The organism is Halorubrum shenae (assembly GCF_051194165.1).
GTDB lineage: Archaea > Halobacteriota > Halobacteria > Halobacteriales > Haloferacaceae > Halorubrum.
The window spans coordinates 53,817-110,176 of the sequence record NZ_JBLZNI010000001.1 but is presented as its reverse complement, the minus strand read 5'-3'; the positions used below and the strand labels follow the sequence as shown (position 1 = coordinate 110,176).

Below are 56,360 nucleotides of genomic sequence, written 5' to 3'. Positions count from 1 at the left end.
ACAGGAAGTCGAACTCCGTCTCGGCGACCGCGCGCCACGTCTCGAAGACGTCGGGGTGGACGTAGTCGAACACGTCGAGGTGCGAGCGCGAGGGCTGGAGGTACTGTCCGAACGTGACCACGTCGACGCCGACCTCACGGAGGTCGCCGAGGGTCCGGTACACCTCGTGGTCGTACTCGCCGACGCCGAGCATGAGGCTCGTTTTGGTGTGAATATCCGACTCTCGGTCCACCTGATCGAGCACCGCGAGCGACTGCTCGTAGTTCGCCCGGCGGTCTCGGACCGGCCACTGGAGCCGCTCGACCGTCTCGACGTTGTGCGCGATCACGTCCGGCCCGGCGTCGATAATGCGGTCGATGGCTTCGGGGTCGCCCTGAAAGTCGGGGATGAGCGTCTCGACGAGGATCTCCGGGTCCCGTCGCTTGATCGCGCGGATCGTCTCGGCGAAGTGCGCGGATCCGCCGTCCGCGAGGTCGTCGCGGTCGACGGAGGTCAAGACGACGTAGTCGAGGCCGATCTTGGTCACCGCCTCGGCGACGTTCTCGGGCTCGTCCGGGTCGAGCGCCTCCATCCCGCCCGTCTCCACGTCACAGAAGTTACACCCGCGCGAGCAGCGGTCGCCCATCAGCATGAACGTCGCCGTTCCCGGTCCGTCCCGGCCCGACCAGCACTCGCCCATGTTCGGGCAGTTGGCCTCCTCACAGACGGTGTGGAGGTCGCGCTCGCGGAGGCGCTCTTTGATCTCCGTGAACCGGGAGCCGGACGGGGGACGCGACTTCAACCAGTCCGGTTTCCGACGACCGCGTTGCATACCTGAGCCACGGTGGCCGGGTGCAAAAACGTGAGGGTCCACCCACCGCCCCCGGCGTCACTCGAGAGCGTCACTCTCGACGACCGTCGCGAACTCGCCGTCGAGGTGCGCGAGCGCGACGCGGTGAGACGTGTCGCCGTCGATCGGCTCCCCGTCGTACCCCTCGCGAGCGTGGGTCGCGGTGGCGTCAGCGACCACGACGACCTCGTACCCGCGGTTCTCGGCGGTTCTGACCGTCGTCGAGACGCAGTGGTCGGTGGTGAGCCCGCAGACAACGAGCGACTCGTGGCCCGCCTCCCGGAGCCACTCGTCGAGGCCGGAGTCGAGGAGGGCGCCGTTGACCGACTTCTCGAAGGTCGGCTCGCTCTCCACGGGCGCCGTCTCCGGCTTCCACCCGAATCCGGGCGCGTCGGGGCGCAGCGGGGAGTGGGGCTCGGTCGAGGCGTGTCGCACGTGCGCGACTGGGCGGTCAGCTTCGCGCCACCGGGCGAGCAGCGCGGCCGCGACCGACTCCGCGTCGGGGTTGTTTCGCTCGCCCCACCCCGGCTCGTCGAACCCGATCTGGAAGTCGATCAGGAGGAGGACGGCGTCGTCGACGTTCGGAGCGTGCTTAGTCATCGCCGAGCATCGACTCGCGGAAGGTGCAGTAGTGTTCTTGAAGCCACCCGGGCGCGTCGTCGAGCCGATCGTGGAGCGCCTCTTGGTCCAACAGCACGCCCTCAGTGCCCGGCTCGTTCATACCACTCGTGGGGGACAGACGAGCTTTTGGCTTTCGCCGGTCGCCGTCGCATGAGAACGGATCGACGCTCGTGGGCCGGGAGCGTATTTAAATACACACCACAGGTCTGTGTCTCACCGTCCCTTCGCTCGTGTTCAATATTTCTGTTGGCATGGGACGGTCCCGGCCGCGGGACCCTTGCGATGAGCGTTGAGCGTGCTGTCCTGGCGCCCACGATCCGGGTATCTCCCCGGATTGATCGGATCCGAGGGCGGTGTTAACCACTCGTTATCAGTATGTATCGGGGTCGTCGCCGTCGCAAGTCGCAGTCGCAAGTCGCCGTCGCACCACTCGGGACGGTGACGTGTGCTCGACAGCCGACGCAATCGATACATAACAATAACCTCAGGGTAAAAAGACGCAGAGAAGATGGACGACAGTTCGGGAGCACGTCTCACCGAGAGCGACCCGTCTCCGCATGCCGGTCCGAGAACGAACCGTCCACCGATGGGACGGCGCGGGACGAACCGCCTCAACCATGGGTTCCGGTCCCAACCGCCGAACACCCGACTGCGGGCCCTTCCGAGAACCGTTGGGAGCGACAGATGAGATTCGACGAGGAGTCGGTCAACGTCTTGCAACTCGTGACGACGCCGCGACCGTTCTTCCGACAGCAGGTGGAGGTGCTTGAACGGAGCGGCGTGTCGTCGACCGTCGTCCGAGTTCCGCCCGCGGACGGGCGTCGGTTAGGACACGAGTACGCGGTGTTCTACGGACGTGTCCTCTCGGAACTGGCGACCGGAGAGTACGACTTGGTCCACGCGAACTTCGGGCTCACGCTCCCGTTCGCACTCGCTCAACCGATCCGGCCCGTCGTCGTCTCGCTCTGGGGAACCGATGTCTTCGGGGAGTACGGCTGGGTCACGGATCGATTCGTCCGCCGGGCCGACGCCGTCATCGTCATGTCCGATGAGATGAACGACGCGGTGGACGTGGAGGCGAACGTCATCCCGCACGGTATCGACTTCGAGCTGTTCGAGCCGATGCCACGGGCGGAGGCCAGACGCGAAGTGGGTTGGAGCGACGATGCGAAACACGTTCTGTTTCCATACGATCCGGACCGGCACGTCAAGGACTTCCCTCGCGCGGAGCGAGCCGTCGATGAGGCGGCGGGTCAGGTGGACGAGAACGTAGTGCTACAGACTGTCTACGATATCCCGCACGAACGAGTTCCGCTCTACATGAACGCCGCGGACGCGTTCCTCATGACGTCGAAGTGGGAGGGGTCGCCCAACGCCGTCCGCGAGGCGCTCGCGTGTAACCTACCAATCGTTTCGACGGACGTCGGCGACGTCGCTGAGCGCGTCACCGGCGTCTCTCATTCGCACGTCTGCGAGAGCGACCAGGAATTGGTGAACGCTCTCGGCTCGGTTCTCGCCGCCGGCGACCGGTCAGACGGCCGGGAGTCGGGGAACGTCTCGAGCCTCACGAACATGAGGGAACGCATTCTCAACGTCTACGAGTCCGTCGGCGTGCAGTGTCCCGATATCGATCAGAACGTACGGACCGAGAACCGATAACTAGGACGTAACAAAGTACGAATCCGGCGTAGCACGCAGTATAGATGGGTCAATTCGTATTCGACAGCGGCGGTTCCTCAGATGTGATCTATTCGAATGTCTCGTAGGACTCGAATGTCTCGTAGGGAGCGCCGTCGCGGTGCCACGCGGTCGAAGATCGTACTCACGCTCGGGTTCGTACTACTCACGGTCGGACTCCTCGCAGCGTACGTCGAACCGGCCTCGGGATACGAACTGTCTCCGTACGCCTCGACACCGATACTCTTCTGGGCTTGCACGGCGCTGGGTAGTCTGGCCTCGCTGGCCGTCGCGTTCGATCGCAACCGATCGCCGCAACTGCGGACGATCGCGCTCCTTCTCGCCGTCGGCGTCTTTGTCGCCGTCATCTCGATACCCATCGTCAGAAACTACCAGTTCTTCGGTCCGGCGGATTCGCTGACCCACCTCGGTTGGATTCGCGACTTCCATACCGGGGCCTTGCAACCGTTCGATATTCTCTATCCGGCGACGCACGTCATCGCGCTCTTGTTCGCCGAAGTTGGCGGTGTGCAACTTACGCGGGCGGGACAGCTGACCGTCGTCGTCTACTTCGTTCTGTACCTCCTCTTTCTCCCGCTGTGTGTGGCCTACCTCTCGGACAGCGACTGGGCGGTCCCGTTCGGTCTCTACGCCGCGGCCCTCTTCTTGCCCGTCAACAACGTAAGCGTCTTCCGGATGATGCATCCGACGACGCAGGCCATTCTCTTCTTTCCGTTCGTGTTCTTCGTGACGTTCCGATATCTCAGGGCCCCCTCTGACACCGGGGGGCACCGCTTTTCGCCCAGTCCGTGGACCACACTCCTGTACGTCGCGGTGGCGTCCCTCCTCTTCATCCACCCACAACAGGCCGCGAACCTCCTCGTCGTGTTCGTGACCATCTCAGTCCTACAGCTGATATACAGGGGTGCCGGCGATTGGCTCGGCGATTACGGTATCGACACGGAGCGGCTCGCTTACCCTCCTGCCGTCTTCCTTGCGGTCCTCTTCGGACTGTGGGTGCCGCAACACGGTCGAGCAACCGGACCTGGGAGTATCATTATCGAACGGGTCATCCAATTCGTCACCGGAACCAGTGAGTCACCGATCGACGGTGCCACACAGCGCGGGAGATCGCTAACCGATATCGGCGGTAGCATCGAGGAACTCTTCGTCAAACTGTTTCTCGTGACGCTCCTGTTTTTCATCGCCGCCGGACTGTTGATGCTTCTCAGTTACGCGGGCCGAGTCGACTGGAAAGACGTGAACAAACGAGCCGTTATCAAATACCTCTCGGTATCGTTTTTGGCCCTCACGGCGATTTTCCTGGTATATTTCCTGTCGAGCGTGACGACGCAGCACTACCGGCAGATCGGACTCCTCGCGATGGTCGCGTCGATACTCGGGACGGTTATGCTGTCGGACGGTTTGACCGCACTCGCAGATCGGTTTTCCATCCGGTCGGTTGTCGGGGTTGCTGGACCCATCCTCGCGGTCATGTTGCTTCTATCGGCTGCCTCCGTGTATCAGTCGCCCTATATCTATCAAGAGTCGGCCCACATCACAGAAATGGAGCTGACGGGGTACGAGACCGCCATTGACCACCGAAGCGACGAGGTGGTCTTCACGAAAATCCGCGGCGGGACGGGACGCTACGCCGACGCGGTGTACGGTCGCAACGGTAGCGAGCAGATGAATATTAACCGAGCCGATGAGCCGATTCCGGATCAGGTGTTCAACCGGGGGAACATGACGACGTACTACGACGATCCGCACTATCTCGTTGTCCTGCAACGCGATTACGACCGAGAAGTCATCGTCTACAAAGGGTTCCGGTTTACCAGTCGCGGGTTCGATCGCCTCGACAAGCGGTCCGGCGTGAGCAAACTCATCTCCAACGACGGCTTCCAGCTCTACTACATCGAACCGACGAACAAAACGGCGACGGTAAGCCCCAGCGGCGCCGTCTCCGGACCTGGGCGGCCGACGCTCTCAGCATCGTCGGCGGTTCGATAGCGGGACGTGACGGTCGGCGTCACTGCACCGTGACGGTCGGCGTCACTGCACCGTGACGATTGACATCATTGCTCCGTGACGGTCAGCCGGTGGTACACTTCGACGTCGGCGTTCGATCGCGTCGGCGCTTCCGGCGGCTCCCCCTCGTACACGAGGTAGACGACGCGGACTCGCTCACCGGTGAACGTCGGGCTCAGTTCGTGTGAACGCTGCCACCGTTGATCGGCCGCGACAGTTCTGCTGAACCGATCGAGCTGCCGTTCGGCGATCACCGTTCCTTCCGGGCTCTGCCGCTGTAACTTCGCGACTACCGTGTAGTCAACGCTCCGGTCGTGGTAATTGTCCACCACGAAGACGAACTCCTCGGTCTGTTCCAGGGTCATCTCGGCCGGGAGGTTTCCCGCGACGAGTTCGTCGTCGTCGTTCGTCCCGTACAGGGCCGCGGTCGAGTAGGACGTCCCATCGTTGGGGACAGTCAGAACGAATCCGGTGGTGAGGACGGCGACCAGAACGGAGATCCCGAGAACGACGTTGAGTATCGATTCCCGCTGCGTTCGTCCGGAGACACTCGCTCCGATAACCGACGCCTTCCCCGCGAACGACGGCGCGTAGCGGTCAGCGGCGGGCGTCCGGAGTCGACGCACCGTTCCGACAGCGGTGACGACACAGATGAACAGGGCAACGGTTATTACACCCGTCTCGGCCGTGATCGCCCCGGTCACGGCCGACGTAAGCAGTCCCAACAGCGGGAGTAGCGCGACGCTAGTGCCCACGGAGAGGGCGAACCGGACGGTCGGCGAGAGCCGGACCGGATCCTCGCCCATCAGAGATGCGGTCAGATTTCTCGGAACGCGTCGGCCGTGGGGATGTGGAGTGCTTCCGTCTTTCTCGGGGAACAGAGCGGTCACAAGAGCGTATCCGGGTAAGACCAGGAGTATGGAGAGCGTGACAGCGGCTCTGATACCGGGCCCCGGTTCGAGGATGACCGCGGCGGCGAGAACGACGACGGCGGCCAGTGAGGCCCAGACGTCGTCGGGAACCTCTCGAATCATCCGTCGATCGCTCGGAGTCGAGCGCCGCGGCGTTCTCCTGACGTCGTCACGCGCTCCGTGAATGGATTGTGTGTAAATGGATCGTGTGTGAGTGCTCGCATATGAGTCGTATTTTCGGTGAGGTCGTCTGCTCTCGTCGTCTCGTTCGGGACGATCGTCGTTTCGTCCGAGACGATCGTTGAGAGCGTGCGTTTCGAGTGTAGTGATTGTTGCCGTATAATTAGGAGTGTCCTGTTTCGCGGCACGAATCGCTCAGCGCGGACGATTCATCGCTGCAGATGCATCGCGATCCGGCTCGATCAGTTAACAGATACATAACAATGCCCGTCTTCCACGGCTTGGGTCATACGGCACAATCGCGAAATGGGAATGAAATATCGATCCGAAATCGTCCGTGTACATCGTCCTCACAACGGAGTCATCGCGGGGAGTGCTTGAGAATGCGCGTCGCCTACACGATCCAGCATCCCGCGCACGTACACCTGTTCAGGAACTCGATCCGAGAGCTCGTCGAATCGGGCGACAGCGTGTTCGTGTTCGTCAGAGAGAACGACGTCGCGACGGACCTGCTCGACGGGTATGGCATCGAATACAACCGACTGGCGCCGGAGACGAACTCCTTCGCGGGACTCGCCGTCGCGCAGGCGCTCTACGAGGGTCGCCTCCTCCGCAACTGCCGGCGGATCGATCCCGACGTCATCGTCGGGATGGGCGAACCGGGGGTGTCGCATGTCTCGACGCTGTTACGGACGAACGGACTGATATTCACGGACACGGAGGACGCGACGATACAGAACATGCTCGCCTTCCCGCTCGCGGATCGGATCTGTACCCCCGATTGCTACCGGGACGACATCGGGGAAAAGCAGTGGACGTATCCGGGGTACCACGAGCTGGCGTACCTACATCCCGACCGGTTCACGCCCGATCCGTCGGTGTTCGACGACGCGGATGTCGACCCCGACGAGAAGTACGTGGTGCTTCGCCTCGTCGCTTGGAACGCCCTCCACGACATCGGTAGCGCCGGCTTCGACGAGCTCGAGACAGTCATCGAGCAGCTCGAGTCGACGGGGACCCGCGTCATTATCACGTCCGAAAGCGACCTCCCGGATCGATTCGACGAGTATCTGATGCCGACGGCGCCCGAGGAGATCCACCACGTGCTACGCTACGCAGACCTGTTCATCGGTGAGAGCGCGACGATGGCGGCCGAATCGGCCGTTCTCGGAACCCCGGCGGTTTTCGTGAGCCCGATCCGTCTGGGATACATCGACGAGTTGGCCGACGAGTACGGGCTCGTCTTCCAGTTCAACGGTGACGACCGTCAGTCGCAGGGGCTGTCCAAGGCGGTTTCGATACTCGACGGATACGCGGCCGAAACGTGGGGCCGTCGACGCGAAAAACTCCTCGAGGACAAGGTCGACACCACGTCCGTCATCCTCGAACAGATCCGCGAGATGGCGTCTCGTCGCTGATCGGCACTCCTTCGTATACCACTCGGCGCATCAGTCGGCTGCGCCGTTGTGATCCGCAGCCGCCGAACGAGTGATCGAGCGTGTCATAACCAAACAATTAACTGAACGATAGTCAGTGGCTTCCGCCTCTCACTGGCTATCGGCAAAGCAGCCCGTTTCCGGGTGGCGACGTCGAACTCCGTAATGAACCTATAACAATACGACATCGGTGTCATGTTTGACTCAGTTAACATGTCCGAAAAAGACGTGAGAGCCTCATCGGCAGTAGACATCAAACGGTCGACTGAGACGATCGGCGTGGCGGGTCTCGGATACGTCGGGCTCTCGGTGGCGGCAGCGTTCGATAGAACGGGTTGGGACGTGGTGGGATACGACATCAGCGAATCGACTATCGATCGCTTGCGGAACGGGAACGCGTCTTCGAGCGTCATCTCGGGACGGGAACTCTCCGATCTCGACATCCACTTCACCACGGACCCCGGGTTCGCCTCCGACGTCGACTTCGTCATCATTGCCGTGCCGACCCCGACCGATGACCGGGAGACACCGAATCTTGACTACGTGAAGTCGGCGGGCGAGACGATCGGTGAGAACCTCTCCCCGGGGACGACCGTCGTCTTAGAATCGACGGTGTTCCCGGGGGCGACACGCGAGGTGCTGATTCCGGCGCTCGAACGGACCTCCGGGTTCACCGCGGGCGAGGAGTTCGACGTCGGATACTCTCCGGAGCGCATCTCACCGGGCGATCGGAACCGCGGCATCAACGACGCCGTGAAAGTCGTTAGTGGACAGAACAGGGAGGTGAAAGAACGAGTCAGACGGCTGTACAGCGACGTCGTCGATGCCGGCGTTTGGACCGCGCCCAGCATCGAAGTCGCCGAGATGACGAAAGTGTTCGAGAACGTCCAGCGCGACGTGAACATCGCCCTCGTAAACGAGCTGGCGGTCGCCTGCGAACACTTGGGACTGAACACCGACGACGTACTCGACGCTGCCGGGACGAAGTGGAACTTCCATCAGTACTCGCCGGGACTCGTCGGTGGTCACTGTATCCCGGTCGACCCCGCGCACTACACTCACAGCACCGAAATTGCCGGATACACGCCACGGATCGCCAACGCGGCCCGCGACATGAACGAGTCCATGACGAGTTTTATCAATGAACTAGTAATTAGCGGGCTCAACGACTGCGGGAAGGTGCCGAAAGAAAGCCGTCTGCTCGTACTCGGACTCTCGTATAAGGCCAACGCAGACGACATCCGAAACACGAAGGTGGACGATCTCATTTCGGATCTTCGACGATACGACATCTCGATCGCCGGGTACGACCCGAAGGTCGACGACGGACTGTTGCGATCCAAGTTCGACATTCCTATTCGCGAGGAACTCTCGCTCGACGGCGCCGACGGACTCATTCTCACGACTGGTCACGACGAGTTTCGGTCTCTTTCCCTCGAAGACGCCCGTTCGGAGATGAACGAGTCCCCGCTCCTGGTCGACATCGAGAACATGTTCGACCCCAAAAACGCGGAGCGTAACGGATTCGTCTACAAGCAGCTGTGAGGCGGTCGACCCGTTCCGACCGTCGAGGCGACCTTCACCGTCCAGATCAGCCACTTTGAGGGAGTGGGGGTTCCATAGGTCGTCGCGGAGAACGGTCACGTCCCAGTTCGATGGATCGAAGACGCCCAGCCGTGCGCGCCGGTCGTCCCGATGCGAGAGGTCGTTCTCGGCCACAACGAGTTCGCCGTCGCCGTCGTTCGCGAGCCTTTGAGCTCACGCCGTGAGGTTCCGATAGATCTGTTCGAAATTTTTGATGGCGGTCCAGTTAGTCACCAGTTCGAGGATCAGCACCAGCGCGACGAACACGACGATGCCGATCGGGATGAAGACCAAGAGATTTATCAGCGAACTGAACGGGGAGATCGTTCCGAGGTACCAGACGGTGAGTCCCATCGGAACGCTCGCGATGAGCGGGTAAGCGAACTCGTAGTAGATCGAGCGCATCGGGAGATCGATAGAACGGGACATCACGTAGATGTCGAGCGGCATCATCGGAAAGACGTATATGCCCGTCACGGTGAGCGCCGTTCCGAGGATGCCGAATTCGTTGGTCAGCGGGTAGATGAAGACGGCGATCAGAGCGACACGGATCACGGACAGTTTCGTGACGTAGTCCGGACGACCGATAGCTTCCCAGATCGGACCGAACGTCTTGCCGAGCGCACGGAAGAGCCCGTATAACGCGAGGACTTGCATGGCCGGTATGGCCGGGGTCCAATCTTGGCCGAAGACCGCCACGACGAAGTCCGGCGCGATGGCGGCGATGCCGATCGCGGAAGGGAAGGAGACGAGTGCGGTGACGCGGAGCGTCTTTAAGAACGCCTGCCGGAGTTCCTTCTCATCGGTCTGTAGCTTCGAGTACGCCGGAAGCATAACGCGAGTGATCACCTGTGACAGTTCGGTCGCCGGGGCGTTGGAGAACCGGTAGGTGTACTGGTAGTACGCCAGCGCCGTCGGCGTGAGCAACCACCCGACGAAGGCGTCGTCGCCCTCGCTGTAAATGAAATAGAGGATCGACGAACCCGTGACCCACTTCCCGTAGCTGATGAGGTCCTTGGCGATGTCGAGATCGAACGACGGGAACGGCCGGTAATCGTGGATCACGTATGAGAGGACCAACTTGACGACGTCGGCCGCGAGAAACCCGAAGACGAACGCCCAGGCGGTCGGGTTGATCAGCGCGTATCCGACGCCGACGAGGAACTGGGCGGCATCTCCGCTGACCTTGTAGGCGAACTCCTTGTGAAACTCGAGGTTCTTCTGAAAGTAGACGATACCGGGGTTGCGGAACCCGAGGAGGAGCGGCGAAAGCCCGATGACACGGATTATCTGGACCGCTCGGGGTTCCTCGAAGAACCATTCTCCGACGAACGGGGCGATCACGAAGAGGAGAGCGGCGATGAGAACGCCTCGACCCATCTCCAGCATCCAGGTCGTGTTGAGGTGAGTGTCGACGTTCTCCTCGGTCTTCTGGATGAGTGCTTTGTTCAATCCGATATTGGTGAACTTCTGGGTCCCACTCAGCGTCAACAGCGCGATACCGACGAGCCCGAGTTCGGCCGGGCCGACGAGTCGGGCGAGAACGGCGAGCATTCCCAACTGGAGCACTCTGCCGAGGACGTTCTGGCCCATTAGCCACCCCGCGCTTTTCACGGTCCGTTCAACGACCGTCCCCTCCGGTTTCAGTCGCTTGATCAAGGCGAGGAGGCGTTCGAGCAGACTCATTGGCCCCGTTCTGAACGAGGTGTCGGACAGCCTGGTGATGCTTCGGTATTCGACGGCCCCGAACGTCTCATGGTACCGGAATAAGCGTCGTTCAGCACTATGTAATTGCTTTCCTAATGTCCGGTGTCGTCAAGGGGAACTCTCGCCCGGCTCGAGCCATCCGGGCATCCCTTGTCCGGCTGTGGGGCCAGATAGCGAACTCGGCGTCCCTGTCAGGACGGCGGAGTCACCCGCGAGATGATCAGTCATACCCCGTCTCTTCCGTGTGGACGGCGCGGTCGAAGGCCAAGACGAGCAGAACCGACACTGCCGCGGCGATATACATCGCTACCGCGTCGACCGTACCCGTCGGTTCGTCGGCATCGGTCCGACGAGACGAAAACGGGTGGAGAAGCCGGGCGGTGCCGGCTGTCGCGGTGGCGCCCGCGAAGGCAGCCAATAACCCTATCGGATGACCCCTCGTGGGAGGATACTTGACTCGGAGCCGCCACAGGAAGTCCCGTAATAGCATCTGCGAGACGTTGACGATATACTCTTCGTACCGGATGTGACTGTCCTCGTCGTCGTATACGGCCGGAAGCGGAACGTCGACGATAGCCGCTCCGGCGATGTTGAGCCTCACGAGCAGGTCGTTCAAGTAGCCGTAGTATTCGTACATCTCCTCGATGGAGAGACGATCGAGAACGTCCGTTCGAACCGCGGTATACCCGTTCTGCGGGTCGGTGATTTCCCAGTAACCGCTCGCCACTCGCGTCAGGAGCGTCAGTATGTGGTTTCCGAATAGTCTGAACCGGGGCATGTCGCGGCTATGTTCGTTGTTCGATAGTCTATCTCCTTTCGTGTAGTCGGCCTCCCCGGCGACGATCGGATCGAGGAACTGCGAGAGCCGGGAGGGATCCATCTGCCCGTCGGCGTCGATGGTCGCTACGATGGCAGTATCGTCCTCCAGAGCGAACTGATATCCGGTCTTTATCGCACCGCCTGCGCCGAGGTTCTCTGCGTGGTGGATCGCTACGATCCGTCCGATGGCGTAGAACTCGCCTACCTTCTCGGCGAGTTCATCGCTTTCGAGATGCAAGTCGCTGATGCTGGGTAGATCGCCGTCGCGCCGATCAGCGGCGGGCGACCGATTCATCGCATCGGCTTCCGCCGCTGTTCGGATCGCCTCCGGCGTCTCGTCGTCTGAACAGTCTTCGACGACGTACACGCGATCCACGTACTCCGGGATGTCGCGGATGACATCGCCGACGAATTCCGCTTCGTTGTATGCCGGAATGATAACGCCGACAGAGTGTGACTCGTACATGCTATCTCCTCGTTACAGTCGGTCGGCGGCGCAGCTGGCTGCGGGGACCGCTGGGTCGGGCCGGCGCTCGACGTTGGTCGATCGTAACTCGACGTTGCGTTCCGGCTCGCTTCCATTCGACCGACATTAGCGGACCGCAGTGAATCGATTCAGTATCATATGTTCTCAGAATGAAATAACTGGGCTGAGGTTTTTGTTATGAGTATATTATCTACTGTTAGACGCGCTATGTCGTGGTCGAGGCGATCACGGAGGGGCCACCCGATAGCCGCCTGATCTCTCCAGTGAAAGAGAATCGCGCAATGGCACCGTCCATCGTTGAGATCGCCTGCGTGCCGACCGTGCTCGGCGAGAGCGACCCGTTTGTGACGGTTCCGAGGGAGTACAGGTCGCCCGTAACCCACAGAGACAGCTCTCTGGGGGCGTCGTCGACCCTTTCGAACTCGATGGTGTACGGAGGATCCACAGTTTCGGGGTTTGGATTGCGATCCGAACGTTATTTCACTCGAAGCCAGAGCGGATAGGCCCTTATCGGCTGGAAACCCGAGATGTGAATGTTAACTGCTCACGTGAGATTGTTTCCGAGCGGGGCCAATCTCAGAGAGGGTACGTCAAGATCTGTTCTAACCGCTTTTTTACCCAGTAGTGGTTCCTGATCCGCCTTTTTCCGTCAATAAATACGTTGTTGCCTCCCGAAGATATCGTGTGACAGCCGTCACGATACCGCCCAGTATCTGAGGGGCTAATCTCGGCATACTTTTCCTCGACGAACTCCTCCCGCGTGAGCTGAGTGACCCTATTGATGACTATTTTCTCACCGTACTCGGTATCGCAGTACTGTGAGGGGCGGTACAGTTCGCCGCCACTGATGATGGGTTCTCCGGCGGAGCGTGCAGACTTCGGATCCACCTTGACCGGTGTCTCGCTGTGTTCTTCCCACCCTTCAAACAGGCTGTCCGAGTGTTGGATGAACAGTTCGGCGTTTGCGTTCCGATCCGTCGTGTAAAACATCCACCATTTCCCGGCGTATTTAAACACGGTCGGATCGATGACACCGATACCGGTCAGAACCTTGGCTTCGAGGACCCATTCCGAAGGGCTATCGACTCGATATATGTGTACCGCGTCCGCTGCACACGACTCAGGTATTGCATAGATCTCGCCGTCGTGTCTCATCATAAACGGATAAGACATGTGAAACGGCTCCTCGTGGGCAACTTCTATCTTCCCCGATTCAAACCAATCTGGGTACTTCGTAAACGATATTCTCCCTTTCCGCGTTGAATATGGGAACTCTTCAAAAAAGACGTGGATGTCTCCATCGATCCGTATTGCAAACGGATCTGCGAGGTACCTGTCTGACTGCTCCGGGAACCATGTGACATTCCTCCCGGACTCGGCCTGTAGTAGGTCCGCCGTCTCACCCTCAATAACGCCGATGTTCCAGCTGGGAAGCCCTTGTAGAGCCTTTGTAGCGAGGTTAGTCATTACGTTCGGAGACCACCGCACCATCTCATCCATTCGGTCGGCGCGATCCAGCAGATATCGGTGGGCATCTATTCGCATTGTCGGTCAGATCCACTAACGCTATACTCCAATAGGCTACTTGTTATGTACGACCAAACGGGCTTTTGCAGAGCGACGGGCCGAGACCGTAGGAGCCAGCGGTTAGATCCGGAGTACGGATGCCGAACTCTGTAAACTGGGATCGACTTGTTTCGCCACGCGACCGTCACAGACAGGCCAAATATTAACATTATGGCCCGCTGTATCGTCTCCCGGTGGCTTAGGAATGATTACGAACCGTCCGCGGATATCAACGGTCGGGCCGGGTGCTAGCGGAGGTGCTGAGAGAAGGGAAGTGGCCGACCAGGGCCGAAATAATGTCTCGTTTGTAGGTAATAACGCATGACAGAGTACGAGATCCGGCAGTACAAGCCCGTGGACAGAGACGGATTTCTATCGCTTTACTCGACTGTTATGGGGGGGAATAAGAGTGATGACTGGTTCGACTGGAAATACGGAAGCAATCCCTACGTGGACCACGTGCCGATGGTCGTTTCTCTCTGCGGAGACCAGCTCGTTGGGGCGAGACCGCTTTTCGCACTGCCGATCGTGATCAACGGTGAACAGTCGGTAGCGCTCGAGCCGGGAGACGCGATGGTCCATCCGGATCACAGGCGACAGGGGCTGTTCACTCGCATGATGGAGCAAATAATTGAAACGTATTCGGGGAGGTATCCGTTCTATTTCAGCTTTCCCAACGACCTAGCGAAGCCTGCGCACATAAAACACGGCAGTCGAGTCGTTTCCCAGAGACCGTCCTACTATCGGATCGAAGACCCTTCAAGCATAGCAGAAACGTACGACCAGCCCGCGATTCGATTCCTTGGCAGGGTCGGTACGACCGTTGCGCGGGGGTACTATCTCCTTCGGGACCTAACCACGCCGGAAAACCCGGGCGTTACTATCAGAATGGAGTCGGAATCACCTGCAGAGGAACTTGCGGCGCTGTATCGGCTATCAGTCCCCGAGAAGATCCATGTTCGTCGTGACGAACGGTTCTACCGATGGCAGTTCAAAAACCCGGATTGGGACTACAAGACCTACATCGCGGACGGGAGCGGCGGTCCTGAAGCGGCACTCATCACCAAAACGTCGGTCGAATCCGATCTAAAAACGACCGAAATCGTCGACGTCGTCCCGCTGCAAGTCGCACCGGAGCCAGCTCTTGTGAGTCTGATCGGTCAGGTCATTTCGGATCACCCGGAAACGGACCTCTTCATCGCGCCGTCTCAAGGAATTCCGGGGTCGGTACTGCGCACGTCCGGATTCCACGCTGACACTATTCCCCCACTCTCGTTCGTCTCGACTCAACAGACGCACGTCGTGCGGACGCTCACTGATGAGTGGACACAGAACGGAATGGACATCACGAACCCAGATAACTGGTTTTTGACGTCGATCGAACGCGACACGAGTTAGGTGAGGTGTCGTCAAAATTCACCGGGAAAATGAGTGCCTGATGGTCGAGAAACTCGTCGTCGATAGCAGTGGCCTGCCGGCGCATCTCGTGAGCCTTGGGTAACTGAATGGAGGAATTTGTCATATGTCTATTCTCTACTCTGCTGAACACGTTACGTCGTGATCGAGACGACCACGGAGGGATCAACCGATAGCCGCCTGATGTCCCCGGAGAACGAGAATCGCACAGTGGCGTCATCCATCGTTCCGATCGCCTGCGTGCCGATCGTGTTTGGTGAGGTCGATACGTTCGAGAGGGTTCTGGGAGGGATTAGATCGCCCGTAACCCACAGAGATAACTCTCCAGGCCCGTCATCGACTTTTTCGAACTCGATGGTGTACGGAAGGTCAGACGTTGAAACAACAGAATCATCAATAGCTATGCACTTGTTCGGGACGGTAACCTCCGTCGCGGCCATCGTGATGCCAGTTCCTGGCTCGACCTGGATTCCGTTACCCGACTTCGTCTCGATTCGACAGTTCCGGAAGGTGGTGCCGCCACGGCCGTCTTCGACGCGGATGGCGGCGCCGCGGCCGCCCGTTCCCGTGATCGACACGTTCTCGATCTCGAATCCGTCACCGCTCCCGTCCTTCAGCAGAATCGGATAGATATCGGCGTCGGTCACAGAGATACGGCAGTCACGAACCGTTGTGCCGCCTCTGTGAGTGCCTTCACCCGTAATGACACCGGCGCCCTGGCCGATGTCGTGAGTGAACTCACAGCCCTCGATGAGCACGTCGTGGCCGTACTTGAGCCGGATCGATCGAGTCTGAACGACATCGGTTTTGCCGTCCCAGTGGCGCCGTGGAATCGGATTTTTCCACGTGACGGTTTCGCCCTGACGGGTGTCCTGTTTGACCGAGACGATGTTTTTGACTGTGGAACCCGCGCTGCCGATGCGGACGTCACAGTCGTTGTTATTTTTATACAGTCCGCCGTCCACGTGGACGGTTCCACCCTTTCCGGCATCGGGGTGGGCCGGATTAGAGGCGTAGATGCCCTTGCTGGGGAAGTGCCAGATGTCGCAGTTGCGGATGTGGATCTCGCCGGCGTGCGGCGGCCCGACGAATATCCCGGTCGCCGACGGTCCTTCGACGGCGCCGTCGCGCATGTTGACGTTGTCCAGCGTTGCGACGCCGTCGGTCGCGCGCGCCTCCACGCGGTAGCCGTCGACGTTCCCGGGGAGCTGTCCCCTCGTGGTCACATCGAACACGGAGACGTCGCCGCTCTCAGCGATGAGTTGGACGCGTCCGCCGTACTCCGAACCGCGGGTAAAGTCCAGAGTAAACCCACCGAACGTGATGTCTGACCCTCGAATGTTAATGAGGAGTTCGTGGTCCGTGAGTTCGGAGATGGGCCGGTCAGGGACTAACGTCGGCGTCGCCCCGTCCGCTGCGACGAGCCCGACGTTCGACACGTCGAGTTTTGAGATCGATCCGAGCCGGTATCGACCCTCCGGCACGGTGATGAGCGTGTCGTCCGTGAGGTGCGACTCGATGGCAGCATCTATCGGTTCGTCACCGTCTATGTCCGTGGCCACGTCTTCGAGTCTGACGACCGTTTCGAATTCCGAACCCGAAATCCGGGACGGCGGCGTCGGCCGCGACGGAGGAGTCTCCGTTGGGTCGGACCCGGGGTCGGAGTCGGAGCCGAACAGCGAACAGCCGGCGAGGAGACTCATGACTCCGACCGACCCCGCCGCTTTCAACAGGTTTCTACGTTCCATTTCTCTGTTTTCGAGTCATCGGTGATCGTCGAGCGACGAGCGTGCCGCCCGGCTCCTGGTTTCCGACTGGCGTTTCACCACCGTCGTTCGATCGGACCGGGCGACGCGTGACCCGACCGGAAAAGCGCTAACGTCCGCCCGTTCATGCACAGTCACGTCTCAGGCGACGATTTCCTCGTCGAACTGTGACGGGACCACATCGATCGCTATAGGCGTCGCCGTTCCAAACCCAGGGTCTCAGACGCTCGTCGCGCCCCGTATCGTTGATTCGTCGAGATCGCAGTCGACGATTACGGTCGTATCCGTACACGATGGCCTGTCCATCAGCGGTTTCTCCGACCACCGCCTGATCGCACACTGCTCGCACGGTGGCCGTCCCACCCGTCCGAGGAGACGCGTACGGATCCATCAGGGACCAGACCGCGGTGAACGCTGACACGCGTCGTCTTTCCGCGGACGGTCTCCGGATAACCCCGTTCGAATAACCATACGTGTTTGAAACAGCCGTCACTGCTTAGTTACACAAGTACTACCACGGCTAACTGTATCGTAACCCGAGGGGTCGGTCACTCTCTGAGCTGGTTGACCGAGCGGTACACCGCCCGCGCCGGTTCGATCGTCAGTTTGCCGCCGAGCGCGACGAGGAAGTACAGATACGCCGAAATCTCCGTCGGGTGATACCGAATCGACCGGAGTAGATACTTGCGAGCGTCCCGCGCGTAGCCGTGTCTAACCGCCGACTTCCCGAGTTCCAGCGACTGGGCGGCGACGAGTCGCCGTTCGTACTTCTGGCCGTACGTCGCTGCTAACGGTCGAAACGTCTCCAAGAACAGCGGGTACGCGGTGTCGCGCTTGGTTTCGAAATCATCGCTGATCTGGTCGTGATCCGTCGACCGTCGGACGACCACGGGCTCGGAGACGACCGCGAAGTCGTACTCCGTGGAGAGGCGAAGGAGCCACTCACGGTCCTGCCAGCAGGGGAACCGCTCGTCGGGGCCGCCGACAGTCTCGTACGCCTCCGACCGCACCATTATCGCGGAGAAGGTCGCCATAGTCGCTCCACAGAGTATGGCCTTGGTAACGTCGCCTTCGAGCGTCGGACGAGAGACGCTCGTCATCTCGCCGTCGACGACAAACTGCTGTCCCGTGTAGACGACGCCGACGTCTGTGCCGGCGTGTTCCAACGCCTCGACCTGCTTTTCGACCTTGCTCGGCAGCCAGTAGTCGTCGTCGTCGAGGAACGCGATGAACTCGCCTTTCGACGCCTCGATACCGGTGTTTCGGGCCGCGCTGGCCCCTCGGTTTTCCTCGTGGCGGATGCAGCGCAGCGTCCGATCTTCGCCGACCGAGACGTCGTCGAGTCGGGGTTCGATCGGGTCCGGCGAGTGGTCATCGACGACGACAATCTCGATCGGACCGTAGCTCTGGCGGTCGACCGACTCGACCGCGCTAACCAGGAACTCCGGGCGGCCGTACGTCGGAAGGACGACACTGACGAGCCCGTCCGCGCGATCCCCGTTCATATGCAGTCTCGGTCGTGTGTCGAAGGCAGTCGTACGCGTTCTTTGCCGACCGTGAGCGTCGTCGTGGTCGATCCGACGTCTGGACTGGCGTGAGCGACAGAGTGAGGGTCAGTCATCAGGTGTGTACCGCCTGTTCGGCCGACGCGAGACGACCCACCTCCGAAGCCAAGGTGAGGAGCGTGAATGCCTGCTTCGAGCTGTAGGCGGCACGGTTGTTGGCGACGTCCTCGACGGCGGTCGGCGAAAGATATCGCTTGACGGCCCGATCCGACAGTCGGCGGGAGAGGAGGCGGCCGGCGAGGTCGTCTTCGGGACGCGAACTCCCGCCGTCGTGAATCGCATGGACGATCCGTTCGAGACGTGGATAGCCGTCTATCAGGTCAAGCCCTCGCTGCACGGCGTAGTACATCGGTGAGTCGAGCGCGAATCCGAAATCCGCGTGTTCGATTCCGGTGGCTGCCGGCCACAGCTCGTCCAAGAATTGCTGGTAGAGCCGGTACCGAGACTTCTGGGACGCGGGGACGTTCATTGCGTACTCGAAGAACTGTAGTCCGTAGAACGGGCTTGTGCTCCAGAAGTAACCACGGTTGCGGTCCTCCCCTTCGAACAGCCAGTTTCGCCCCCGCTCGGCGACGAGAAAGTGAACGTACAAGTCGTTCCACTCCGACTCGGGATACGTCGAGATGACGGCGGCGATCTCCTCTCGGAGCGCTCGTTCTTCGACGCCGGTCAGTTCCTCGACCGTCGCCGGTTCGAAGACGGCGTTCTTCGAGCAGACGTACGAGACGAGCTCCTCGGGCGAACCGATGTTGACGCTCGGCGTCAGGTCGGGGAGTGCCTTGTCGCCGCCGTCACCCGTCACGTGCGTTATACGGTGACCGTGTTCCTCGAGCAGGCGCTCGAAGAACCGGAGAATGAATCCCATTTGGACGGGGTTCAATCCTTCCTTCATCTGGAGCAGTCGGTTCACCTCGTCCTCTCCGAACGGTTCCAGCGTATATATCTTCCAGTCGAACTCCGCCGCGTCCGCGACCTGACGGGCGATTTCGACGTCGTCGCTCGTGCGTCCGTCGTCGTGCATGAACGTCGCCGCGGCGAACGAGACGTCGCTCGCGCGAAAGCCGCCGACGACGGCGCGTGAATCCAGCCCTCCGCTGAGCGAAAGGAGAGTCTGTCCCCCCGGTCGGGTCCTGCGGTCGCAGGCATCGGCGAAGAGCTCCGCGAGGTTTCGGGCGTTCTCCGCGACGGATTTGTCGGCGTGTCGCTTCTCGCTGAAGTCGAACTCGTAGTGGCGGATGCGTTCGGACTCGCCGTCGCCGTCGACGACGATGTGTGTCCCACCGGCAAGTCTCTCGACGCCCTCCCACAGCGTCCGATCTCCCAGCGTGTAGCCGAATAGCAGACTCTGTGCGAGACCCATGCGGTCAAACTCGTCGCTCGCCCCGTTGTCGATGACGAACCGCGGTTCCCGCGAGAGGACGAATCCGTCGGCGTGGTCGTCACAGTAGACGGGGAGTCGGCCGAATGCATCGTTGACCACGGCTACGCGTCCGCTCTGGCGATCGATACCCACGATGAGGAACTCCCCGTCCGTTCCCCGAACGAACCGGGCGACGTCGTCCGCCGTCGGGTCGAACAGCGCGGGTACTAGCGAGCGCAACCGCTCGCGCACGTCGTCGTCGTCGTAGCAGTACCCCTCGAAGTAGAGGACGTACTCCTCTGTCTCGAGCGTGACGACGGGGTATCCGGGGTAATGTGTGTATCCCAAGAAGCGCTCGCGATCCGCGCTGACCGTCTCTTGCGCGTAGCTGCTGAGATGTAAAAGTGAATCGAGGGAGTGACTCGGCGCCCTCCCTCCGGGATGCACGTCTAAACAAACGCCAGGCATACGAGAGGAGTCGGATAGAATATAGATAGTTATTCAGCGATTACGACTCGATCCGTCGCGGCGCGGTACCCGATTCAGCGGGCGGGCGACGACCGACGGGATCGGGCGGGTGAAACCTTACTTGAAGTTCACCTGTGCGTTTCCGTCGACATTCAGTTGGGCAATATCGCCGGAGAACTGGTAGACGTCGATGCCGTCCCACACCGAGCCGACGACTTCGCTACCGTTGACGATATCCTCGCGTTCGTCCAACGTGTGGCCCTGTTCGGGAGCCGTACTGGCGTTGTCGTCGCGAACGAGTTCGCCTGTCACCTCGATAGTGTACTTCGCACCTCCATTGGCGACCTCCCCGTTGACGTTGAGAACGTTGGGGAGCGAACCGTCGAACAGGCCGGTGTCGACCTCCTCGCCGTTGATGAAGAAGGTCGCGTCCGTGCTGAGTTCGAGACTCTGGATCTCGCCGCCGAACCAGAACCACTGGTCGTCGCCATCGGTAATGGTCCCCGAAACGGTGTTCGCGACTGAGGAGTCGACGGTCTTTCCGTTCGATCCGTCGACGATGCCGTCACTCGCGGTGATCGAGTAGTCGACGGCACCACCAGTCGCGCGGAGCGTACACGTATTCGAGAGGGTCTTTTCCGTAGTCTCGGCTCCGGAGGAATCCCCGTCGTTGGTCGTGTCATCTCCCGAGGACGTCTCGTCAGTGGTCGTGTCTTCGAACTGGCCGGTGTCGACTTCCTCGCCGTTGATAAAGAAGGTTGCGTCCGTGCTGAGTTCGAGACTCTGGATCTCGCCGCCGAACCAGAACCAGTCATCGGCACCGTCGGCGAGGGTGCCAGAGATCGTGTTCGCGACCGAGGAGTCGACGGTCTTCCCGTTCGATCCCTCGACGATGCCGTCAGTCACGGTGATCGAGTAGTCCACGGTGCCACCGGTTGCGCGGATCGTACACGTGTTCGACAGCGTCTTTTCCGTCATGTCGTTTCCCGAGGACGTCTCGTCGTCGGTCGTGTCTTCGAACTGAGCCGTGTCGACCTCCTCGCCGTTGATAAAGAAGGTTGCGTCCGTGCTGAGTTCGAGACTCTGGATCTCGCCGCCGAACCAGAACCAGTCATCGGCACCGTCGTCGAGGGTTCCGGAGATCGTGTTCGCGACCGAGGAGTCGACGGTCTGTCCGTTCGATCCGTCGACGATGCCGTCAGTCACGGTGATCGAGTAGTCCACGGCGCCACCGGTTGCGCGGATCGTACACGTGTTCGACAGCGTCTTCTCCGTGGTGTCGTCCCCGCTGTCCGTCGCATTGTAGTCCGTTGCGTCCGGAAGTGGACAGCTATCCGTGTAGGTGAGGCCACTCGTCTCGACGCTCGCGTTCTCGTACTTGACGGCCTCGCCGTCGACTTTGATATTCGAGTCGGCCACGACACAGTCGTCCGAGCCGATAATCTCGACGCCGGATTCACCGGAGCCCGTGAGATTGATACAGCTGTTCCGGACGGTGGTGCCGTCGCGGCCGTCTTCGACTCGGATGGCGGCGCCGCGGCCGCCCGTTCCCGTGATCGACACGTTCTCGATCTCGAATCCGTTACCGCTTCCGTCATTCAGCAGAATCGGATAGATATCGGCGTCAGTCACCGAGATGCGGCAGTCGCGGATCGTCGTTCCGCCTCTGTGAGTGCTTTCACCCGTAATGGCTCCGGCGCCTTGGCCGATGTCGTGAATGAACTCACAGCCCTCGATGAGCACGTCGTGGCCGTACTTGAGGCGGATCGATCGGGTCTGGACGATATCGGTTCGCCCGTCCCAGTGCCGCCGTGGAATCGGATTTTTCCATGTGACGGTTTCGCCCTGGCGAGTGTCCTGCTTGACCGAGACGATGTTTTTGACCGTGGAGCCGGCGGTTCCGACGCGGACGTCACAATCGTTGTTGTTCTTATATAGTCCACCGTCCACGTGGACGGTCCCGCCTTCTCCGACGTCGGGATGGGCCGGATTAGACGCGTAGATGCCCTTGCTCGGGAAATGCCAGATGTCGCAGTTGCGGATGTGGATCTCGCCGGCGTGCGGCGGCCCGACGAATATCCCGGTTGCCGACGGTCCTTCGACGGCGCCGTCGCGCATGTTGACGTTGTCCAGTGTCGCGACGCCGTCGGTCGCGCGCGCCTCCACGCGATAGCCGTCGACGTTCCCGGGGAGCTGTCCCTTCGTGGTCATCTCGAACACGGAGACGTCGCCGCTCTCGGCGAGGAGTTGGACGCGCCCGCCGTACTCCGAACCGCGGGTAAAGTCCAGAGTAAACCCACCGAACAGGATGTCCGACCCTCGGAAGGCGATCAGATACTCGCCATCCAAGAGGTCGTTTGTGGGAGTGACTGAAACGAGCGTGGGGTTGGCACCCTCAGCGGCCACGAGGCCGACGTTCGATACGCTCTTGTCGAGGAGCGTATCCTCGATCGTGTATCGACCGTCGGGGAACTCGATGAGCGTTCCGTCCTCCAAACTGTCGAGAAGCGTCGAACCGATTGCCTTCCCACCCGAGTTGTCGAGCCCGAGATCGTCAACCGCGTTGAGGACGCGGTCGAACTGCATCCCGTGCCGTTCTATCGCAGCCGACCCTAGCCCCGGAGATACGAGAACCGCACCCGCTGCCGCCGCGCCGAGTTTCACGTACTCTCGCCTGTTCAGCGATCCACCGGCGGCGTCGGCGTCCCCCTTCTCTCCGTCCGATTCTTCGGTATCGCTATACCTGTCGCTACTGTCGTCCTCGCTTACCAGCTTGCGTGCCATGCAAGTCTTAATGGGACAATAACGGTGATAAACGTGTCGTTAATTAATGTTCTATACAATGTGAATGTAACAGGAAAACAGATAAGACGAGGATACTGTAAATCGAATCAACAGTTCTAGATCGGTTCACAGAGGTCCAATCGGAGAGCGATAAACCAGTAAAAAACTGTGTTAACATTATCTTAACGGCACAGATACCGTTCGTATCGGCCGATCGGTCCGCCATCGAATCGATCCGCACCGATCAGTCTCGGGGGAGCGATCGATCCCCTCTGAGAACGCGACGGGTTCCGGCTCGTCGACGGCGACGTTCAGGACACTCGCTGATGCCCGACTGCTCGACCGAGCAGATCGTTCGCCGATCGGTCATCGCGGTGGCGAACAGCCCGGGACCCCGTCCGCGAACGGGACGTGGTTCGTGCGACCGTCGCCGAGCCTTCTGGCTCGCTACTGTCGGGTATCTCTTGGTCGCGTCACCAGCGACAACGCTCGTGGATGGCGATACTCACTCTCGACGGTACCAGACATCGACGTGACAGTCGGGCCCGTACGATTTTCCGACAACGTCGAGCGAACCGTCACCAGTGAGGTCGACTGCCTTCGCCTCGTGAGTCGCGACCCCCCTACTGATCTCGACGCGCTCGAACCCCATGCCGGTGTTCCGGTAGACGAACATCCGCGGGTCCTCTTTCCCGTCTAGACCCATCTCGGCGACGAGCAGGTCGGGTCGACCGTCGTCGTCGAAGTCCTCGATCTGGATCGTGTGCGGATTATACAGGTCGTCGTCTATCGTCGTCAGGGACCAGTCCGGCGGATCGAACACCCCGACACGCCCCCGTCGGTCGCCTTGGTACGGGAGGTCACCCTCGGTCAAGACGATCTCTCTGTCACCGTCGCCGTCGAGGTCTGCGACGCCGACCCGCGTCCACTGCCAGTCACCGCCGAGGCGTTCGCGGTCCCAGTCGTCGACGGATCCGCTCCGCCGAAATATGTTCGGTCCAGCGATGAGTTCGGTAGTCCCGTCGTCGTCGAGGTCGGTTACGGCGACACCTTCGACGTTCAACTCCTCGGCGATCACGTGTCGGTGATCGTCGGGCCATGGAGAGACGGAGGGGTCGTCGGGAACGTCGTAGTAGCAGACTGTCTCGCTCTGCTGTGAGAGGATGACGACTTCCGGCTCGCCGTCGTCGTCGATGTCGGCGATCGCCGTGTCGTGGTACTTCCGAAAGTCGTCGGTTATCAAGTGACGGGTCCAAGTCCGTCGCGGGTTCGACGGAATCTCGAACCAGTAGAGGTCGGTCTCGCCGTTCTGCCCAACCACGAGTTCGGGCGTTCCGTCGCCGTCGATGTCACCGATCGATCCGCCGACTGAGAGTTCGGGGATCCGCGCGACCTCGTGGCGCTCCCAACCGGGATTCTCGTACCAGAACACGTTGGATTCCAGACGCTTGATCGCACTTCCGACGACCGGCAGGTACCGGAGTATGATCCGCTTTCCGAGTACATTCACTTCCTTCTTCGCGCCCATTCCACCGACGATCACGTCGGGTCGCCCGTTACCGGTGAGATCGGACGTGAGGCAGAACGTGAGCCGACCGCAGGGAGGGTCATCATCGATGCGTTCGTGTTGGAACTCCATACCGGCGTTTCGAATAGTCCGGGCAAGAGTAAACACACGTTAAACAACGTCCAGCTCGCTCGGTCCGTTCCGTCCATCGTCACCCCGCCGTCGAGTCCGGAGTCGTCACGCCGGACCACGGCGAAACGGCGACCGCTGGTCGTTTAAAAGCCCATAACAATGTCCGTTGTCCGTCTCGTCGCTCGTATGACTCCCGAGAACACGATCGAGCGGTGGCGATGACCGATTCCGACGACGGAATCACGGTGCTAATGTGCCCGGATTACAGGGACTCGAATCCGTATCAGTCCGAGCTGATCGCGGCGTTAGAGAACCGCGGCGTCGAAGTCACGGCGACGCCCGGCGGGTGGGCGTTTCCGCTCCTCGCGGGCGTTCGTCGTCACGGGGTGCCGGATGTCTTCCACATTCACTGGCTCGACCGCTTCGTCACCACCAACCGCCGGTTTCCGGCAGCGATCGCTGTGCTGCTCGGTGTGAGGCTTATTTTCGAACTCGTCCTGTTGCGGGCGCTCGGGGTCCGGATCGTCTGGACCGTCCACAACCTCCTCGACCACGAACGAGCCACCCCGCGCAGCGAACTCGCGATTAGACACGCAGTCGCGCGTCTCGTCAATCGGATCGTCGTTCACTGCGAGGAGGCGATCGAGTCTGTCGAAGAGACGTACCGACTCCCCGAACGAGTCGCAAACCGCATTCGCGTCGTTCCCCACGGAAACTTCTTGGGCGTCTACGAGAACGATATCTCGCAGTCGACAGCCCGTGAGCGACTCGATCTCCCACCCGACGTGCCCGTTATCGCCTTCTTCGGGCTGATCCGACCCTACAAGAACGTTCCAACGCTGATCGAGACGTTCAAGCGCGTTCCCGGGGATGCGCGGCTCCTCGTCGTCGGGAACCCGTGGAACGAAGACGTGGCGAACCGCGTGCGTGTCGCCAGCACCGATGACGATCGGGTAGACACGGTCCTCGACTACGTCCCCGATGACGAAATTCAGGTGTATATGCACGCCGCGGACGCGGTGGCGCTCCCCTTCGACTCGGTACTCACCTCTGGCAGCGCGATGCTGGCAATGACGTTCGAACGCGCCGTCGTGGCGCCGATGATGGGGTGTCTCCCCGGACTGATCGGGTCCGAGGGCGGACATCTGTACGACCCCAACGACTCCGCGGGACTCCGGGTGGCGCTTCGAAAGGCGATAGACAACCGCGAGGAGCTCCGAGAGATGGGACACCGGAACCGGGAACTGGTTCGATCGTTCGACTGGGACCGGGTCGCCGAACGGACGCGGAACGTGTATACGCTCGATGCAGGACGGGGCTGTCGATGCCCAGAGGACACCGGATGACGGAACAAGCAGGCGGTGGAGAGCGGTGGCACGCCCTGTGAACCGCCGGGGCGTCGCCGATCGAAGCCGGTCCTCTGCACTCCGGTCGCCAGCGGTTTTTTTACCGCGCGGAACCGTAAACTACCTATGAGCGATTCCGAACCGGACGCCCCCGACGCGGACGACGGTCCCGTGGTCGTCCTGTTGGACGTGTTGCCCAACGGGCGGCCGGACGACGACCGCCCGCCGTACCGGAAATCGCCGGTCGCGTACGGGCTCGGGACGAAGGCGTTCCGGCTGTACGAACTCGCGCTCGACGAGGAAGCGGACGTCTCCGTGAGCGACCGGATCGCCCTCGACGGACCCACAGTCGGCCGATACCACGAGGTCTCGTTCGACGACGTGACCCGGAACGCGGCCGCCGAGATGGAGTACGCAGTCGAGGCCATCGTCGAGGGCGACGAGGAGCGGTTCGTCGACTTCTACAACGAGGCCGGGCCGATCACCCTCCGGCTACACCAGCTCAACCTCCTACCGGGGATCGGCAAGCAGCTCCGGAACAAGGTGCTCGACGAACGGAAGCGGGGTCCCTTCGAGAGCTTCGAGGAGGTCTCGGAGCGCGTCGGCGGCCTTCACCGACCGCGAGAGGTACTCATCGAGCGGATCGTCGAAGAGGTCCGCAAGGAGGATCTCAAATACCGGCGGTTCGCCGGGTACGAGGAGTGAGCCGGAGGCGAGCGAGGACTCGAGAACGGAACCACCCGACGCCCCGAAACGGGACTTTTACCCGGAGCGGCGGAGTAACGCGGCCATGACCGATTTATCGACGGGCGCTGGCGCGGCGTACGGGGACCGGGATCCCGACGCGCTCGCCCGGCGGGCTGGGGAACGGGCGAACCCCGACCGCGATCAACACTTCCTCGTCGACGACCGCGTGCTCGACCGGATCCCCGCGTACCTCCCCGACGACGCCGATACGAGTCACCTCCTGGAGATCGGCGGGGGCGCAGGCGCGCTCACCGACCGGCTGCTGGCGGTCGCGGCTCGCGGCCGAGCCGGCGCCGACGGCGCGGCTGCCCCCGCGGACGCCGACCACGATCCCGGCCGCCTCTCCGTTATCGAGCGCGACGACGTCTTCGCCGACTTCCTCCGTGAGGAGTTCGCGACGGCCGTCGACGACGGCCTCCTCGACGTGATCGAGGGCGACGCGCTCGACGTCGATCTCCCGTCGTTCACCGCCTGCGTCGCGAACCTCCCGTACGGCGTCTCCTCTGAGATCGCCTTCCGGCTGCTCCCCGAGGGGAAGCCGCTCGTGTTGATGTTCCAGGCCGAGTTCGCAGAGCGCATGGTGGCGTCGGCCGGCGAGTCGGAGTACGGTCGGCTCTCGGTGTCCGCCCAGCACTACGCCGCCGTGGAGATCGTCGAGCGCGTCCCGAAGGAGGCGTTCGACCCGCAGCCCGCCGTCGAGAGCGCCGTCGTGCTGTGTACGCCTCGCGATCCCGACTACGAGGTGGGCGACGAGGCCTTCTTCCTCCGGTTCGTGAAAGCGCTGTTCACCCAGCGGCGCAAGACGGTCCGGAACGCGATCCGGAACACCGGTCACATCTCCGGGCTAGACGAGCCGGAGGCCGTCGTCGACGCCGCCGAGGAGGACCTGCTCAGTCGCCGCCCCGGCGACCTCGATCCGTCGGCGTTCGCGGCGCTGGCCGAGCTGGCGCGCGAGCACGGGTCGCCGACGGAGGTGTGAGGGCGGATGACGGGCGCGCGCATCGGTCTCGCGATCGACGTGCAGGGGCTGGTCTCGGGCAACGTCGAACGGATAGCGGTGTCGGCGTTGATCGTCGCGGTCGTGCTCGCCGCGCGGTACCTCACCCGTCGTCTGAAACAACGGGACACCGAGCTCTCCTCCACCCGGCGGCTGCTGCTGTCGGCGACTGTCGCGGGCGTGACGGCGGCCGGCGCGATCGCGCTGATCGGGGTGTGGGACCGGAGCGGAGCGCTCCTGGAGGCCGTTCGGTCGGCGGCGATCGCCGACCAGCTTTCGAACGTCGTGCTCGCGGTCGTGCTCTTGGCGATCGCGTACGCGGTCACGGACTTCCTCGGCGGCGTGATCCGCGAGGTCGCGAAGGAGAGCTCGTCGATCTCCGACCACCAACAGGAGGTGATCCTCCGCCTCACCCAACTGTCGATGTACACGGCCTCGCTGCTCGTGATCGTCGGGCTGTTCACCGACAACGTCGGCGGCCTCCTCGTCGGGGCCGGCTTTTTAGGGATCGTGGTCGGCATGGCGGCCCGCCAAACGCTCGGGGCGGTCCTCGCCGGCTTCGTGCTGATGTTCTCCCGCCCGTTCGAGGTGGGCGACTGGGTGGAAGTTGACGACCACGAGGGGACCGTCACGGAGATCTCGATCATGAGCACGCGCCTCCGGTCGTTCGACGGCGAGGTCATCACGCTGCCGAACGACGACGTGCGGTCGGGGTCGATCATCGATCGGTCCCGGCGGAACCGGTTGCGGATCGAGGTCGAGGTCGGCGTCGACTACGACACCGACATCGACCGCGCAGCGGCGGTGATCGAGGAGACCGCCGCCGAGGTCGAGGACGTGGCCGCGATGCCCGAGCCGAACGCCGTGACGAAGCGATTCGCCGACTCGGCGGTCGTGCTCGGGCTCCGCTACTGGATCCGGAACCCCAGCATGCGCAAGCGCTGGCGCACGCAGACCGCCGCGATGAACGCGATCAAGACGACGCTCGAAGACGAGGGGATCGTGATCCCCTTCCCGCAGCAGACGCTCTCCGCACGCGGTGGAGACGCCTCCGGTCCGCAGCTGGACGCGTCGGTCGAGGACCGTGCGGCGACGCGCGGTGAGTCGAGGTCCGGGGGTGACGACGGTGATTCGGACGCCGAGAGCGGTGACAACGGTGTTGACGCCGAGAGCGGTGACGGCTCCGACGCCGAGAGCGACGCCGATGGACCGGGGGAGTCGGACCGATGAGCGACGGCGATGGCGACCACGACGGCAACCACGACCACGACGGCGGTCTCGCGGAGCGTCGCGGCCTCGACGAGTCCGTCGTCTACCAGCCGGCCGAGGACTCCGGACTGCTCGCGGAGGCGGCCGTCGCGGAGGCGCACGGGCGGGCGCTTGAAGTCGGTACGGGCTCGGGCTGGGTCGCTCAGCGGATCGCCGAGGAGCGCGGGCTCGACGTGGTCGGCAGCGACCTCAATCCGCACGCGGCGCGACAGGCCCGCGAGCGCGGCGTCGAGGGGGTCGTCGCCGACCTCCTCAGCCCCTTCCGGGCGGACGCGTTCGACACGGTGTGTTTCAACCCACCGTACCTCCCGACCGACCCGGACAACGAGTGGGACGACTGGATGGAACACGCGCTCTCGGGCGGTCAGTCGGGACGCGAGCTCATCGAGCCGTTCCTCGCCGACGTGGGGCGCGTCCTCGCGCCCGGCGGCGTCGTCCTGCTGTTAGTCTCGTCGCTGACGGGATACGAGGAGGTGCTGAGCCTCGTCGACGACGCCGGATTCGCGTCCGAGCCGGTCGTCGAGGAGTCGTTCCCGTTCGAGACGCTCACGGTGTTGGCGCTGCGGCGGGAGTGAGGTGGGCACCCCCTCCCTCCCTCAGCGACGGCGACCACTAATAATTACTATAGAGCATAAAACACATTAGCAAATATTATACGACGGCATATCGAACCATCGGTGATGACTGAATACGTCGCGGCCACGCCGGGGTTGTACCCGCTCCCGGACTGGGCGAAAGAGACGCTCTCCGACCTGAAAGGACACCAGAAGGGTGACCTCCTGAGCGGCGACGAGAGCGAGGCGGTGACCAAGGAGTACGACGAGGTACGCGCGGAGTACGTCGCCGACCAGCTCGATGCCGGCCTCGACCGCGTCGTCGAGGGGCAGGGCCGCTGGGACGACATGATCGCGCATCCGCTGACGGTCCACGACAGCGTCGAGACCGGTGGGATCGTGCGGTACTACGACAACAACAACTTCTACCGCGACCCGCGGGTCGTCGACGACCTCGACTTCTCCGGCGACGTGGCGCGAGAGCTGGAGTCGGCGACCGACCTGATCGACGGCGAGGCGCCCCTCGCCGCGACGCTCCCCGGCCCCTACTCGCTGGCGGAACTTGCGACCGACGAGCACTACGGCGACGAGGCCGCGTTCCAGGCGGCGATCGCGGAGTTCCTCGCGGGCGAGGTCGAGGCGTTCCCCGCCCACGAGACGGTGTTCCTCCTCGAACCGTCGCTCGTCACGAACCCGCCGGCCGACGGCGAGGAGTCGGCCGCGACCGACGCGATCGCGACGGTCGCCGACGCGACCGACGCCGACGTGGTCGTCCAGACCGCCTACGGCGCGCTCGGCGAGAAGCTGTACGCCCATCTCGTCGACGAGGCGGGCGCGGACGCGCTCGGGCTCGACCTGGTCGCCGGCGACCGCGACGACACCGTGTATAACGTCCAGGAGTTCGGCGCCACCGACTCGCTCGCGCTCGGGCTCGTCGACGGGCAGAACACGCTCGTCGAGGAGCCGGAGACGATCGCGGAGCGCGTGGAGTGGTTCGGGTCACAGATCCCCGCCGAGGGATTCGACCGGACCTACCTGACGCCCAACACCGAGCTGTTCTACCTGCCCGCGAACAAGTACCGCGCGAAGCTGAACACGCTTTCCGCCGCCACGGAGGTGCTCGAGTAATGGTCCGAAACCCGTCCGCCAACCGCGAACAGTTCCGCCCGCACGACCACCCGAACGACGCGTTCCTGCTGACGACCGTCGTCGGCTCGTACCCGAAGCCGAAGTGGCTCAACCGGGTCGACGAGCTCGTCGACGACCCCGACTCGAAGTTCGACGCGTCGGACCTCGACGAGGCGCACGACGACGCCTGTCGGCTGATCACCCACGAGCACGAGCGCGCCGGGCTCGACACGGTCGTCGACGGCGAGATGCGCCGCAACGAGATGGTGGAGTTCTTCGCCGACCGCATCGACGGCTACGAGTTCAACGGCCCCGTGAAGGTGTGGGGCCACAACTACTTCGACAAGCCCTCGGTCGCCGAAGAGGTCGAGTACGACGAGCCGTGGCTCGTCGACGAGTTCGAGTTCACGTCCGAGGTGTCCGAGCGTCCCGTCAAGGTCCCGATTACGGGGCCGTACACCCTCGGATTCTGGGCGTTCAACGAGGCGTACCCCTCCACCGAGGAGCTGGTCTACGACCTCGCGGACCTCGTCAACGAGGAGGTCGAGAAGCTGGTCGAGGCCGGCGCCCGATACATCCAGATCGACGAGCCCGCGCTGGCGACGACGCCGGAGGACCACGCCGTCGTCGGCGAGGCCCTCGAACGCATCGTCTCGGGCATCGACGAGGAGGTCCGGATCGGCCTCCACGTCTGTTACGGCGACTACTCGCGGATCTACCCCGAGATCAACGACTACCCGATCGACGAGTTCGACGTGGAGCTGTGTAACGGCGACTTCGAGCAGATCCCCACCTTCACCGACCCCGAGTTCGAGCCCGACCTCGCGCTCGGCGTCGTCGACGCCCACACCGCCGAAGTGGAGCCCGTCGAGGAGATCAAAGAGAACATTCGACAGGGCCTCCGCGTCGTTCCGCCGGAGAAGCTCACCATCTCGCCCGACTGCGGGCTGAAGCTCCTCCCGCGCGACATCGCGTACGGGAAGACCGAGAACATGGTCACCGCGGTTCGCGAAGTCGAGGCCGAGATCGACGCCGGCGAGATCGACGTCGACAATCCGCTCGACGACTGACGCCGGCAGTACGCGTATGCCGCGGCGCCCGGACACGTCGTGGTCCGTGACACTGTGGTGCGGGTTTACTTACGATATGAAGAATTTTGCGGCGTTCTGTTTTGGTGTCGTTGTTTTTAATTCTTTTTCAGGGCGGATACGCTAAGGAAAACTGCAATAGATACTCCCTGCGATCATCTACCCATGCAGACGACGATACTCAACGGAGTCCTCGAAGCCCTCCGGATCGGTGTCGGGTTCCTCTGGACGGCGGCGTGGGCGATCATCATGGGACTCACGATCACGAGTCTCGTTCAAGTCTACGTCTCCAAAGAGCGAATGGCGCGGGTGCTGGGGGACGGCGATCTGAGTGGTCTCACCAAGGCGACCGTTTTCGGCGCGGCGAGCAGCGGCTGCAGCTTCGGCGCCGTCGCCATCGGAAAGGGACTGTTCAAGAAGGGGGCTCACGCCGTGAACTTCCTCGCGTTCATGTTCGCGTCGACGAACCTCATCGTCGAACTCGGGCTGATGATCCTGATTCTGCTGGGCTGGGAGTTCCTCCTCGCGGAGCTGCTCGGCGGCCTCGTTCTCATCGCCGTCATGGCCGTCATCGTCCATCTCACGCTTCCCGAGGCTCTCTTCGACGAGGTCCGGGAGACGCTCAACGAGCGCGACCGCGAGTCGGGAGTCAGCGAGGATCCGACCTGCGGGATGGAGGGCAGCGCGGAGCACGCGCTCACGACTGACGGCGGCGAGACGCTACGGTTCTGCTCGGAGGGATGTATGGAGACCTATCTTCAGGAGACGTCGAGTGCCGGCGGGCTTCGCGACGAGTTGCTGTCGTGGGGTGGGTGGTATAAAGTCGCCAATCAGTACCGCAAGGAGTGGTCGATGATCTGGAAGGACGTCATCGCGGGCTTTCTCATCTCGGGGTTCGTTATCGTCTTTGTGCCCCGATGGGTGTGGAACACCTTGTTCATCCAGGGTGACGGGCTGCTCGCGACCGCCGAAAACGCGGTCGTGGGCGTCGCCATCGCCGTCCTCAGCTTCGTCGGCAGCATGGGTAACGTCCCGTTCGCAGTCGCGCTGTGGGGCGGCGGGATCAGCTTCGCCGGCGTCATCGCGTTCGTCTACGCCGACCTCATCACGATTCCCGTGTTGAACGTTTACCGGAAGTACTACGGCTGGAAGATTATGCTGTACATCCTCGGCGTGTTCTTCGTCACGATGGCGTTCACCGGCTTCCTCATGGAGCTGCTGTTCGACGCCCTCGGTATCGTCCCGGATCTGGCCGGCGGCGAGACGGCGACCGAACAGACGTACTTCGAACGCAACTACACGTTCTACCTCAATCTTGTCGCCTTCGCGTTCTCCGGATTCCTCCTGTACGTCTATCGCCGGGGACTCGGCGCACCCGGGCGGTATCGCGACCCGGTCTGCGGTATGCGAACTGACGACAACGGCCCGAGCGCGTCCCACGAGGAGACGACATACTACTTCTGCTCGCGGACCTGCAAGCGAACGTTCGAAGAGGACCCGACGGAGTTCGCCGATCAGCGCTCGCAGATGACGGGCCACGATCACGACCACGATCACTGACGGCTTCAACGGGGATCCGCCGCGACGGTGGGGAACATCCTCATCGCGGACCGTGTCTCACGTGTGACGCCGGCGGGCAGTCTCCTGGATATTTATAACACGCCGCCGCCCACACCGCAGACATGGATATCGGCCTCACCGTCGGCGACGACATCGACCGCCTCGCGGCGTCGTCGACGCGGTTCGACTTCTACGAACTCGGGATCGGCGAGCCGACGCTCGCGCCGGGCGAGATCGACCCCGGACGACTCACCGACGCGCTCGCCGGCCGCGACCTCCTCGTCCACCTGCCGTACAGCCAGCGGCTGGCCACCTACGTCCCCGAGGTCAACGACGCCATCGTCGACTACCAGCGCCGGCTCCTCGAGGCCGCCGGCGACCTCGGCGCGGAGAAGGCCGTCCTCCACGCCACCTCCGCCGACCGCGACGACATCGACTTCAGGGAGACGGCCGGCGAGCAGCTTCGCCGGGTCGCCGACGCCGGCCGCGAGGCGGGCGTCGAGGTCGTCGTCGAGAACGTGGGCCACCAGCACGCGGGACTCCAGCTGTCGGTCCTCGGCGACCTCGCCCGAAAGACGGACACGCCGATCTGCTTCGACCTCGGTCACGCCTACATGGAGGGCGACAACAAAGCGATAAAGCGGTTCTTGCGGAGCCACGGCGACCGGATCTCCCACCTCCACTGTCACGACGCCCGCCGTCGCGGCGACACTCACCTTCCCGTGGGGGCCGGCGAAGTCGACTACGGGCTCGTGGAATCCGAGCTCGACGGGTTCGACGGAACGGTGGCGTTGGAGGTGTTCACCGACGACGAGACGCTTCTCCTCGACTCGGCCGAGCGGATCGCGGAGCGACTCGGCGTCGACTTCTAAACGACCGAATCGGTCCCGTCTCGCATTTAAAAAGCAGAGTCGCGGTCGTCAGGCCGAGTCGCGGTCGTCGTCGTTGTCAGCAGTCGGTTCGTCGTCTCCGTCCGCTCCGTCATCTCTCGCCGTTTTGTCGGCGGCCGTCGCCTCGTCCGCGGCAGCCGCCGCCTCGTCGTCGTCGAGCCGGCGCTTGATCGACTCGAGCTCCGACTCCACGTCGACCTCGGGCGCGGGGTCGTCGGCCTCCCCATTTTCGTCTTCCCCGTCCTCGTAGTCCGCGTCCGGGTCAGTCACGTCGATCCGGACGCCGCGGTCACGGTCGTTCCCTCCGGCGGAGTCGTCGGTGTCGGCGTCAGCGCGCCCGCCCGTCTGACCCTCGCCGCTCCGCCCGTCGAGTCGGTCGCGCCGCCCGCGCCGGGCCGCGTCGGCCTCGCGGCGCCCCTCATCGATCCGCGCTTCGATCTCCGCCGTGAGGTCGCGCGCGTCAGCGATGATCGACCGGGAGGCGGCCTCCTCCGGGAGATCGGCCTCCGAGAGCGCCGTGCGGAGCTCCGAGAGCGACCGCGACAGGCCGGCGCTGGCGCCGTCCCGCACGTCGCCGAGGCGGTCGGTCGCCGAGCCAGCCTCGTCGAGGGTCCGCCCGGGGTCGGCGAGCCGGAGCGTCCCCTGTACCAGCTCGAGCGACTTGATCGTCGTCTCGAGAAGGGCGATCACCGTCGGGATCGTGTACTGCTCGGTGAACCGAACGAGCTCGGAGAGGCGGGGCGGTCGAGGGGGGCCGCGACGGTCCCGCTCGGTCTCGCGGAGGTCGCGGCGGAGCTCGCCCAGCACGTCCTCGAGCTCGTCGAGCCGCTCTTCGAGGTCGTCGTCGCGTCGGTCGTCGCGGGAACTCATACCGTGACGTAGGTGGTCTGGAGATAAAAAGCCCAGTCGGCGTACGCGTCGTTTTTCAGACAGAGCGTTTCAGAACCCCTCGCGTAGGTGCGTCGTCCGCGGCGGGAACAGCGCGCGGAGGTCGGCGACGAGCGCGGAATCGACGGTGAGCCGACCGCCCCTGACCACCTCGTCGACCGATCTGTACCCGACGTACAGCTGTGAGAGGGTGCCAATATCGATCGCGGCGTCCGCGGTCGCGTCGGGCTCGGTTCCCTCGCTCTCGTCGATCCCGCCGTTCCCCGTCGGCTCGACCGCCACCGCACCGTCCGCGACGGCGACGCGGAACGTCTCGTCGTTCCAGTCGACGAGGGGGTCGGCGACCGAAAGCGAGAACGCGGTCTCGATCCTCGGATCCGGGGTGAGCGCTTCGAGGCCGGCGACGACGTCGACGAGCCGGACCATCGGTCCGGTCCGGACCTCGCAGTCGACGGCGCGCGGGTCCTCGACGAGGTCGAGCAGGGGCGCGTCCGGCGGGGCGCTGATCCGGACCTCGGCGACCTGCGAGTCGTGATTGCGGAAGAACCGGAGCAGTTGGAACCACGCCTCGTCGTCCGCGACGGCGACGTCGGTGACGCGCATCACGGTTCCGTCCGCGTCCTCCGCGTCGTCGTCGAAGGAGTACGCACAGAGTCCGCGGATCTCTCCGTCGCGCTCCCAGCCGTAGACGAACGGGTCGGTCTTCCAGCCCTGAAGGGCGCGCTCGCGCCACCACGCTTCGGTCCAGTCCATCGTCAGGTCGTAGCGCTCCGCCATCGCCGCGAGCACCGGCTTCACGGCCGTGTAGTCGTCCTCGTCGAGCCGACGGAAGCTCCCGGCGTCGCCGCCCGCGGTCGCGATCAGGTCGTCGACGAACCCGAGCTGGTCCGGCGGCGCGGTGAGGCGGCGGTAGCGGCTCGCGGTCGCCCAGCCGTAGTTGGCGTAAAAGGGGTACTCGAAGGGCCACAGCGTCGAGAGGAAGACGCCGCGCCCGCGGTACTCCGCCAGCGACTCCCGGAGCATGCGGCCGACGTTCCCCTGTCGACGGTGTTCCGGCGGGGACGCGACCGCGGAGAGCCCGGCGACCTCGCGGTCGGCGCCGCGGATCCGCAGGGGGAAGTAGTGGTGCCCGCACACCGCGATCGGGTCGTCGGCGGCGTCGAACAGCCCCCGCGTCTCGGCGATGGTGTCGTGGTCGTCCGCCTCCTCGGGGTCGTACGGTCCCGCTGCGGGAGCAAACGCGTACCGCATGAACGCGTCGAACTCGTCGGCGCGCTCGTCGGGAAACGATCGGTACTCCATATCTCGTCGGCTCACGGGAGCGGAATAAGTCTTCCCGGAGTGTGGGACGGTATCTCAGTCGAACTGATCGAGCTACCCTCAGTCGAACTGACCGCGCTGATACTGCACCGGCCACTCCGCGTCCGCGCCGAGCTCGTGGGCGGCCTCCAGCGGCCAGTACGGGTGCCGGAGCATCTCGCGACCGAGCGCGACGAGGTCGGCCCGCCCGTTTCGGACGAGGGCGTCGGCGTGGGTCGGCTCGGTGATTCCGCCGACCGCCGCGACCGGTACGTCGGTCCCCTCGCGGATCGCCTCGGCGTACGGCACCTGGTACCCCGGCCCCGTACCGGGGAGCTGCTGGTCCGGGTGGATTCCGCCGCCGGAGACGTCGATCAGGTCGGCCCCAGCCTCGGCGAGGAGGGGGGCCAGCCGCACGGAGTCATCCACGTCCCACGAGTCGCGGTCGGAGAGCCAGTCTGTCGCGGAGATCCGGACGAAGACGGGCTGATCGTCAGGCCAGACCTCGCGGACGGCGGCGACCACCTCGCGGACCAGCCGGGTGCGGTTCTCGAAGCTCCCGCCGTACTCGTCGTCGCGGTCGTTGGTGACCGGCGAGCAGAACTGGTGGAGCAGGTAGCCGTGGGCCGCGTGGACCTCCGCGACCTCGAAGCCGACGTCTCGCGAGCGCTCCGCGGCGGCCGCGAACGCGTCGATCACCTCGTCGATCCCCGGTTTGTCCAATCGGTGGGTCGCCGCCAGATCGTCGGCGGCGTCCGGGTCCGGATACGGCGCGTCGGTCGCGGAGACCGTCTCCCAGCCTGCCGGGTCGGCCTCGGGGATCGGGTCGCCGCCCTCCGCCGGTGGTCGGTGGGAGGCCTTCCGGCCGGCGTGTGCCAGCTGGATCCCGGGCGTCGCGCCCTGCGACCTGATAAATTCGACGGTAGATTCGATCGCCTCGGCGTGCTCGTCGGACCAGATTCCCAGACAGTCCGGCGTGATGCGACCGCGCGCCTCGACGGCGGTGGCCTCGGTCATCACCACGCCGGCGCCACCGGCGGCGCGAGAGCCGAGGTGAACCTGATGCCAGTCGTTCGCGAACCCGCCGTCCGCGGAGTACTGGCACATCGGCGACAGCATCACGCGGTTGCGGAACTCGGTATCGCGCAGCGTGAACGGGGTGAACAGCGAATCCGTCATCGTCTCCGCCGACGGCGGCCTCGGGCTAATGCGATCCGATCACCCGCCCGTCTCGCCGGCGCCGAAACGTCGCTTCTCGATCGCACAGCGGTTTAGGCTGACCGAAACCTATAACACCAAGCATCCCTGACGGACCGGTAATGACCGCTGGGGACCGAATCGAACGCGAGGTCGGAGAATCGTCGGACGCACGGCCAACGGTCGAAGCGAGCCGCTGCTCGCCCGATCGCACCGTCTTCACAGAAGAGGGGAACACGGACGCGTGGATCGCGACCGATCTGACCGTCGAGCTCGAGCGATAGCGGCTCGACGCTCAGCTTAGCCGCTTCGTCACCGCTCGCCACAGGCGACCGGCGATCCCGGACTCGCTCTCCTTTACGGGCTCCGAAAGCGTCCATCCCGCCTTCTCTGCCGCCTCCTCGATTGGCAGGTACTCGAAGCCGACATGGGTCGCGACGCGTCGGTTCCCGGCCCCCGAACCGACGAACACCGCCCGCGACGCGTCGGTCTCCTCGTAGATGTCGCCGAGCGTTCCCCACTTGTCCCAGTTCCGGAGCGCGTAGTCGTTCTGAATTCCCGTCTCGCGGACGAACCGCTTGACTGCGTCGGCGTCGTTGGCGACGATTCCGACGTGTCGGCTCCACTCTCTCGCGTCCGCGACCGCTGCCGCCGGGTCTGCGAGCCGCCGAGCGGCGCCGAGCGAGAGCACGAGCGTCACCTCGCCGGTGCGGTCGTCGGGGTCGTCGATGTCGATACCCATCTCTCGGGCACCGGTTCGTACCGGAGCGGCTAAACGGTGTGGTGAGACTTATCCGCCGACGGAGTCTTCGGTCGGTATCATGCAATTCGAGGACACCTTCGGCACGGGCGCGCCGGTGATCGGCATGGTACACCTCCCGCCCCTCCCGGGGGCGCCGAAGGCGCCGGGCGACGGTGCAGCTGCAATGCGGGACGCGCTCGACCGCGCTATCGCCGACGCCCGAGCGCTCGACCGCGGCGGCGTCGACGGGATCATGGTCGAGAACTTCGGGGACGCCCCGTTCTACCCCGACGACGCGCCGAAACACGTCGTCGCGAGTATCACCCGGGCGGCGACCGCGATCGCGGCCGAGACCGACCTTCCGCTCGGGATCAACGTCCTCCGGAACGACGCGGAGGCCGCCCTGTCGGTCGCCGCCGCGGTCGGCGCCGACTACGTCCGGGTGAACGTCCACACCGGCGCCCGGGTCACGGATCAGGGCGTCGTCCAAGGGAAGGCCCACGAGACGATCCGGCTCCGGGATCGACTCGGCGTCGATGTGGGCGTCTTCGCCGACACGGACGTGAAACACTCCGCGCCGCTCTCGGCGGAGGGGTACACCGCGGAGTCGTTCGCCGACACCGCCGAACGCGGGCTCGCGGACGCCGTAATCGCCTCGGGACGCGGGACAGGCGAGGCGATGGAGTTGGAGGCGCTCGAAGCGGTGGTCGCCGACCGCGAGGCGCACGGGCTCGACACGCCGGTCCTCGTCGGAAGCGGCGTCCGCGCCGACACGATCCGCGACGTGCTCTCCGTCGCCGACGGCGCGATCGTCGGCACCGCGCTCAAGGAGGGCGGGGAGACGACCGCCCCCGTCGACGCCGACCGGGTGGCGGCGCTCGTCGAGCGGGCGGACGAGGTCCGGTGAGTCGCTGGTGGGAGAAGAGAGCGACTCGCGACCCGCTTAGCGCCCTCGTTCCGCGAGAAACGCCTCTACGTCGTCGCGAGTGGGAAGCCCCGTCTGCGCGAACCGGGACGTGCAGTTGATCGCTGCGGCCGCGGCCGCGAACCGCGCGCCGTCGGCGACGCCGGCGCCCTCTCTTCCGGCAATCCACCGATCGATCAGCCCCGCGACGAACGCGTCCCCGGCGCCCGTCGCGTCGGCCACATCGACGTCGAACGCGTCAAACGCGGTGACCGCCCCGTCTGCGACGACCGTCATCCCGTCGGCGCCGTGGGTGAGAACTGTGCGGGGCCAGTCGTCGACCGGCAGTCGGGACCGGTCGCGACCGTCTCCCTCCCGCCCCCGCTGTGCGGCCGCGACGCGCTCCACCGCCGCGTCCGGCCCGCCGAAGTAGGCCGCGGCCGCCACGTCGCCGGCGACGAACAGGTCCGCGGCGTGGAGGAAGCGGTGGACCGTCTCCGGCTCGGTCCCGCGCCCGACGAGCTCCTCGACCCGGCCCGAGAGATCGAAGACGAGCGCGGGCGGGTCGGCGGCTGACTCGACGGTGTCGAGCACCGCCCGCGAGACCGCGTCGGGGGTGTAGCCCGTGACGAAGACGGTCTCGGTCGCGGCGAGCGCCGCGCGGTCCGCCTCACTCAGTCGAAGACGGCGGAAGCTCTCGCCAGTGGTGACGATGGCCCGCTCTCCCTCGGGGTCGCTGAGGATCACCGACCGCGTCGAGGAGTCGTCGCCGACCGAGACGCGAGAGGCGTCGACGCCGGTGTCCGCGAGGTACTCGCGAGCGCGCCGGCCGTACTCGTCGTCGCCGACGCGGCTCACGAGCCCCACGTCGCGTCCGAGCCGGTCGAGCGCGACGCAGACGTTGGCGCCGACGCCACCGAACGCGGTCGTCACCTCGCTCGCGAACGCACCCCCGTCCGGCTCGGGGAGGTTGCTGACGGCGTACCACTCGTCGATCGCCGCGGCGCCGACCGCGAGGATCGGAGGCGGTCCGGTCATGGACGCCGCGACTCGCTTCGTTCGCGCACGCTACGACTCACCGTACACCGACTCGTGGAGTTCCATCGCGGCCGCCTCGGCGATCGGTCCCTCGACCTCCGTGTCGCCATCGGCCCGGCGGATCACCTCCGCGCAGGGTATCGGGACCACGCCGCCGGAAAGCGCGTCGAGCGTCTCGCCCGCGACGCCGAAGACGACCCGCCCGATCCCGGCGTAGTAGATTCCAGTCGCGCACATCGGGCACGGCTCGGTGCTGGCGTACATCGTGCAGCGGGCGCGCTCGTCGGCGTCGAGTTCGCGACCCGCCCACCGCGCGAGCGCCAGCTCCGGGTGGGCCGCGAGGTCGTCCTCGGTCACCGTCTCGTTGCGCCGCTCGGCGACGATCTCGTCGTCGAGGACGAGCAGCGCGCCGAAGGGCGTGTTCCCCCTGTCGACGGCCTCCTCGGCGAGGTCGATCGCGCGGTCGACGTACTCGCGGTCGGTCGGAGTGGGGTCGGCCGTCGCGGGGTCGCTCGTCGCGTCGCCGTCGCTCCGGTCGTTCTCCAGGTCGTTGTTCGAGCCGTTCTCCGGGTCGTCACCCGGACTGTCGGCGGTCGAGTCGGTCATACCTCCGTGTTCGCCCGCGGCCACCTAACCTTTCGTCTGGGGCGGCGGAGTCACTTGTTGGGATCGGTGTTCTCGGCGTCTGTCCCGACGCTTTCGGTGTTCTCAGCGTCCGCGTCACCGCTCTCGGCCGCGCCCACGCCCGGCGCCGATCCGTTCTGACGAACGTCGCGAAGCGCGTCGACGGCGTCGTCGGTCGCTCTCGTCCGCGTCTCGGTCGCTGCACTCGGGTCTAGCCGGTCGTTCGCGTCGCTGTCGGGGTCGTCTTCACCCGCTGATTCCGCGGTCGCCGACTGCGCCTCGCCTGCCAGGTCGTCTCCGTCCGCCCCGCCGAACAGTTCGCCGAGCCACGCACGGAGTCGTGAGAGCAGTCCCATGGTCAGTAGTTTTTAAACAGCAGTGCCCGCACGTCGTCTTTCGTCCGTGCCGTCTCGACGTTGCCGTCCGGCAGATCGACCTCGTACCGGGCGTCGCCGTCGGCCTCGCGCCACTTGTCGTCGTGGGTGTCGAGCAGGCTCATCATTGCGTTCAGCTGGCTGGCCCCCTCGTCCTCGCTCTCGGTGGCGTCGTCCTCGCTCACGTCGTCGTCGTCCGCCTCGTCGTTTGCATCGTCCTCGTCCGCCTCGTCCTCAGTCACCTCGTCGTCCGGCTCGCCGTCTCCCAAGTCGACGTCGACCCGCGAGAAGGGGTCGGCCGCGAGCGTCGCGGCCGCGTCGAGGACCGCCTCGATCAACTCCGACTTCGTCATGTCGCTGCGGCCGCTCACGTCGAACGCGGCGGCGATCGAGTACAGGTCCATCTCGTCGGCCGCGTCGGGATCGCCGTGCTTCCGGTTGCGCGCTGCGAGCCGCTCGCGGGCACGATCGCGGTCGAACGGAGCGCCGTCGTCGCGGGTCGGCGGGTCCGCAGCGGCGTCGGCGGCTGGCTCGCCCGCGAGGGCGTCGGCGGACGCGGCGCGCTCGGGGTCGTCGACGGCGTCGGCCAGATCGAGCAGGTACGCCAGCGTGTCCTCGGTGTCCACGGAGGCGTACGCGCCCGCGTGCGTCGCGGCCAGTTCCTTACGGAGCGACTCGATCCGCTCTCGGTGGTCGTCGGTGATCTCGATGGTCGGCATGGTCAGTCGTGTTCCTCCTGAAACCGTGCGAACGCGTCCTCCCAGCTCTCGGCGAGCCGCGGCTCGCCCGAGTGGTCCGCCTCGACGCCGGCGTACCCGCACTCGTCGCAGGTGACCGCCGTTGCCCCGCCGAGCGCGAACGTCGACAGGGCGGAGCCGCAGCGGGGGCAATCGGGTGACACGGTTGCTCGTGTGGAGCCAAGATGCCGGCCCTCAAAAGGACATGGGGTAACAATCATTAGAGTCGGCGCAGACGTTCCCGTATGAGCGAGTCGAACGCCGAGAACGCCCTCTTGGGGTACTACCGCCGCTACGTCGGGGATCCCGACCGGACGATCGATGTATACGCCGGCTTCGGGCTCTTCTTCGCCGGGATCGCGCTCGGGTTGATCGGCGTCGCCGTCTTCCTCTACAGCGCGACGCTCCCGCAGAACACGCTGTCGACGTACTCCGTCCGTCAAGTCGCCGCCGTCGCCGGCGCGGTCGGGCTCCCGACGTTGTTGTTGAGCGTCGTCGTCCTGCTTCCGGTCGACCGTCGGATGCTCTTCCTCGGGGGCGCCGGCACCGCCGTCACGCTCGTCGCGACCGGGCTGTTCGTCTGGGCGTACCCGTTCCACTGGAACGTGCCGAACTCCACCGACTACAGCGCTCAGGTCGTCGCCGTCTACACGCTGGGGCTCGTGGCCGTCATCGCGGCGACCGGCGGCGCGCTGGTCGCCCATCGCGTCGAGCGCGCGGCGGGAGGTGCCGCTGGCGCCGCGGGCGCCGGAGCAGCGGGCGACCAGCGCGCCGCCGGTGCCTCCGCGTCGGGGGATTCTGCGACCGGTGAGGACGAGGCGGTCACCGATGCCCAGGTGCGCGCGGACATCGAACGCGAACTGGAGGACGCGGAGCTGACGTGGGGCGGCGTCGAGCGCTCCGAGACGCGTCGGCTGCAGCTGGACACCGGCGCCGCCGCCGACGTCGACGTCGACACGGAGCAGCTCGTCGGCTCCGCGACCGAGACGCGGACGACCTCCGGCACGGTCAACGACGCCGTCTCCAACTTAAAAGGGCTGCAGGGCGGCGAGACGCAGACCGCGAGCGGCGAGGGGACCGACAATCAGGCCGCCGCGCTTCGGGAGCTCCGCGAGCAGAAGCGACGGGAAGAAGCGGCTGAGGCCGAGGAGGGGGGCTCGGTCGTCGACCGGATCAAGGGGCTGTTCGACTGAGCGAGTCAAAACTCGTTGCCGTCGGCGGAGCGACGGTGCGCCACTCGAACCCGTGGTCTCGGAGCGTCTCCGTGAACTCGTCTAACGGCCGTTGGACCGTACCGACGTATTCGATGTCGCGAAGCCGGTACTCGGGCTGTCCGAACCGCTGTGCGAATCGGGTGACGAAGGGACCGAGTCGCTGTCGCACGCGGTAGGAAACGTCCGGTTGGAGGGTCTCTTTGATGGTTCGCATCCGTGATCGTCAGGTTCCGAAGGGCTCAAATGTGTTGTCGCGTCGCCGAAGGTACCGGAGCCGAATGCCCCTCGGCCGTCCATCGCGCATTTATATACTTCCCGCCGTCTACTCCGGGTGTGTCCAGCGTCACCGTTAGCATCGATCCCCACGTCCACTCGGACGACAGTTACGACGGCCACGAGCCGGTGGATCTCATCTTGGAACACGCCGCCGAGATCGGGCTCGACGCAGTGGTCATCACCGACCACGACGTGATCGGCGAGTCGAAGCGGGCGGCCGATATCGCCGACGAGTACGGCCTGATCGGGATCCCCGGCGTCGAGGTGTCGACCGCGCACGGTCACCTGCTCGCGATCGGCGTCGAGCGCATGCCGCCGCGCCGACGCCCCTACGACGAGACGGTCGCGTGGATCCGCGACCACGGCGGCGTCGCGATCGTCCCCCATCCCTTCCAGCGCTCGCGTCACGGCGTCCGCGAGCGGAACATCCCTCTCCCGGATTCGGACGAGGGGGAAGTCGAGTCGAGCGCCGATGACGGCGGGACCGACGCGAACCGCGATGTCGCCGAGGTCGACGCGATCGAGGTGTTCAACGCGTGGCTGTTCACCGGCTACCGAAACCGCCGTGCGCGACGGTTCGCGGCCGAACACGGCTATCCGGGGATCGCCGCAAGCGACGCTCACCATTTAAAGTACGTCGGGCGCGCGTTCACCGAAGTCGAGATCGGTGGGCGCGAGTCGGTCGACGCGGTCACGGCCGACGACGTGCTCGACGCGATCCGGAACGGGACGACGCGGGTGGACGGCCGCCGCGCGCCGGTCCCGATGGCGGCGAAACACTACGTCGGCGCGGCCGGCCGCAAGTCAGGATACTACGCGCGGACCAGCGCGACACGCAGCGCGACCGCCGCGAGCCGCGGGGTCACAGAGGTCGTCTCGACAGTCCGAGTCGCCGTCTCGCAGGGCGCGCACCGCGCCGCGCGCGTCCTCTCTTGGGTGACCTGATCGCCTCGTCGGAGACGGGTTTTTGCTTGCGGGCGCGAAACAACCGTTCATGAGTCACGATAGACGCGAGGCCGGATTCAAGCGGCGGACCCGCGTCGCGGACGCGCTGGCGACGCTGCTCGACGCGGCCGACTCTCACGGTCGGACCGAGTCGGCACCGCTCGTCGACGCGGACGGACGGGTCCTCGCCGAACCGATCGACGCCCCGGCCCCGGTCCCGAGCTACGACCGCGCGGCGATGGACGGGTACGCGGTCCGCGCCGAGGACACCTTCGGCGCGTCCGACCGGTCGCCGACGGTGTTGCGGGCGGTCGACACTGAGGCCGACTCGATCGCGCCGAGCGAGGCCGCGCGGGTACACACGGGGAGCGCGGTCCCCGAAGGAGCCGACGCGGTCGTGATGATCGAGCAGGTCGAGACGGTCGGCGACGAGATTGAAGCGTTCGACGCAGTCGCCGAGGGCGAAAACGTCGGCGAGGCCGGCGAGGACGTTGCGGACGGCCAGCGCCTCTTCGACGCCGGGCACGTCCTCCGCCCCTCCGACCTCGGCCTCCTGAAGTCGGTCGGACTCGACGCCGCCCCCGTCTACGAGCGGCCGACCGTCGCCGTGATCCCGACCGGTGAGGAGCTGGTCCAGTCCGATCCCGGCCCCGGCGAGGTGATCGAGACGAACGGGCTGACCGTCTCGCGGCTGGTCGAGCGGTGGGGCGGAGAGGCCCGCTACCGCGACGTGGTCACCGACGACGAGGCCGCGCTCGCGGCCGCGATCGAGGCCGACCTCGACGCCGACGTGGTCGTCACCACTGGGGGGTCCTCGGTCGGCGAGCGCGACCTGCTTCCGGAGGTCGTCGACTCCATCGGCGAGGTGCTCGTTCACGGCGTCGCTCTGAAGCCGGGCCACCCGGTCTGTCTCGGTGCGGCTGACGGGACCCCGATCGTCTCGCTACCGGGGTATCCCGTCGCCTGTATCGTCAACGCGGCGCAGTTCCTCCGACCGCTCCAGAAGCACGTCGGCGGGACGACTGCGAACTCGTTCCCGACGCGGCGCGCGACGCTCACCCAGAAGGTGCCGAGCGAGCCCGGCACGCGGACGTTCGCGCGGGTGTCGCTCTCTCAGAGCGAGACCGACGGCGGCGATGAGTCGGCTCATCCCGCCGCCACGCCGACGCGCGCTAGCGGCTCCGGTATCTTATCGAGCGTCGCGCTCGCGGACGGTTGGGTCGTCGTTCCCGAGCCGCGGGAGGGGATCGACGCCGGCGAGGTCGTCAACGTGGAGTTGTGGGAGGAGAACCGATGAGCGACCGCAAGGAGTTCCGCGACCTCGCGACCCCCGAGGCTGCCCGCGAGGCGATCGACGACCTCGACCTCTCGCCGGCGCCGGAGACGGTCCCGGTAGAAGAGGCCCGCGGCCGGGTCCTCGCAGAGCGGATCGACGCCGCTATCGACGTGCCGGGGTTCGACCGCGCCTCGATGGACGGGTACGCGGTCCGCGCCCGCGACACGTTCGGCGCCGACGAGGCCGACCCGACCGAACTCGACCTCGTCGGGGCGGTCCACGCGGGCGCCAAACCGGACGTGACCGTCGACCCCGGGACCTGCGCCGAGATATCTACCGGGGCCGTGATGCCCGATGGCGCCGATGGGGTGGTGATGGTCGAGCGGACCGAGGAAGTCGGCGAAGACTCGGACGCCGAGTCCGGACCCGATCGGATCGCGGTCCGGACCGCCGTCGCCCCGGGCGACCACGTGATGAGCGCCGGCGCCGACATCGCCGCAGGCGCCCGCGCTCTCGGTCCCGAAACGCGGCTGACGCCCCGCGAGATCGGGCTGCTCTCGGCGCTCGGCGTCGACGAAGTCCCCGTCAGGGGAAAACCGCGAGTCGGGATCGTGTCGACCGGCGACGAGCTGGTGCGTCCCGGTGAGGACCTCGATTCCTCTCGCGGCGAGATCTACGACGTGAACTCGACGACGATCGCGGCCGGCGTGGAGGAGGCCGGCGGTGAGCCCGTCCTCTACCCCCACGCCGGCGACGACTACGACGAGATGGAGCGGCTGCTCCGGCGCGCGGCCGACGAGTGTGACCTCGTGCTCTCGTCGGGGTCGACCTCGGCGAGCGCGGTCGACGTGATCTACCGCGTGATCGAGGAGCGCGGCGACCTCCTGCTCCACGGCGTCGCGGTCAAACCCGGCAAGCCGATGCTGGTCGGGCGGCTCGACCGCGGCGGGAGCGACGCGGCGCCCGGGAGCGACCGCACCGGCGAGTCCGCGTACATCGGTCTCCCCGGCTACCCCGTCTCCGCGCTCACGATCTTCCGGACGTTCGTCGCGCCCGCGATCCGTGAGGCGGCCGGCCAGCCCGAACCCGCGACGGCGACCGTCGAGGGACGGATGGCCGTCGGCGAGCGCTACGGCGAGGGCCGCATGCGGCTGATGCCGGTCGGACTGCTCGACCTGAACGACGGCGAATCCCCGCTCGTCTACCCGGTCGACAAGGGCTCCGGCGCGACGACGAGCCTCGTTGAGGCCGACGGCGTCGTCGCGGTCGACCCGGACACCGAATACCTCGACCGTGGCGAGCGCGTCACCGTGCAGCTGTTCTCCCCAGACGTGCGCCCGCCGACACTACTCGGCGTCGGCGAGGACGACCCGGCGCTCAATCGGCTGCTGGACCGGCTAGAGAACCCTCGCTACCTCCCGGTCGGCTCCCGAGAGGGGCTCCGTCGGCTCCGAGACGGCGTGCCAGACGCGGCGGTCGTCGCGGGGCCAACCGACCGCGACGTCGACGCCGTTGACCTCGGCGAGTGGACCCGCGAGTGGGGGATAGTCGTCCCAAAGGGTAACCCGGACGACGTGACTGGACTCGCCGACCTCGTCGACGGCGATCTGCGCTTCGTCAACCGCCCGACCGACTCGGGGCTTCGCCGGAGTTTCGACGACGCGCTTGGCGACCTCGCGGCCGACCGCGACGCGTCGCGCGGCGACCTCACCGAGCGAATCGACGGCTACGAGCTGACGGTCCGCGCGTTCGAGAGCCCGGTCAGAAAGGTGATCGCGGGCGACACCGACGCCGGGCTCGGGCTCCGAGAGACGGCCGCGCGGCTCGGCTGCGGGTTCGTCTCGCTCGGCGAGCAGGCGGTCGCGGTCCGCGCCGCACCCGACCGGGTGAAACGTGAGGCGGTCGCGGAACTTGCGGACGCGCTGGACGACCTCGATAACCTCCTCGTTGACCTCCCGGGCTACTCGCGAAAGAGTCGGAACGACCCCTGACCGACGACGACCTCTGCAGTATCGCCGTTCGTCGCGCTGGTGACGCTCATGTCACTGACGCCGATCGAGCCGCCGGACCTGACGATCGTCGCCTCCGCTCTGAGGTCGCCGGTCGCAGGCCGGAGATAATTGGCGTTGAGATTCACTGTCGCGACATCGCTCGAGAGTGGCTCCTCGAAGGCGGTGCGCTGGACGATCCCGCCCGCGGTGTCGATGAGCGTCGCGGCCACGCCTCCGTGGATGGTGCCGCCGTCGCTGTTTGTCAGCTTGTCGTCGTATGGGATCGAGAGAACGACACGGCCGCGTTCGAAGACATCGACGGACGTGTTCAGCCACGAGAGGTAGCCGTGCTCTTCTTCGATCCGGTGTTCGATACGCTCGACCGCTGCCGTCGGCAGCGGCTCCATCGCCTCGACTTCGCTCCGATCCATACCCCACTCTCGGCGTCCCCCGGTTTGTAGCCCTCGAAACTCGCAAGAACGGCGTTGAGGTTGGAAAGATGGGAACGAGACGAGGGCCCCTCGGCCGATGCCTTATCTGTGATTCCGCAGTATCCGTCCCGTGACCTGACACCTCATCCCGCGGCGGCCGAGGCGGGAGCCCGGCGCACCGCCGCGGCGGATCGTTCGCGCCGGCTGTTCGCCATCACTCTCGCTAGCTGTCGATGTCCCCAAACTCACCCGACGCCGAGCCGGATCGGGTCGTCGCTCGGGGCGAGCGAGAGGGAGACGGTCTCACCGAGATCAAACCGTCTGTCCGGACAGATGACTTTCGCGCCGAACCCGCCGTCTCTGGCCGCGAACAGCGACAGCCCCACCACCCGCTCGCTGTTCGCAAGCACGTCGACCGGCTCCCACTCGAGGCCGCGTCCCCGCGCGACGCCGACGCGGGTTCCCCACAGCGACACCGCCGCCCCGTCTGCGAGCGCGTCGAACGCGCCGCCGCCCGCGTAGTGCGCCAGTCCGCCGTCGAGGGGGATCCCCTCGTCGCTCGCGAGCGCCGCAAACCGCCGCCCTGGCGCCGGATGGGTCGGCATGTCGAGAACGACGTGCGTCGGGCCGCGCTCGACGACCGCGCCGGTCCCGTCCCACTGTATCGGCTCAACCGGCACGTCGACATCCACCGGAAGCGATCCGCTCGCCCGGAGCGCGTTCGCACTCGGCGGTCTGAAGCCGAGGTGGACGTGGTCGTCGACCCACCGACCGAAGAAGCCGGACCGCGTCAGCGGACCGAGCGCATCGCCGACGGCGACGCGGTCGCCTGGAGAAACCTCCGGGACCACGTGGAGGACTCGTGCGACGGTCCCGGGTGTCGCGCCGGCTCGTCGGCACCAGTCGTCGTTGAGTTCGACGGCGATCAGGTGGTCCTCGTCGGCGGCGTACGGACGGTCCGGACAGCCAACGGTCCGCGTCTCTCGGACCACGCCGGCGATCGGAGAGCGTCCCGTCTCCCCGTCCGGGTAGAGGTCGACCGCGCAGCCGTCGTCGTGCGCGGGATACGGCGAATTAAACCGCGAGAACCGTCGATAGCGATCGAGTACCGACGACGGTAGCGTAACAGCCATCGCGTACTCGGTATGAGCCCGACGGGCAAGTGGCCGTCGGAGCCGATCATCGCTGCGGCAGCTGCCCCGGCCACCGTCCGAATGGGAGTCACGCGCCCGATCAGTCGTCTGCCGGATCGATCCCCGAGATGACGAACCGCGCGCCGCCGGATTCCGACTCCTCGACGGAGAGTGTCCACCCGTGCGCCTCGGCGATGTCGCCGACGATAGAGAGCCCGAGCCCGGTTCCGCCGCCGAGGGAGACGCCGCGCTCGGTCACCTCAGATCGCTGATCCGGCGGCACGCCGGGGCCGTTGTCGGCGACGGCAAGCGCGATTCCGTCGTCCCGGCGCTCGATCTCGACACGGACCGCCACGTCTTCGCCGGCGTGTTCGATCGCGTTGCGGAACAAGTTCGAGAGGAGCTGTTCGAGCCGGTCACCGTCGGCCAAGGCGGGCACGTCGCGCCCGTCGACCAACAGCGTCGCGTCCCCGGTTTCGAGCCGTGACCAGACACGTCTGGCGGTCCCGTCGAGCGAGACGTGGTCAACCTCGTCGACTGACTTTCCGGCGGTCGCCAGCGACAGCAGCCCCTCGATCAGGTTGTCCATCCGCTCGTGGGCGTTCGCGGCGCGGTCGAGCGCGTCCTCGTTGTCCCCGTCGCCGTAGCGAGCGAGCTCCACCGCTGCGGTCGCGGCCGCGAGGGGGTTCCGCAAGTCGTGAGAGACGACGCCGGCGAAGTCCTCTAACCGCTCGTTTTGCCGCTCTAACTCGGCCTCGCGGCGCTCTAGCTCTGTCTGTCGACGCTCGCGTTCGGTCACGTCACGCAACAGGAACACGTGTCCGCGGTCGGTCCCGCGGGGGTCCGTGATCGGGTCCTCCTGGATGTCGAACTGCCGCTCGCCGATCGATATCGGGTGTTTTACGCCCACCTCTAGACGCGGGAACACGTCCGCCAGCGAGGAGCCGACTGCGTCGGGCGACAGCAGATCGTCTGCCGCCGGGTTGAGGTCGCGTATCCGGCCGTCGGAGCCGGCGACGATTACGGGGTCCTGCATCACCTCGACGGCGGTGTCGCGGGCGACGACGACGGCGTCGAGCGTCCCAAGCCAGAAGAACGTCCCGTACAGGAAGACGCCGTGGACCACGAGTCCCGTCGGGAACCACGCGAGATGCGTGTAGCTTCCCACGTCCACGACCGTGATGATCCCGCCGAGAAACGGGAACAACGTTCCGAGCAGGATCACGAACGTCTGCAGCCGGTATCGGTTCCCGGTCCGGCGGTACAGATCGACGACGACGAGGACGCCGGCGATACACAGCCCGTAGGCGTACAGCACGAACACCGCGTCCGCGATCCCGAGATCGAACGAGAGCAGCGCGAACGGGCCCTCGACGACGGCCGTCAGACCGCGGCGCGAGAGCTCGTGGGTCCCGCTCGACCACGCGGTCAACACCCAGACGAACGGCGGGGCGGCGAGCGCGACGGTCCGGTTCTCTGTGCGCCACCTATCGTGCCCGGAGAACGCCAACACGAACGCCATCCAGATCCCGGGAACCGCGGCGAGAAGCGGGGTCGAGAGGTTGAGCGCGACGACCATCGCGAGCTCGCTCGCGCTGGCGACCCGAACGGCGTACAGCAGCGAGATGCCGCCGCCACAGAGCAGGTAGAGGGCGACCTCGGTCCCGCCGGGCTCCTGTCGATCGGTCCACGCGACGTACCCGAGCCCGAGCCCGATAATCCCGGCGAGCAGGCAGGCTGCGAGGTACGCCTGCACCGGCAGCGAGCCGAGATCGCTCATCGTTATCAGACACAGTAAGAGGGTCGGCAAAACGTTTGTGTCACGCGGTCGCCGCCTGCTCCGATGCGGACGACGTGTGTCAGACGCGTGTCGCAAGCGGCTTCTTCGGTCCCCCCGTCACGCAGGTATGCGCGTGCTCAGAGGCTATGACCCGCGACCTGGGGCGGACCGCAAGCACACGGCGGGCCTACTCGCGGGCGCGAGCGGCGGGCGGTCGGGACTTCGAGTGTGGACCCCGCCCCGACAGATCGCCTTCGGTCGCCGCGACGCCCATGAGTCGGGCTTCGAGCGAGCAAAGCGGATCACCGCCGAGCGAGGGTTCGAGCCGGTCGAACGCGACGTGGGGGGCAGGGCCGTCGTCTATCCGGGTGACACGCTCGCGTTCGCGCACGCGGTCCCGCTCGGTGACGACTCGGGTCCCGGATCGATAGCCGACCGATACGAGCGCGCGACGGAGACCGTCCTCGAAGCGTTGCGCGACCTCGGCGCGGACGTGTCGTCCGGAGAGCCTCCCGAGTCGTTCTGTCCGGGGGATCACTCGATCCGTGTCGCGGGCGGGGGAAAGATTGCCGGGATCGCACAGCGCGTCCGCGACGACGCCGCGCTCGTGGCGGGTTGTTTGGTTGTCACGCGGGCGGACGCACGCGATATCACCGACGCGACTGCCGCGGTATACGACGCGCTCGGCGTTCCGTTCGACGCGACGACTGTCGGGAGCGTCGCGGAGGCGGGCGGCCCCGGAGATCCAAAACCCGTCGTTCGGGCACTAGAGGGCGCGTTTATCGACGATCCGTGGGGCGACGGCGACCCGCAGATCGAGCGTATCGACAACGACGGCTGAACGGCGAGGGCCGTCTGCGACGCGGTCCACTGGCGGATTGCGGCCGGATTGCAGCCGGATCGCGCTTTCGACGTGCTTTTTATTCGCGGGAGTCTCAGTTCGCTCATGGCCGAATTCAAAGTCGTCATCGCCGATCCCGACACCGGCGAGACGTTCCAGCGAGAGGTCGACGGACAGGACGCCAATCGGTTCCTCGGTCGCGAGATCGGCGACGAGATCGGCGGCGACGCCGTCGGGCTCTCCGAGCACACGGTCGAGATCACCGGCGGCTCCGACGAGACCGGGCGCCCGATGCGCGAGGACGTCTCGGGCACCCGCCTGAAGGAACTCCTGCTCGAGGGTGGCGTCGGTTTCGAGCCGTCTCGCGAGGGCGAGCGCAAGCGGATCACCGTCCGCGGTCGCGAGATCGACAACGACGTGGCCCAGATCAACGCCTCAGTGGTCGAGGGTGACGACGTCGCCGCCGCGCTCGGAGAAGACGACGGCGACGCCGACGAGGAGTAAGCGCCCGTTTTCGATGCCCCGCGTTCCCTCCGACGACGAGGGCGTCGCTTCGATCCGCGTTTCTCTCGCTCGGAGCGGCGGCACTCGCCGTCCCTGCGTCCGGATCCCGGACGACGACGCGCTCGAGGGCCGCGTCGAGTCCGGGACCTGCGAGTCGCTCCCGCTGGCCGCGGGCGATATCGTTCGCGTCTCCATCGACCGCGAGGAGTATCACGCGCCCGTGCGAAGCGACAGCAAGGGACGAGTGATCCGCGGCGCCTTCGACAACCGGCGGCTCGCGCGCGAACCCGGCGAGGGAGCAAACCGCCTCGCCGAGTGGCTCGACGCCAACGAACGAGAGCCGGGCGATGTCGTCGTTCTCGACGTCGTCGTTCCCGGTGAGCTGTACGGCTTCCGTATTCCCGGCGAGCGGACGGTGTACGAGGCGACCCGCGGCCCGCGTTCGTCGCTGTCGGACATCGCACGCGATCTCGACGGCTGAGTCGACGGGTCGACCTGCGGTTGGCTCCTTCCACGCCGGTCCCGGGCCGGATCGCTCCGCGTACAGGCCGGATCGCTTATTCTCGCGCGGACCCGATCAATACGTATGCAAGAGGTCGACGCGGATCTGACGGCGCTCGACCGTGGAATCATCAACGCCTTCCAGGGCGGATTCCCGGTGATCGAGCGCCCCTTCGAGCCGGCTGCGGCCGCGCTCCGCGAGCACGGCATCGACGTGACCGGTCGGGAGCTGTGCGAACGCGTGCGCGAGCTCGACGAGGCGGGGACACTCTCCCGGTTTGGGGCGCTCGTCAACGCCGAAGAGATCGGCGGAGCGGCGTCGCTGGTCGCGATGCACGCGCCAGAGGACCGATACGACGAGATCGCGGAGACGGTCAACGAGTTCACCGCGGTCGCGCACAACTACGAGCGCGAGCACCCGCACCTCAACATGTGGTTCGTTGTGAGCGTCGCCGATCATCCGGACCCCGACAAAGACGGGGGCGACCGGGTCGATGAGGTGCTCGCCGAGATCGAGGCCGCGACCGGCCAGGAGACGTACAACCTCCCGAAGGTCCGCGAGTTCCACGTCGGCGCGAAGTTCCTCGTCGACGGCCCGGTCCCCGACGGCGAGGTCGACCTTTCAGATCTGGGGCCCGCGGTCTCGCCCAGCGACCGGTCGACGCTGACGCCCGACGAGCGCGACCTCGTCGTCGAGATCCAGGGCGGGCTCCCGATCACCGAGACGCCCTACGCGGACGTGGCGGCCGCGATCGGGGCTGAGGTCGAGTGGGTGATCGGGACGATCAAACGGTTCAACGCGGAAGGGAAGGTGCGCCGCGTCGGCGTCATCCCGAACCACTACGCGCTCGGGTACACCGAGAACGGGATGACCGTCTGGGACGTGCCAGAAGCAGCCCTCGACGAGGTCGGCCCGGCGGTCGCGGGGCTCGACTTCGTCACCCACTGTTACGAGCGTCCCCGCCACGAGGGCGTCTGGGAGTACAACTTCTTCGCGATGACCCACGGGCGGACGGAGGCCGAGAGCGAACGCCGGATCGCGGAGGTAAAAGAGTTAATGGAGGAGTACTGGGAGGTCGGCGAGAACGACTGGGACACGCTGTTCTCGACCCGTATCCTCAAGAAGACGGGGATCCGCATCGCCGACCGCGCCGACAGTAACACCGCGTGATCCCGCTGTACCACGACTTCGCCGGCGAGACGGTGCTGGTGTTCGGCGGCGGCGCCGTCGGATCCCGGAAGGCGTCCCGGTTCGCCGACGAGGCGCGGGTCGTCGTCGTGAGCCCCGCGTTCGACGATCGGCTGGTCGGTCTCGCGGCGGGGAGTTCCGAGCCGGTCGAACTCGTCCGGGCCGCGCCGAACGCCGAGGCCGTCGGCGACTGGATCGAACGCGTCGAGCCGGCGCTCGTCGTCGCCGCCACGGACGAGGCCGCAGTCAACGCGGCGGCCGAGGCGGCCGCACGCGACGCGGACGTCCTCGTCAATCGGACGGACGTGTCGTCTGCCGACCGGTCTGGTGGTCGGGGAGCGGGGAGCGTCGTCGTCCCGGCGACGGTCGAGGACGACCCGGTGAGCGTGGCTCTCTCGACCGGCGGCGCCAGTCCGGCGCTCGCGAAGGCGCTTCGTGAGCGGATCGAAGAGGAGATCGGCGGCGCCGGCGCGATGGCGAAACTGTCCGGAACGCTCCGTGCAGAACTCAAAGACCGGGATGTTCCGCCCGAGAAACGTCGAGAAGCGATCCGTCGCGTCGTGCGATCCGAGGGGGTTTGGAAGGGTTTACAAAAGGGGGATTCCTACGGTCGACAAGAGGCGGATTCCGTGATCGAGGAGGTACTCACCAGATGAAGGAGACGGGCGCTATCACCGGCGTGAGCGTCGCCCACTCCCGCGCGACGGTCGACGAGATCGAGGCCGCGGGCGGCGACGGCGTCCGCGCCACCGTCTCGGACCTGCTCGCGCGCGACGGCGTCGAGGAGGCGTTTGCGCTCCAGACCTGCAACCGCTCGGAGGCGTATGTGGTCACCGACCGGACCGTCGACGGATCAGCGGCGCTGGAGTCGTTCGCTCCCGAGGTCCGAAGCGGAGCGGTCCGCCGACTCGATCATGAAGAGAGCTTAGAACACCTGATGCGGGTCGCGTCCGGGCTCGAATCGCTCGTGCTCGGCGAAGACCAGATCAGCGGTCAGCTCCGTGAGGCGTACGAGGAGTCAAAGTCCGCGGGCGGGATCGGTCCCGTGCTGAAAGACGCGGTGACGAAGGCGCTCCACGTCGGCGAGCGGGCGCGCAACGAGACGTCGATCAACGAAGGCGTCGTCTCGCTCGGCTCGGCCGCGGTACGGCTGGCGGCCGGTGAGATCGACCTCACCGACGGCTCTGCCGTCGTGGTCGGCGCCGGCGAGATGGGAACGCTCGCGGCTCGGTCGCTCGACGACACCGCGGTCTCGGAGATCGTCGTGGCCAACCGGACGGTGCCGAATGCGGCGTTCGTCGCCGGCGAGGTTGAGACCCCTGCGGAGGCGGTCTCGCTCGCCGACCTCGCGACAGTGGTCCCGGACGCCGATCTCGTGATCACGGCGACCGGCAGCCCGGACCCGGTGATCCGGCCGGAACACGTGACGGGCGCCGACCGACTCGTCTGCATCGACATCGCGCAGCCGCGGGACGTGGATCCGACGCTCGCCGATCGCGACGGTATCTCGCTGTACGACATCGACGCGTTGGAGGACGTGACCCGCAAAACCCGCGAGAGCCGCGAGGAAGAGGCACGGGAGGTCGAGGCGATCATCGACGAGGAGCTCGACCGGATTCTGGAGGCGTACAAGCGCAAGCGTGCCGACGACGCCATCTCGGCGATGTACGCGGGCGCCGACCGCGTGAAGGCCCGCGAGGTCGATCGCGCCGTTTCGAAGCTCGAGGCGCAGGGGGAGTTGACCGACGAGCAGCGCGGGACCGTCGAGGACTTGGCGGACGCGCTGGTCGGCCAGCTGCTCGCCGCCCCGACCCGGTCGCTGCGCGACGCGGCCGGCGAGGACGACTGGGAGACGATCCGCACCGCGCTCCGGCTGTTCGACCCCGAATTCGACACGCCGCCGGAGGGGCCGGGAGCGAGCGAGTCCGGCCGCAACGGGGCCCCCAGAGATGTCGAGGCTCCGCTCGACTCGGTCACCGAGGAGCTCGACGACTGATCCGGGCTCGAGATCTTGCTTTGTAAACGCCCGTGAGCGGCCGCGACGGCGCCCC

At 65.3% G+C, this 56,360-nt stretch carries 50 protein-coding genes and 1 pseudogene (1 of these 51 only partly in view); 26 read left to right on the top strand and 25 right to left on the bottom strand.

Annotated features, from left to right (window positions below; genetic code table 11):
* The 3 genes and pseudogenes from lipA to ACNS88_RS00540 form a co-directional block, all read right to left on the bottom strand.
* Window positions 1-811 carry the 5' portion of a lipoyl synthase gene (gene lipA, locus ACNS88_RS00550; protein ID WP_435092870.1) on the bottom strand. The gene continues 128 nt to the left of window position 1, outside the view, so the window shows 811 of its 939 coding nt (coding positions 1-811); the start codon lies at window positions 809-811; its stop codon lies off the left edge, out of view.
* Window positions 812-868: 57 nt separating this feature from the next.
* Complete coding sequence (locus tag ACNS88_RS00545; protein ID WP_435092869.1) at window positions 869-1,429, bottom strand: cysteine hydrolase family protein; 561 nt, start codon at window positions 1,427-1,429, stop codon at window positions 869-871.
* Window positions 1,428-1,550, bottom strand: a pseudogene (locus tag ACNS88_RS00540) (YqcI/YcgG family protein); the annotation flags it as partial. The gene ACNS88_RS00545 and the pseudogene ACNS88_RS00540, both read right to left, overlap by 2 nt.
* A 584-nt stretch (window positions 1,551-2,134) precedes the next feature.
* On the opposite strand from ACNS88_RS00540, the gene ACNS88_RS00535 reads away from it, so the two are divergent.
* Window positions 2,135-3,109 (top strand): glycosyltransferase, encoded by a 975-nt coding sequence (locus tag ACNS88_RS00535; RefSeq protein WP_435092867.1) that lies wholly within the window; start codon window positions 2,135-2,137, stop codon window positions 3,107-3,109.
* Between the two features lie 114 nt (window positions 3,110-3,223).
* Entirely contained in the window at window positions 3,224-5,140 is a 1,917-nt protein-coding gene (locus ACNS88_RS00530; protein WP_435092865.1) for a hypothetical protein, read from the top strand.
* Window positions 5,141-5,205: 65 nt separating this feature from the next.
* On the opposite strand, the gene ACNS88_RS00525 is transcribed toward ACNS88_RS00530, so the two are convergent.
* Window positions 5,206-6,192, bottom strand: coding sequence for a DUF1616 domain-containing protein (locus tag ACNS88_RS00525; protein WP_435092863.1), 987 nt, complete (start codon window positions 6,190-6,192; stop codon window positions 5,206-5,208).
* A gap of 440 nt (window positions 6,193-6,632) precedes the next feature.
* Here ACNS88_RS00525 and ACNS88_RS00520 point away from each other — a divergent pair, with 440 nt between their 5' ends.
* Both ACNS88_RS00520 and ACNS88_RS00515 read left to right on the top strand, forming a co-directional pair.
* Window positions 6,633-7,667 (top strand): DUF354 domain-containing protein, encoded by a 1,035-nt coding sequence (locus tag ACNS88_RS00520; RefSeq protein WP_435092862.1) that lies wholly within the window; start codon window positions 6,633-6,635, stop codon window positions 7,665-7,667.
* 246 nt (window positions 7,668-7,913) lie between these two features.
* The gene (locus ACNS88_RS00515) at window positions 7,914-9,230 is read left to right on the top strand and encodes a nucleotide sugar dehydrogenase (RefSeq protein WP_435092860.1); all 1,317 of its coding nucleotides are present in this window, start codon (window positions 7,914-7,916) and stop codon (window positions 9,228-9,230) included.
* Between the two features lie 213 nt (window positions 9,231-9,443).
* Here ACNS88_RS00515 and ACNS88_RS00510 read toward each other — a convergent pair whose 3' ends face one another.
* From ACNS88_RS00510 to ACNS88_RS00500, 3 genes are all read right to left on the bottom strand, one after another.
* Complete coding sequence (locus ACNS88_RS00510) at window positions 9,444-10,955, bottom strand: lipopolysaccharide biosynthesis protein (RefSeq protein ID WP_435092858.1); 1,512 nt, start codon at window positions 10,953-10,955, stop codon at window positions 9,444-9,446.
* Between the two features lie 241 nt (window positions 10,956-11,196).
* On the bottom strand, window positions 11,197-12,261 hold the full coding sequence (locus ACNS88_RS00505) for a glycosyltransferase family 2 protein (protein WP_435092856.1): 1,065 nt from the start codon (window positions 12,259-12,261) through the stop codon (window positions 11,197-11,199).
* A gap of 597 nt (window positions 12,262-12,858) precedes the next feature.
* Complete coding sequence (locus tag ACNS88_RS00500) at window positions 12,859-13,749, bottom strand: glucosamine inositolphosphorylceramide transferase family protein (protein WP_435092854.1); 891 nt, start codon at window positions 13,747-13,749, stop codon at window positions 12,859-12,861.
* A gap of 420 nt (window positions 13,750-14,169) precedes the next feature.
* On the opposite strand from ACNS88_RS00500, the gene ACNS88_RS00495 reads away from it, so the two are divergent.
* On the top strand, window positions 14,170-15,246 hold the full coding sequence (locus ACNS88_RS00495) for a GNAT family N-acetyltransferase (protein ID WP_435092852.1): 1,077 nt from the start codon (window positions 14,170-14,172) through the stop codon (window positions 15,244-15,246).
* Between the two features lie 152 nt (window positions 15,247-15,398).
* Here ACNS88_RS00495 and ACNS88_RS00490 read toward each other — a convergent pair whose 3' ends face one another.
* The 5 genes from ACNS88_RS00490 to ACNS88_RS00470 form a co-directional block, all read right to left on the bottom strand.
* Window positions 15,399-16,967, bottom strand: a complete 1,569-nt coding sequence (locus ACNS88_RS00490; RefSeq protein WP_435092850.1) for a right-handed parallel beta-helix repeat-containing protein — start codon at window positions 16,965-16,967, stop codon at window positions 15,399-15,401.
* A 611-nt stretch (window positions 16,968-17,578) separates the two neighbouring features.
* A complete protein-coding gene (locus tag ACNS88_RS00485) occupies window positions 17,579-18,535 on the bottom strand; it encodes a glycosyltransferase family 2 protein (protein WP_435092848.1) in 957 nt (318 codons plus the stop codon).
* A gap of 115 nt (window positions 18,536-18,650) precedes the next feature.
* The gene (locus ACNS88_RS00480; RefSeq protein ID WP_435092846.1) at window positions 18,651-20,303 is read right to left on the bottom strand and encodes an asparagine synthase-related protein; all 1,653 of its coding nucleotides are present in this window, start codon (window positions 20,301-20,303) and stop codon (window positions 18,651-18,653) included.
* A gap of 237 nt (window positions 20,304-20,540) precedes the next feature.
* A complete protein-coding gene (locus ACNS88_RS00475; protein WP_435092844.1) occupies window positions 20,541-23,207 on the bottom strand; it encodes an autotransporter outer membrane beta-barrel domain-containing protein in 2,667 nt (888 codons plus the stop codon).
* A gap of 505 nt (window positions 23,208-23,712) precedes the next feature.
* Window positions 23,713-24,846 carry an FG-GAP repeat domain-containing protein gene (locus ACNS88_RS00470; RefSeq protein WP_435092842.1) on the bottom strand — a complete coding sequence of 378 codons (1,134 nt, stop codon included), beginning with the start codon at window positions 24,844-24,846 and terminating at the stop codon, window positions 23,713-23,715.
* Between the two features lie 218 nt (window positions 24,847-25,064).
* Between ACNS88_RS00470 and ACNS88_RS00465 the strand changes: the two genes are divergently transcribed.
* The 9 genes from ACNS88_RS00465 (at window position 25,065) to ACNS88_RS00425 (ending at window position 34,407) form a co-directional block, all read left to right on the top strand.
* Window positions 25,065-26,192 carry a glycosyltransferase gene (locus tag ACNS88_RS00465; protein ID WP_435092840.1) on the top strand — a complete coding sequence of 376 codons (1,128 nt, stop codon included), beginning with the start codon at window positions 25,065-25,067 and terminating at the stop codon, window positions 26,190-26,192.
* A gap of 126 nt (window positions 26,193-26,318) precedes the next feature.
* Window positions 26,319-26,897, top strand: a complete 579-nt coding sequence (locus ACNS88_RS00460; protein ID WP_435092838.1) for a DUF655 domain-containing protein — start codon at window positions 26,319-26,321, stop codon at window positions 26,895-26,897.
* 85 nt (window positions 26,898-26,982) lie between these two features.
* Window positions 26,983-27,918 (top strand): 16S ribosomal RNA methyltransferase A, encoded by a 936-nt coding sequence (locus tag ACNS88_RS00455; protein WP_435092837.1) that lies wholly within the window; start codon window positions 26,983-26,985, stop codon window positions 27,916-27,918.
* A 6-nt stretch (window positions 27,919-27,924) separates the two neighbouring features.
* Window positions 27,925-29,166: a mechanosensitive ion channel family protein gene (locus ACNS88_RS00450; protein WP_435092835.1), complete on the top strand. Its 1,242-nt coding sequence runs from the start codon at window positions 27,925-27,927 to the stop codon at window positions 29,164-29,166.
* A complete protein-coding gene (locus ACNS88_RS00445; protein WP_435092833.1) occupies window positions 29,163-29,780 on the top strand; it encodes a HemK2/MTQ2 family protein methyltransferase in 618 nt (205 codons plus the stop codon). Before ACNS88_RS00450 ends, ACNS88_RS00445 begins: the two co-directional genes overlap by 4 nt.
* A 105-nt stretch (window positions 29,781-29,885) precedes the next feature.
* A complete protein-coding gene (locus tag ACNS88_RS00440; protein ID WP_435092831.1) occupies window positions 29,886-30,887 on the top strand; it encodes a 5-methyltetrahydropteroyltriglutamate--homocysteine methyltransferase in 1,002 nt (333 codons plus the stop codon).
* Window positions 30,887-31,957, top strand: coding sequence for a methionine synthase (locus ACNS88_RS00435; RefSeq protein WP_435092830.1), 1,071 nt, complete (start codon window positions 30,887-30,889; stop codon window positions 31,955-31,957). Before ACNS88_RS00440 ends, ACNS88_RS00435 begins: the two co-directional genes overlap by 1 nt.
* 183 nt (window positions 31,958-32,140) lie before the next feature.
* On the top strand, window positions 32,141-33,535 hold the full coding sequence (locus tag ACNS88_RS00430) for a permease (RefSeq protein ID WP_435092828.1): 1,395 nt from the start codon (window positions 32,141-32,143) through the stop codon (window positions 33,533-33,535).
* A 122-nt stretch (window positions 33,536-33,657) separates the two neighbouring features.
* On the top strand, window positions 33,658-34,407 hold the full coding sequence (locus ACNS88_RS00425) for a sugar phosphate isomerase/epimerase family protein (protein WP_435092826.1): 750 nt from the start codon (window positions 33,658-33,660) through the stop codon (window positions 34,405-34,407).
* Window positions 34,408-34,455: 48 nt separating this feature from the next.
* On the opposite strand, the gene ACNS88_RS00420 is transcribed toward ACNS88_RS00425, so the two are convergent.
* The 3 genes from ACNS88_RS00420 to ACNS88_RS00410 all read right to left on the bottom strand — a co-directional run bounded on the left by ACNS88_RS00420 (window position 34,456) and on the right by ACNS88_RS00410 (window position 37,791).
* Window positions 34,456-35,295, bottom strand: coding sequence for a DUF7547 family protein (locus ACNS88_RS00420; protein ID WP_435092824.1), 840 nt, complete (start codon window positions 35,293-35,295; stop codon window positions 34,456-34,458).
* A 69-nt stretch (window positions 35,296-35,364) separates the two neighbouring features.
* Window positions 35,365-36,615, bottom strand: a complete 1,251-nt coding sequence (locus tag ACNS88_RS00415) for a GNAT family N-acetyltransferase (RefSeq protein WP_435092822.1) — start codon at window positions 36,613-36,615, stop codon at window positions 35,365-35,367.
* A 78-nt stretch (window positions 36,616-36,693) separates the two neighbouring features.
* On the bottom strand, window positions 36,694-37,791 hold the full coding sequence (locus ACNS88_RS00410) for an NADH:flavin oxidoreductase/NADH oxidase (protein ID WP_435092820.1): 1,098 nt from the start codon (window positions 37,789-37,791) through the stop codon (window positions 36,694-36,696).
* 140 nt (window positions 37,792-37,931) lie between these two features.
* Here ACNS88_RS00410 and ACNS88_RS00405 point away from each other — a divergent pair, with 140 nt between their 5' ends.
* Complete coding sequence (locus ACNS88_RS00405; RefSeq protein WP_435092818.1) at window positions 37,932-38,093, top strand: hypothetical protein; 162 nt, start codon at window positions 37,932-37,934, stop codon at window positions 38,091-38,093.
* 11 nt (window positions 38,094-38,104) lie between these two features.
* Here ACNS88_RS00405 and ACNS88_RS00400 read toward each other — a convergent pair whose 3' ends face one another.
* On the bottom strand, window positions 38,105-38,551 hold the full coding sequence (locus ACNS88_RS00400; protein WP_435092816.1) for a DUF7124 domain-containing protein: 447 nt from the start codon (window positions 38,549-38,551) through the stop codon (window positions 38,105-38,107).
* A gap of 79 nt (window positions 38,552-38,630) precedes the next feature.
* Here ACNS88_RS00400 and ACNS88_RS00395 point away from each other — a divergent pair, with 79 nt between their 5' ends.
* Complete coding sequence (locus ACNS88_RS00395) at window positions 38,631-39,458, top strand: BtpA/SgcQ family protein (RefSeq protein WP_435092814.1); 828 nt, start codon at window positions 38,631-38,633, stop codon at window positions 39,456-39,458.
* Between the two features lie 36 nt (window positions 39,459-39,494).
* Here ACNS88_RS00395 and ACNS88_RS00390 read toward each other — a convergent pair whose 3' ends face one another.
* The 5 genes from ACNS88_RS00390 to ACNS88_RS00370 are packed head-to-tail and all read right to left on the bottom strand — an operon-like array spanning window position 39,495 to window position 42,392.
* A complete protein-coding gene (locus ACNS88_RS00390; protein ID WP_435092812.1) occupies window positions 39,495-40,493 on the bottom strand; it encodes a carbohydrate kinase family protein in 999 nt (332 codons plus the stop codon).
* A 30-nt stretch (window positions 40,494-40,523) separates the two neighbouring features.
* Window positions 40,524-41,099 (bottom strand): nucleoside deaminase, encoded by a 576-nt coding sequence (locus ACNS88_RS00385; RefSeq protein WP_435092810.1) that lies wholly within the window; start codon window positions 41,097-41,099, stop codon window positions 40,524-40,526.
* A gap of 50 nt (window positions 41,100-41,149) precedes the next feature.
* Window positions 41,150-41,473, bottom strand: coding sequence for a hypothetical protein (locus tag ACNS88_RS00380; RefSeq protein WP_435092808.1), 324 nt, complete (start codon window positions 41,471-41,473; stop codon window positions 41,150-41,152).
* A 2-nt stretch (window positions 41,474-41,475) separates the two neighbouring features.
* On the bottom strand, window positions 41,476-42,210 hold the full coding sequence (locus ACNS88_RS00375; protein ID WP_435092806.1) for a Rho termination factor N-terminal domain-containing protein: 735 nt from the start codon (window positions 42,208-42,210) through the stop codon (window positions 41,476-41,478).
* 2 nt (window positions 42,211-42,212) lie between these two features.
* Window positions 42,213-42,392: a zf-TFIIB domain-containing protein gene (locus ACNS88_RS00370; RefSeq protein WP_435092804.1), complete on the bottom strand. Its 180-nt coding sequence runs from the start codon at window positions 42,390-42,392 to the stop codon at window positions 42,213-42,215.
* Window positions 42,393-42,473: 81 nt separating this feature from the next.
* Here ACNS88_RS00370 and ACNS88_RS00365 point away from each other — a divergent pair, with 81 nt between their 5' ends.
* The gene (locus tag ACNS88_RS00365; RefSeq protein ID WP_435092802.1) at window positions 42,474-43,421 is read left to right on the top strand and encodes a cell division protein CdpA domain-containing protein; all 948 of its coding nucleotides are present in this window, start codon (window positions 42,474-42,476) and stop codon (window positions 43,419-43,421) included.
* On the opposite strand, the gene ACNS88_RS00360 is transcribed toward ACNS88_RS00365, so the two are convergent.
* Complete coding sequence (locus ACNS88_RS00360) at window positions 43,402-43,656, bottom strand: hypothetical protein (RefSeq protein ID WP_435092800.1); 255 nt, start codon at window positions 43,654-43,656, stop codon at window positions 43,402-43,404. The two genes, ACNS88_RS00365 and ACNS88_RS00360, sit on opposite strands and share 20 nt — an antisense overlap.
* 119 nt (window positions 43,657-43,775) lie before the next feature.
* On the opposite strand from ACNS88_RS00360, the gene ACNS88_RS00355 reads away from it, so the two are divergent.
* The 3 genes from ACNS88_RS00355 to ACNS88_RS00345 are packed head-to-tail and all read left to right on the top strand — an operon-like array spanning window position 43,776 to window position 47,930.
* The gene (locus ACNS88_RS00355; RefSeq protein ID WP_435092798.1) at window positions 43,776-44,663 is read left to right on the top strand and encodes a CehA/McbA family metallohydrolase; all 888 of its coding nucleotides are present in this window, start codon (window positions 43,776-43,778) and stop codon (window positions 44,661-44,663) included.
* Between the two features lie 49 nt (window positions 44,664-44,712).
* Window positions 44,713-45,960, top strand: coding sequence for a molybdopterin molybdotransferase MoeA (locus tag ACNS88_RS00350; protein ID WP_435092796.1), 1,248 nt, complete (start codon window positions 44,713-44,715; stop codon window positions 45,958-45,960).
* Entirely contained in the window at window positions 45,957-47,930 is a 1,974-nt protein-coding gene (locus ACNS88_RS00345; RefSeq protein WP_435092794.1) for a molybdopterin biosynthesis protein, read from the top strand. Before ACNS88_RS00350 ends, ACNS88_RS00345 begins: the two co-directional genes overlap by 4 nt.
* On the opposite strand, the gene ACNS88_RS00340 is transcribed toward ACNS88_RS00345, so the two are convergent.
* The 3 genes from ACNS88_RS00340 to ACNS88_RS00330 form a co-directional block, all read right to left on the bottom strand.
* The gene (locus tag ACNS88_RS00340) at window positions 47,900-48,361 is read right to left on the bottom strand and encodes a PaaI family thioesterase (RefSeq protein ID WP_435092792.1); all 462 of its coding nucleotides are present in this window, start codon (window positions 48,359-48,361) and stop codon (window positions 47,900-47,902) included. The two genes, ACNS88_RS00345 and ACNS88_RS00340, sit on opposite strands and share 31 nt — an antisense overlap.
* Window positions 48,362-48,606: 245 nt before the next feature.
* Complete coding sequence (locus ACNS88_RS00335) at window positions 48,607-49,494, bottom strand: DUF8155 domain-containing protein (RefSeq protein ID WP_435092790.1); 888 nt, start codon at window positions 49,492-49,494, stop codon at window positions 48,607-48,609.
* 100 nt (window positions 49,495-49,594) lie between these two features.
* Window positions 49,595-51,274 (bottom strand): sensor histidine kinase, encoded by a 1,680-nt coding sequence (locus tag ACNS88_RS00330; RefSeq protein ID WP_435092788.1) that lies wholly within the window; start codon window positions 51,272-51,274, stop codon window positions 49,595-49,597.
* 127 nt (window positions 51,275-51,401) lie between these two features.
* Here ACNS88_RS00330 and ACNS88_RS00325 point away from each other — a divergent pair, with 127 nt between their 5' ends.
* The 6 genes from ACNS88_RS00325 (at window position 51,402) to hemA (ending at window position 56,305) form a co-directional block, all read left to right on the top strand.
* Window positions 51,402-52,115 carry a lipoate--protein ligase family protein gene (locus ACNS88_RS00325; RefSeq protein ID WP_435092786.1) on the top strand — a complete coding sequence of 238 codons (714 nt, stop codon included), beginning with the start codon at window positions 51,402-51,404 and terminating at the stop codon, window positions 52,113-52,115.
* A 105-nt stretch (window positions 52,116-52,220) separates the two neighbouring features.
* A complete protein-coding gene (locus ACNS88_RS00320) occupies window positions 52,221-52,619 on the top strand; it encodes a 30S ribosomal protein S6e (RefSeq protein WP_435092784.1) in 399 nt (132 codons plus the stop codon).
* Between the two features lie 13 nt (window positions 52,620-52,632).
* Complete coding sequence (locus tag ACNS88_RS00315) at window positions 52,633-53,100, top strand: DUF7112 family protein (protein ID WP_435092782.1); 468 nt, start codon at window positions 52,633-52,635, stop codon at window positions 53,098-53,100.
* Between the two features lie 105 nt (window positions 53,101-53,205).
* Window positions 53,206-54,291 (top strand): siroheme decarboxylase subunit beta, encoded by a 1,086-nt coding sequence (gene ahbB, locus ACNS88_RS00310; protein WP_435092780.1) that lies wholly within the window; start codon window positions 53,206-53,208, stop codon window positions 54,289-54,291.
* The gene (locus ACNS88_RS00305; RefSeq protein WP_435092779.1) at window positions 54,288-54,965 is read left to right on the top strand and encodes a precorrin-2 dehydrogenase/sirohydrochlorin ferrochelatase family protein; all 678 of its coding nucleotides are present in this window, start codon (window positions 54,288-54,290) and stop codon (window positions 54,963-54,965) included. The genes ahbB and ACNS88_RS00305 overlap by 4 nt, the downstream gene beginning before the upstream one ends.
* Window positions 54,962-56,305 (top strand): glutamyl-tRNA reductase, encoded by a 1,344-nt coding sequence (gene hemA, locus ACNS88_RS00300; RefSeq protein WP_435092778.1) that lies wholly within the window; start codon window positions 54,962-54,964, stop codon window positions 56,303-56,305. Before ACNS88_RS00305 ends, hemA begins: the two co-directional genes overlap by 4 nt.
* Window positions 56,306-56,360: the final 55 nt, after the last annotated feature.

What these genes read in the sequence shown, in the direction of transcription:
- ACNS88_RS00545 (WP_435092869.1), bottom strand. Translation starts at nt 1,429, where the DNA reads ATGACTAAGCACGCTCCGAACGTCGACGACGCCGTCCTCCTCCTGATC.
- ACNS88_RS00535 (WP_435092867.1), top strand. Translation starts at nt 2,135, where the DNA reads ATGAGATTCGACGAGGAGTCGGTCAACGTCTTGCAACTCGTGACGACG.
- ACNS88_RS00530 (WP_435092865.1), top strand. Translation starts at nt 3,224, where the DNA reads ATGTCTCGTAGGGAGCGCCGTCGCGGTGCCACGCGGTCGAAGATCGTA.
- ACNS88_RS00525 (WP_435092863.1), bottom strand. Translation starts at nt 6,192, where the DNA reads ATGATTCGAGAGGTTCCCGACGACGTCTGGGCCTCACTGGCCGCCGTC.
- ACNS88_RS00520 (WP_435092862.1), top strand. Translation starts at nt 6,633, where the DNA reads ATGCGCGTCGCCTACACGATCCAGCATCCCGCGCACGTACACCTGTTC.
- ACNS88_RS00510 (WP_435092858.1), bottom strand. Translation starts at nt 10,955, where the DNA reads ATGAGTCTGCTCGAACGCCTCCTCGCCTTGATCAAGCGACTGAAACCG.
- ACNS88_RS00505 (WP_435092856.1), bottom strand. Translation starts at nt 12,261, where the DNA reads ATGTACGAGTCACACTCTGTCGGCGTTATCATTCCGGCATACAACGAA.
- ACNS88_RS00500 (WP_435092854.1), bottom strand. Translation starts at nt 13,749, where the DNA reads ATGACTAACCTCGCTACAAAGGCTCTACAAGGGCTTCCCAGCTGGAAC.
- ACNS88_RS00495 (WP_435092852.1), top strand. Translation starts at nt 14,170, where the DNA reads ATGACAGAGTACGAGATCCGGCAGTACAAGCCCGTGGACAGAGACGGA.
- ACNS88_RS00490 (WP_435092850.1), bottom strand. Translation starts at nt 16,967, where the DNA reads ATGAGTCTCCTCGCCGGCTGTTCGCTGTTCGGCTCCGACTCCGACCCC.
- ACNS88_RS00485 (WP_435092848.1), bottom strand. Translation starts at nt 18,535, where the DNA reads ATGAACGGGGATCGCGCGGACGGGCTCGTCAGTGTCGTCCTTCCGACG.
- ACNS88_RS00475 (WP_435092844.1), bottom strand. Translation starts at nt 23,207, where the DNA reads ATGGCACGCAAGCTGGTAAGCGAGGACGACAGTAGCGACAGGTATAGC.
- ACNS88_RS00470 (WP_435092842.1), bottom strand. Translation starts at nt 24,846, where the DNA reads ATGGAGTTCCAACACGAACGCATCGATGATGACCCTCCCTGCGGTCGG.
- ACNS88_RS00465 (WP_435092840.1), top strand. Translation starts at nt 25,065, where the DNA reads ATGACCGATTCCGACGACGGAATCACGGTGCTAATGTGCCCGGATTAC.
- ACNS88_RS00460 (WP_435092838.1), top strand. Translation starts at nt 26,319, where the DNA reads ATGAGCGATTCCGAACCGGACGCCCCCGACGCGGACGACGGTCCCGTG.
- ACNS88_RS00455 (WP_435092837.1), top strand. Translation starts at nt 26,983, where the DNA reads ATGACCGATTTATCGACGGGCGCTGGCGCGGCGTACGGGGACCGGGAT.
- ACNS88_RS00450 (WP_435092835.1), top strand. Translation starts at nt 27,925, where the DNA reads ATGACGGGCGCGCGCATCGGTCTCGCGATCGACGTGCAGGGGCTGGTC.
- ACNS88_RS00445 (WP_435092833.1), top strand. Translation starts at nt 29,163, where the DNA reads ATGAGCGACGGCGATGGCGACCACGACGGCAACCACGACCACGACGGC.
- ACNS88_RS00440 (WP_435092831.1), top strand. Translation starts at nt 29,886, where the DNA reads ATGACTGAATACGTCGCGGCCACGCCGGGGTTGTACCCGCTCCCGGAC.
- ACNS88_RS00435 (WP_435092830.1), top strand. Translation starts at nt 30,887, where the DNA reads ATGGTCCGAAACCCGTCCGCCAACCGCGAACAGTTCCGCCCGCACGAC.
- ACNS88_RS00430 (WP_435092828.1), top strand. Translation starts at nt 32,141, where the DNA reads ATGCAGACGACGATACTCAACGGAGTCCTCGAAGCCCTCCGGATCGGT.
- ACNS88_RS00425 (WP_435092826.1), top strand. Translation starts at nt 33,658, where the DNA reads ATGGATATCGGCCTCACCGTCGGCGACGACATCGACCGCCTCGCGGCG.
- ACNS88_RS00420 (WP_435092824.1), bottom strand. Translation starts at nt 35,295, where the DNA reads ATGAGTTCCCGCGACGACCGACGCGACGACGACCTCGAAGAGCGGCTC.
- ACNS88_RS00415 (WP_435092822.1), bottom strand. Translation starts at nt 36,615, where the DNA reads ATGGAGTACCGATCGTTTCCCGACGAGCGCGCCGACGAGTTCGACGCG.
- ACNS88_RS00410 (WP_435092820.1), bottom strand. Translation starts at nt 37,791, where the DNA reads ATGACGGATTCGCTGTTCACCCCGTTCACGCTGCGCGATACCGAGTTC.
- ACNS88_RS00405 (WP_435092818.1), top strand. Translation starts at nt 37,932, where the DNA reads ATGACCGCTGGGGACCGAATCGAACGCGAGGTCGGAGAATCGTCGGAC.
- ACNS88_RS00400 (WP_435092816.1), bottom strand. Translation starts at nt 38,551, where the DNA reads ATGGGTATCGACATCGACGACCCCGACGACCGCACCGGCGAGGTGACG.
- ACNS88_RS00395 (WP_435092814.1), top strand. Translation starts at nt 38,631, where the DNA reads ATGCAATTCGAGGACACCTTCGGCACGGGCGCGCCGGTGATCGGCATG.
- ACNS88_RS00390 (WP_435092812.1), bottom strand. Translation starts at nt 40,493, where the DNA reads ATGACCGGACCGCCTCCGATCCTCGCGGTCGGCGCCGCGGCGATCGAC.
- ACNS88_RS00385 (WP_435092810.1), bottom strand. Translation starts at nt 41,099, where the DNA reads ATGACCGACTCGACCGCCGACAGTCCGGGTGACGACCCGGAGAACGGC.
- ACNS88_RS00380 (WP_435092808.1), bottom strand. Translation starts at nt 41,473, where the DNA reads ATGGGACTGCTCTCACGACTCCGTGCGTGGCTCGGCGAACTGTTCGGC.
- ACNS88_RS00375 (WP_435092806.1), bottom strand. Translation starts at nt 42,210, where the DNA reads ATGCCGACCATCGAGATCACCGACGACCACCGAGAGCGGATCGAGTCG.
- ACNS88_RS00365 (WP_435092802.1), top strand. Translation starts at nt 42,474, where the DNA reads ATGAGCGAGTCGAACGCCGAGAACGCCCTCTTGGGGTACTACCGCCGC.
- ACNS88_RS00360 (WP_435092800.1), bottom strand. Translation starts at nt 43,656, where the DNA reads ATGCGAACCATCAAAGAGACCCTCCAACCGGACGTTTCCTACCGCGTG.
- ACNS88_RS00350 (WP_435092796.1), top strand. Translation starts at nt 44,713, where the DNA reads ATGAGTCACGATAGACGCGAGGCCGGATTCAAGCGGCGGACCCGCGTC.
- ACNS88_RS00345 (WP_435092794.1), top strand. Translation starts at nt 45,957, where the DNA reads ATGAGCGACCGCAAGGAGTTCCGCGACCTCGCGACCCCCGAGGCTGCC.
- ACNS88_RS00340 (WP_435092792.1), bottom strand. Translation starts at nt 48,361, where the DNA reads ATGGATCGGAGCGAAGTCGAGGCGATGGAGCCGCTGCCGACGGCAGCG.
- ACNS88_RS00335 (WP_435092790.1), bottom strand. Translation starts at nt 49,494, where the DNA reads ATGGCTGTTACGCTACCGTCGTCGGTACTCGATCGCTATCGACGGTTC.
- ACNS88_RS00330 (WP_435092788.1), bottom strand. Translation starts at nt 51,274, where the DNA reads ATGAGCGATCTCGGCTCGCTGCCGGTGCAGGCGTACCTCGCAGCCTGC.
- ACNS88_RS00325 (WP_435092786.1), top strand. Translation starts at nt 51,402, where the DNA reads ATGCGCGTGCTCAGAGGCTATGACCCGCGACCTGGGGCGGACCGCAAG.
- ACNS88_RS00320 (WP_435092784.1), top strand. Translation starts at nt 52,221, where the DNA reads ATGGCCGAATTCAAAGTCGTCATCGCCGATCCCGACACCGGCGAGACG.
- ACNS88_RS00315 (WP_435092782.1), top strand. Translation starts at nt 52,633, where the DNA reads ATGCCCCGCGTTCCCTCCGACGACGAGGGCGTCGCTTCGATCCGCGTT.
- ahbB (WP_435092780.1), top strand. Translation starts at nt 53,206, where the DNA reads ATGCAAGAGGTCGACGCGGATCTGACGGCGCTCGACCGTGGAATCATC.
- hemA (WP_435092778.1), top strand. Translation starts at nt 54,962, where the DNA reads ATGAAGGAGACGGGCGCTATCACCGGCGTGAGCGTCGCCCACTCCCGC.